We start from the raw sequence: 47061 nt of genomic DNA, 5'->3' as shown, positions 1-47061 counted from the left end.
CGACAGCCGGCGGCGGTGGGGCCGGCGGCGGAGGTGTCGGCGGCGGTTCGATGAAATCGACCTGTACCACCTTCTCTTTCTGCTTTTCCTGCGACTTCGGCGGCGCCATGGGCGCGACCAGCAGCAGGAAGGCAAACGAGTGCAGTGCAATGGCTACTGCCAACGCACTTGTGCGCCCCCAACTGAACGGCGCTTGGCCGGTTGATTCGTTACTTGAGGCCATCAGTCACTATCAAGAGCTAATCAAGCGGAAGTGAGCCCGCACTGCTCTTCCGGCGCTCGGCGTGTTGACATTGCCGAAAACGCAGGTTTCTGCAAGCGGAAAGATATGCAAGTTACACCAGCATTTGGTGTTTGTATAGACACCTGAAGGGAGGATTTACGGCTGTTCACAAGCCCCCCTTCTGGGACTTTACAAGCACTTACTTGCCGGTACCTGCGGTTTTCAACCAGGCGTTGGCCTTGGCAGACGTTTCCGGATCCTGCGCTGCCTGTTTCATGGCGGCGATGGCACCCGGCTTGTTCTTCAGACCACGCTCGGCTTCCGCGAGCACCATGTAGGCTTGACCCTTATGTTGCACACCCTTGCTGATGGCGTCCGTCGCGGCCTTCTTGGCCTCGCCGTACTTGTTTTCCTGTAGCTGGAGGCGCGCGACGCTGAGCGTCACCTCGCCATCCTTTGCGAGCGGCGCGGCCTTCTGGTAAGCGGCCAACGCGGCCTTCGTGTTGCCACCGGTGATCGCGGCATCGCCCTGGAGCTTGTAGACCTCGGCGCTCGGCTTCACGACACCCTTGGCGAGACCGTCCTCGAGCACCTGGCCAGCCTTCGCGGCGTTGGCTTCCTGGCGGTCGGTGTGGTCCTGGCCGTCGATCAGGTAGACCTTGGCGAGGTTCACGTACTGCTTCTCGTCCTTGAACGCACCGGCGGCACGACCCTTCTCCATCAGCGAGATCGCTTCCGGATACTTCTGCGCCTGGATCAAGGCCGAGGCGGCGTTGTTCAGCGCGGTGGGATCGTTCGGGTTCTTCGCCAGTTCGGCGGCGGCGAGATCGGCGGCCTTGTCGCCCTGGCCGGTCTCCGCATAGCTGGCGGCGAGGATCTGGTCCCACGAACCCTGCGGCTTGGCGTCCGGCATGGACTTCGCCTTGGTGATCGCGGCGATCGCTTCCGGGTACTTCTCGAGCCGGTAGTCGATGTTGCCCTCGAGGCCGTACGAGTCGGCGGTTTCCTTCTTGCCTTCGGTGCGCCATTCCTGCAGTGCCTGCAGTGCGGGGGCGTACTGCTCGTCGGCGACGAGGAACTGCACGTACATGTACTTGAGCTGGAAGTAGGTGTCGTTCGGCATGACGCCGATATCGAGCGCCTGCTTCAGCGTGGTGATCGCGCCCTTCACGTCACCGTCGTTGTACTTGAGGTTGGCGATGCCCTGCAGCGCGAGCGCCTGTGCGTACTTGCTGCTCGTGCCCGAACCGTCGGCCAGCGGCTGCAGGATCTGCAGCGCCTTGTCCTTCTCGCCATTGTTGGCGGCGTCCAGGCCTTCGTTGATGGCCTTCTGGTCTTTCTCGCTCTTGAGGTCGAGCTTGGGCTCCGTGCGGGTGGCATTCGGATACAGCGCTTCTTTCTTTTCCTTGGAAGCGGTATCGCGGGCAACCGCGGCGCCACTGACAAGGGAAAGTGCGATCGCGGTAGCGAGCGCCATCTTGATGAAGGAACCCTGTTTCATTGACTGACCTCTGTTGAAGGAGTCGTCGCACAGTGACGTGCTCCGGGGGACTACAGAGGTTAACCCGATTCGATTCCTAAGAACAAGTCGCAGTGCAAGAAAAAATTTCAAATAAAACAATCACTTGTTAGGAGAATGTTGGGACTTACAGATTTCTAGGTAAAAGGTTGCCTTGAAAACGGCATTTTCATCCCCGTTACGCGGAAATGTGACGGAACACAAAAAAACGCCCGGTCGCTGCCGACCGGGCGTTCCTGTCCCTTCCACTGGCGTGGTAGAGCGTCCTCAGATGTCCAGGTTGGCGACCTTGAGCGCATTCGCCTCGATGAAATCACGGCGGGGTTCCACCGCCTCGCCCATCAGCATCGAGAACATCTGGTCGGCCGCGACGGCATCTTCGATGCCCACCTGGAGCATGCGGCGCGTCTCCGGATTCACCGTGGTTTCCCATAGCTGCTCCGGATTCATTTCACCCAGGCCCTTGAAGCGCTGGATGGTGCGGCCCTTCTTGGCTTCGTCGAGCAGCCAGTTGCGCACCTCGGCGAAGCTGAGCACGCCACGCGAGGCATTGCCACGGCGCACCACGGCGCCGGGCTGCAGGCCCAGTTCGGCCAGCTGCTGCGAGATGGACTGGATCGCGCGGAACTCGGTACCGCCGAAGAAGCTCTGCGGCATGATCCACGTGTGGCTGAGGCCATGCTGCATGCGCTCGACCTCGATGGCCGCGCCTTGCTGCTCGTTCAGGGCCGGACGGAAACGCAAGGCATAGGTCGGCTTGCCCAGGCCACTGGCACTGAGTCGCTGGGCGATACCGTCGAGCCATGCCTGCATGCGCGCCGGATCGGACCACAGCCCGTCGTCCATGGGCACATGCTCGATCATCGCCGTGAGGGTTACGGTGTCGAAGCGGTGGCTGAGGCGTGCGATCTGGTCGAGCGAAACCTGATAGTCGCGCAACAGTTTCTCGAGGGTCACGCCATCGATGCCGGGAGCGCCCTCTTCCGGCGTCAGCGACGCGTTGTCCACGGCGCTGGCGATCAGGTACTCATTGAGGACAGTGTCGTCCTTGATGTACATCTCCTGCTTGCCCTGCTTCACTTTGTACAGCGGCGGCAGGCCGATGTAGACGTGGCCACGCTCGATCAACTCGGGCATCTGGCGGTAGAAGAAGGTGAGCAGGAGCGTGCGGATGTGCGAACCGTCCACGTCCGCGTCGGTCATGATGATGATGCGGTGGTAACGCAGCTTGTCCGGGTTGTATTCGTCCTTGCCGATGCCCGTGCCCAGCGCGGTGATCAAGGTGCCGACTTCGGCGGACGAGATCATCTTGTCGAAGCGGGCTTTTTCCACGTTGAGGATCTTGCCCTTCAACGGCAGCACGGCTTGCGTACGACGATTGCGACCCTGCTTGGCGGAGCCACCTGCGGAATCACCCTCGACCAGGAACAGTTCGGACAGTGCCGGATCCTTCTCCTGGCAATCCGCGAGCTTGCCCGGCAGGCCCGCGATGTCGAGCGCGCCCTTGCGGCGGGTCATCTCGCGGGCTTTGCGGGCCGCTTCGCGCGCACGCGCGGCGTCGACCGCCTTGGAGGCGATGTTGCGGCTCTCGGCCGGGTGTTCGAGGAGGAACTCGGCGAGTTTCTCGTTGATGACCTGCTCTACCGCCGTCTTCACCTCGCTGGAGACCAGCTTGTCCTTGGTCTGCGACGAGAACTTCGGATCCGGCACCTTCACCGAGAGGACGGCGATCATGCCTTCTCGCATGTCGTCGCCAGACAGGCCGACCTTGGCGTTCTTCGCCAGGCCTTCCTTCTCGATGTAGTTCTGCAAGGTTCGCGTCAGCGCGGCGCGGAAACCCGTGAGATGGGTACCACCGTCACGCTGCGGGATGTTGTTGGTGAAGCAGAACATCGTTTCCTGGTACGCGTCCGTCCATTGCATCGCCAGTTCGACGGTAATGCCGTCGGTTTGCGAGCTGAAGCTGATGACGGTCGGGTGCAGCGCGGTCTTCAGCTGCGCCAGGTGCTGCACGAAGGACTTGATGCCGCCTTCGTACGCGAAGATGTCCTTTCGCTCGTTGCGCTCGTCGACCAGTTCGATCGTGACGCCCGAGTTGAGGAAGGCCAGCTCACGCAGGCGCTTCGCCAGGATGTCGTAATGGAATTCGATGTTGTTGGTGAACGTGGCCGGGCTGGGCAGGAAGCGCACCATGGTGCCGCGACGGCTCGTGTCGCCGAAGACGGCGATGGGGGCGACCGGTTCACCGTGGGCGTACTCCTGGCGATGTTCCTTGCCTTCGCGCCAGATGGTGAGCCAGAGCCGGGAACTGAGCGCATTGACCACCGAGACGCCGACGCCATGGAGGCCGCCGGAGACCTTGTAGGAGTTCGCGTCGAACTTACCGCCCGCGTGAAGCACGGTCATGACCACTTCAGCCGTGGACCTGCCCTCTTCAGGATGGGTATCGACCGGAATGCCGCGGCCGTTATCGGCCACGCTGACCGAGCCATCCTGGTGGATGGTGACGGTGACGTAGTCACAGTAGCCGGCAAGGGCTTCATCGATGGCGTTATCGACGACTTCGAACACCATGTGGTGCAGACCCGTACCGTCGTCGGTGTCGCCGATGTACATGCCTGGACGCTTGCGGACCGCGTCCAGGCCCTTCAGGACCTTGATGCTGCCGGAGTCATAGGCGTTCGAATTCGTCGGATCGAGAGGTTCGTTCATGCGATGCCTGGTGATGGCGCCAGAGAGCGGTCCCGATGCGGCGCGGAAAAGCTTCGGGACAGTCGGTCGATTATAGCAAAGCCGTGACCACACCCTGTTCCACGTGGAACATCGTGACGGACTGGTCGGCAAGGGCGGACGGGATCTCGGTACCCGTGATAAAGACCTGAGCGTCGCGGCCCAGAAGCTGCGCGACAACCCACTCTTGATGGGTACGATCGAGCTCGGATGCAAGGTCGTCGAGGCAGACGACAGGCCATTCTCCGCGGATTTCGGCATGGAGGGAGGCCTGCCCTAGCAAGCAAGCCAGGGCACACAGTTTTTCCTGCCCACGGGAAAGGTGTTCGCGCAATGGCGCCTGTTCGAACGCGATGGAGAAGTCCGCACGATGCGGCCCGACCGTGGTGTGGCCCCTCCCCAAGTCGCGCAGCCGTCGTTCGGCCAATGTCGTGGCCAGATCAGCCGCTTCGTCCCAGCCAGGCCGATAGCGGACGGAGAAGTCGCCGAGTTCCGGGAGAACATTCGTCGTGAATTCACGGACGTGAGGGATCAACCGATCCAGGTACCCTCGCCGGAAAGCCGTTATGCCCTCTCCCGCAGCGGCCAACTCCGCTTCCCACGGTTCCAGGAGTCCCCCGTCCAGCGGCCCACCGGCCCGAAGCAGCGCATTCCTTTGTTTCAGTGCCCGCTGGTACCGGCGCCACTGGTTCACGAAAGCATGTTCCACGTGGAACATGCCCCAGTCGAGGAACCGGCGGCGTTCGTCCGAGGCTCCCGCGATCAGGTCGTGCGACCCCGGCTCGAAGCACACGACGGCGCATTCCTGAACCAGCGCACCAAGCGATGCGGCGGAATCACCGTCGACACGAGCCTGCCAACGCCCTCCTTCACGACCCAGGCCGAGCCGGCGCGTCCGGCCGTCTTCGGAACGCACCTCGGCAAAGACCGAAAGAGCGTTAGATCCTCGCTTCAACAGGACATCGCGGGAGCCGGCACGAAACGAACGGCCATGCGACAGCAGATAGGCCGCCTCCAGCACGCTGGTTTTCCCGGCGCCGTTCGGGCCCACGAACACGTTGATCCCTGGTGCCGGGGTCAACGACACCGATTCCATGCAACGCAATCCGGCTATCCGCAACGACTCGAACTTCATTCCCAGCCTTTTCCCATCCCAAACGAACGACGCCGGGGTGTCGAAGACATCCCCGGCGTCGTGGGCCGAACTTTAACGTGCCTGCCGGTCAGAGGCGAAGCGGCATCACCACATGGCGGGCTTCTTCGTTGCCCTCTTCCTGCAGGAGGCAACTCGACTGGGCGTCGCGCAGGTTGATCCGGACCTTGTCGCCGCGCAGCGCGCCAAGCGCGTCGAGCAGGTAACCCACGTTGAAGCCCACGGCGAGATCGTCGACCACGGTTTCGGCCTCGACTTCTTCCTGGGCCTCTTCCTGCTCGGGGTTGTGCGCGACGATCTTGATACGACCGGGGCTCAGTTCGAGCTTCACGCCGCGGTACTTCTCGTTGGAGAGAATCGCCGCACGCTGCAACGCACTGCGCAGCACGTCACGCTCGATCGTCGCCGTCTTGTCGGCACCGAGCGGGATCACCGCCTCGTAGTCCGGGAAGCGGCCGTCGATCAGCTTCGAGGTGAAAACGACTCCGCCGCGGCGTACACGCAGGTGGTTGCGACCGAACTCGAGTTCGACCGAACCCTCGCCGGCCTCGAAAAGGCCGATGAGTTCGTTCACGCCCTTGCGCGGAATGATGATCTGACGGCGGGCGGACACCGAGCTTTCAAGCTTGGTTTCCTTCAACGCCAGGCGGTGGCCATCGGTGGCGACGCAGCGCAGCGTGTGTTCCTGCAGATCCAGCAACATGCCGTTGAGGTAATAGCGCACGTCCTGGTTCGCCATGGCGAAGGCGGTGCGATCCATCAGGTCGCGCAGGACTTCTTCCGGCAGCGTGACCCGTTCGACCAGCTCGATTTCATCGATGGTCGGAAATTCGCTCGACGGCAACGTCGCCAGCGTGAAGCGGCTTCGGCCGGCGTTGAGCGCGATGCGCTCGCCGTTCAACTTGATGTCGATCTTCGCGCCGTCAGGCAACGCGCGAACGATGTCGAACAGCTTTCGCGCTGGGATCGTGATCTCGCCTTCCTGCACGCCGTCGGCGGCGGTGGTGGCGATCATCTCCACTTCGAGGTCGGTGCCCGTGAAGGACACCTCGCTACCGGAGGCGCGCACCAGAAGGTTGGCCAGCACGGGCAGCGTCTGGCGGCGTTCCACCACGCCGACCACCTGCTGCAGGGGTTTGAGCAGTACTTCCCTCTGGATGCTGAATTGCATGCGTCCCCTACTCCTGCTTTTAAGTTTTTAAGATTTTATTAGTGGTAGTTGTAGGGCCGGTGGATATCTTGAAAAGTCCGAAAAGAATCTATTTTTCAAAGACTTGATCAAAGATATCGACTGGCCCGAACACGCGGTTTCATGTGGGTGCCTTGTGGATAACTTCAGGCCTTAAAACCGTCCTCCATCCATCCACCTATTATCCACAGGTTCTCAGCCCGTCAATATACGGATGAGCTGCTCCCAATCCTGGCGCATGCGCACGTCCTTCTCGCAGAAACCGCGGATCGTGCGGCAGGCGTGCAGCACCGTCGTGTGGTCGCGGCCGCCAAAGGCTTCCCCGATCTCCGGCAGGCTGTGCTCGGTCAATTCCTTGGACAGCGCCATGGCCACCTGCCGCGGACGCGCCAGGGAGCGCACACGCCGTTTGGAGAGCAGGTCGGAGAGGCGCACCTGGTAGTAGTCCGCCACCGTCTTCTGGATGTTCGGCACGGTGACCGCTTGCGCATGCGTGTTCAGCAGGTCGCGCAGGGTTTCCTCGGCGAAGTCGGTGGTGATCGGCTTGCGGTAGAAGTTGGCACGGGCGGCGAGCGTATTGAGCGCGCCCTCGAGGTCGCGCACGTTCGAACGGATGCGCCGGGCAAGCAGCATCGCCACGTCCTCGGACACTTCCATGCCCTTGTCCGACGCCTTGGAGAGCAGGATGGCCGCGCGCGTCTCGAAATCCGGCGGCTCGATCGCCACCGACAGGCCCCAGCCCAGGCGCGACTTCAAGCGCGGTTCCAGCTTGTCGAGTTCCTTCGGATAGCGGTCGCAGGTGAGGATGATCTGCTGCTTCGCCTCGAACAAGGCGTTGAAGGTATGGAAGAACTCTTCCTGCGTGGTGTCCTTGCCGGCGAAGAACTGGATGTCGTCGATCAGCAGCGCATCCACCGAGCGGAAGCGGCGCTTGAAGTCGTCCATGTTCTTTTGTTGCAGCGCCTTCACCATGCCGCTGACGAACTGCTCCGAGCGCAGGTACAGCACCTTGGCCCCCGGGTTGTTCTGCATCAGCAGGTTGCCCGCGGCGTGCATCAGGTGCGTCTTACCCAGGCCCGTGCCGCCGTACAGCAGCAATGGGTTGTAGGCGCGGCCGGGGTTCATCGCCACCTGCATCGCCGCGGCCTTGCCCAGCTGGTTCGACTTGCCCTCCACGAAGGTTTCGAACGTGTAGTGCGGATCGAGGTTGTGTACGTGCGGCGGTTCCGGCGCCGCTTCCGGCGCGCGTGGCGATGCCGGCATGGAAACGTGCGTGGCCGACGCCGGGCGCATGGGCGCGGGGCGGCCGCCGGACGAACCGACTTCCAGGCGCACGGGCAGGGCGCGGCCTGTCAGGTGTTCCACGATCGACTGGATTTTCACCAGGTATTGCTCGCGCACCGTATCCAACGAATAGGGATTGGGCGCGTACAGGAACAGGCCGGTCGGATCCTCCCGGGGCTGCAGGGGCATCAGCCAGGTATGGACATCCTCGGCGCTCAATTCGCCTTCAAGACGCTCGAGACAGCGTCTCCAGAGATCACTCATCAGGTATTCTTGCCACAGAAAGGGCGCATGCGCGCGGGGTGGACGACGAAGTCTACCAGCGTTCCGCCCGCTCGCCCGGGTCCGCCGAGCCGCGGCCTTTCGCTTGCCGCCGTGCCCAAACGGTTGACAGTCCTCGCGAATCTCGGCCATACTTTCCGGCCATATTCAATCTTCACCCGGATGTAAGCGCCATGAAGCGTACTTTCCAGCCCAGCAAGCTCAAGCGCGCCCGCACCCACGGCTTCCGCGCTCGTATGGCCACGGCCGACGGCCGCAAGATCCTCAACGCGCGCCGCGCGAAGGGTCGCAAGCGCCTGATCCCGTAAGCGGCTCGCCTGTCGTGCGTGCCGCAGCCTTGCCGCGCGATGCGCGGCTTCGCCGCGCCGCCGACTTCGCAGCGTTGCGAACAGTCAGCGGTCGCCTCGGCGGCCGCTGTTTTCTTTTGCGCTTCGGAAACAACGAGCTCGACACCGCCCGGCTCGGCCTGGCGATCTCCAAGCGCTGTTCCAAGCGCGCCGTCGACCGCAACCGGATCAAGCGCCTGGCGCGTGAGGCATTTCGCCACGCACGCCCCGCCCTGCCACCCGTCGATATCCTGGTCATGGCCCGCGACAGCGCGGTCAACGAGACCGGTGCGGTGCTCCTGGCCGAGCTCGATGCGCTGTTCCGCCGTATCCGGCCGTTGAAGCGCGAGGGTGCCGACGGCACAATCGCGCGTTGACCTTCCCGTCCTCCCCGCCTTTCCCGGCCATCCGGCCGTGGCGCCATTCGGATCTGGCCCTGCAATGAATCAAACGCGCACGCTCCTCTTCTTCGCGCTCATGTTCGTGGCGTACCTGCTGTGGACGGAATGGGAAAAGGACTACGGTCCCCAACCGGCCGCTCCGACGCCGGCGGCCCAGACCGACGCCGGCAAGCCGAACACGGACAGCAGCATTCCCGGCGCCGCCGCGCCGGCCAAGGTGCCGGGCGACGCCACCGCGCCCGCCGAGGAAGGCAAGGCAGAACTGGTCACGTTGTCGAACGACGTGCTCCGCCTGACCATCGACACCCGTGGCGGCAGCATCGTCCGTTCGGAACTGCTGGCCTATCCGAACGAGCCGGTCACCAAGAAGAATCCCAACCCGCCGCCGGCACGCCTGCTCGACGACGAGGCCGCGCATTTCTTCGCCGCCCAGGATGGCCTGGTCAGCAATACGGGCCCCGCGCCCGATCACCGCGCGTTGTTCCATGCGGAGAAGACCCAGGCCGCACTGGCCGACGGCGAGAAGTCGGTGAGCGTCGACCTCACCTGGACCGATCCGTCGGGCCTCAAGGTGATCAAGCGCTATAGCCTGAAACGTACCGATTACGTGGTCGATCTCGACCAGCGCGTGGAGAACGGAACGAGCGCGGCATGGACGGGCAATGCCTATCACCAGCTGCAGCGCGTTCCCGCGGAGAAGGTGAACTGGTTCAAGGCCTATACCGATCCGGCCCAGCACAGCTTCTTCGGCGCCGCGTGGTACAGCCCCGAAAGCAAGTTCGAATCGCTGCCCTTCCTCGATTTCGCCAAGAAGCCGCTCAACCGCCAGATCACCGGCGGTTGGATCAGCATGCTGCAACATTACTTCTTCGTCGCCTGGATCCCGCCGGCCGACCAGTCGGTCAACTACAGCAGCACCATCGTCGATCCCAACTCGGCCACCCCGCGCTATCTCGTGCGTGCGTTCGGCCCCACCATCCAAGTGGCGCCGGGCCAGGCCGTGGACAGCGTGGCACGCCTGTACATCGGTCCGAAGCTGCAAGGCACGCTCGATGTGATCGCCCCGGGCCTGGAACTGACCAGCAACTACGGCTGGCTGACGATCATCGCCCAGCCGCTGCACTGGTTGCTGTCGCAGTTGCATGCGATCAGCGGTAACTGGGGCGTGGCGATCATCCTGCTCGTGTTGCTGATCAAGGCCGCGCTCTACAAGCTCACCGATGCGCAGTTCCGCTCCGGTGCGCGCATGCGCAAGCTGCAGCCGCGCGTCGCCGCGCTCAAGGAGCGTTACGGCGACGATCGCATGAAGATGCAGCAGGCCATGATGGAGCTTTACAAGAAGGAGAAGGTCAATCCGATGGCGGGCTGCCTGCCCATCCTGATCACCTTCCCGATCTTCATCGGCCTGCTCCGCGTGCTGTCCGAATCCATCGAACTGCGTCATGCGCCGTTCTTCGGCTGGATCCATGATCTCTCGGCGCCCGATCCGTTCTACGTGCTGCCGGTGCTCTACTTCCTGGTCACGCTGCTCACCCAGCGCATGATGCCGACGGCAGGCATGGACCCGACCCAGGCCAAGATGATGAAGGTGATGCCGTTGATCTTCGGTGTCTTCTTCGCCTTCTTCCCGTCGGGCCTGGTGCTTTACTGGACCGTGAACGGCGCCACCAGCCTGCTCCAGCAGTGGTGGATCAACCGTAGCGTCGACAGGGCCGACATCAAGGCCAAGACGGCGTGATCACCGGGCGGCGCGTCGAAAGACGCGCCGCTTCGCTATCGACAGGTAAGCCATGAACCACGGTGAAGACACCATCGCAGCCATCGCCACGGGTGCCGGCGCGGCCGGTGTCGGCGCCGTCCGTGTTTCGGGCCCCCAAGCGCCGGCGATCGCCCGCGCCATGTTCGGACGCGAACCGATACCGCGTCATGCGCATTTCGCCGCGTTTCGCGATGGCGACGGTGAGCTGATCGACCGCGGCATCCTGCTTTATTTTCCTGGCCCGGCTTCGTACACCGGTGAACACGTGCTCGAGTTGCAAGGGCACGGCAGCGCCGTGCTGCTCGACGCTCTGCTTCGCCGGACGATAGCCCTCGGCGCCCGGCTTGCGCGGCCCGGTGAGTTCACGGAGCGCGCCTTCCTCAACGGCAAGCTCGACCTCGTCCAGGCGGAAGCGGTGGCCGATGTCGTCGCCGCCACGTCCGAAGCGGGCGCGCGCGCCGCGTTGCGATCCATGGAAGGCGTGTTCTCCGCGCGCGTGGACGCATTGCTCGGCGAACTGATCGCGCTACGCGTGCACATCGAGGCGGCCATCGATTTTCCCGAGGAGGAAATCGACTTCCTCGCCGACCCGGCGATCGGTCGAAACCTAGCGAGCCTGCGTGCGAATCTCGACGCCTTGTTGGTCGAAACCCGCCGCGGTGTGCGGCTCAACGACGGTATCGTGGTGGCCATCGTGGGACGCCCGAACGCGGGTAAATCGAGTTTATTGAACGCGCTCGCGGGACAGGAGCGCGCCATTGTCACCGATATACCCGGTACGACCCGCGACGTGTTGCGCGAGTCGGTGAGCATCGACGGCGCCACTTTCGAGCTGGCGGACACAGCGGGTCTTCGTGAGTCCGACGATGTCGTCGAACGCGAAGGCATCCGTCGTGCTCGCGCACAACTCGAACGCTGCGACGTCGCGCTTCTCGTCACGGACGATGCGCATGCGAACGAGGACCTCGCCTTCTTCGACGGCACGCCAAGTCAGGCGACGCGCGTCGTCGTCGTCAACAAGATCGATCTGTCGGACTCGGTGGCCCATCGCGAACGCCGTGACGGGTACGAAACCCTCTGGTTGTCCGCACGCACGGGCGAAGGCCTGGATCGATTGCGCGCGATGTTGCGCGACCTGGCGACAGCTGGAGCGGGCGAAGGCGCTTTCAGCGCGCGTCGCCGTCACGTCGTGGCGCTCGAGTCGGTACGTGACTATCTGGATCGTGCGGCTATCGCCTTGCACGACAGCCACGCGGGCGAGCTAGCCGCTGAAGAACTGCATCATGCGCAGCGGGCGCTGGGCGAGATTACCGGCACGTATTCTTCCGACGATTTGCTCGGGGCGATCTTCAGTTCGTTTTGTATCGGGAAATGAGGCGGGGTGAATCGCGGACAGGGTCCGCTCCCACCGAGCGTGCCGCCCGGTCGGGCATCAGCAGGGCTCTGGCGCGGTGGTGATAGCGCGGCGCTCGCTGGCGACGGACACCGCCCAGATCGCCAGGCCGGCGATAGCCAGCAAACTGCCGACCCACCCCGGCGACGTCCAACCGTACCCGTGCGCGATCGCAAGCCCACCGAGGAAGGGTCCCAGCGCATTCGCCGTATTGAACGCCGAGTGATTCAGCGACGCCGCCAGGCCCTGCGCATCGCCTGCGACATCCATCAGTCTCGTCTGCAACACGGTACCCAGCGCACCGCCGATACCGATGAGGAAGACGTCGAGCCCGAGTGTCCAGACATTGCCGGCAGCCAACGGAAACAGCGCCAGCATCACCATGCTCCACACGAGCAAGCCGCCCGCGGTGCGCATCAGCGCGCGGTCGGCGAAGACGGGCACCACCATGTTGCCGACGGTCAGGCCGACACCGAAGATGCCGATGACCCAGGGAACGGTGTGCAACGGCATGTGCGTGACGGAAATGAGGGTGTCGGCCAGATACGTGTAGACGGCGAACATGCCGCCGAAGCCGATGGCGCCGATAGCGAGGGTGAGCCACACCTGCGGACGTTTCAGCGCACCGAGTTCCCGTAGTGGACTGGCATCCTTGTCCGCCGCGACTTCGGGTGCGAATACCGCCACGGCGGACATCGTCGCGATGCCGAGTATGGCCACCAAGGCGAACGCCCATCGCCAACCCACCGCCTGTCCGAGCCAGCTCGCCAGCGGCACGCCCACCACCGTGGCGAAGGTCAGGCCGAGGAACATCTGGCCGACGGCCCGGGTGCGGCGGTTCGCCGGTACCAGCGACGAGGCGACCAGGGCCGCGACGCCGAAGTAAGCGCCGTGCGGCAGTCCAGCGAGGAAACGGAACACCAGCATCCAGTGATAGTTCGGCGACAGCCCGGTGAGGCCATTGAACACCGTGAACATGGCCATGAGGATGAGCAACAGCTTGCGCCGCGGCACGCGCGCGCCCAGCACCGTCATGATCGGCGCGCCGACCACCACGCCCAGCGCGTAGGCACTGATGACGTGGCCGGCCGTGGGCGCGTCGATGCCGAGCCCCTGCGCGAACAACGGCAGCATGCTCATCGAGGCGAACTCGGTGGTGCCGATGGCGAAGCCGCCCACGGCCAGGGCGAGGATCACCAGGCCGACGTGGGGGGCGCGAACGGGCGGCGTGCCCGGGGCGATCACGGGAGCGGTAGAGGTCATGGATGGCTCGGGGACGAGGGGCGCATCGCCGTGGTGCGACGCAGCATGCCGACTAGGATACGCCCGCTGCCCGGTCGGTCGCCACCGTCCAGCGGGCATCGCGGACGAATTCCACGAACGCGCGCAGGGCCGAGGTCACCCGCCGCTGGCGCGGGTAATACAGCATGAAGCCCGGGTACGGAGGGCACCAATCCTCCAGCACGCGGACCAGCTTCCCCTCGCGGACGAGGTCCGCCACCTGGTCTTCCAGCACCAGGGTCACGCCGATGCCGGTAAGGGCGGCCTCGACGGACAGGCGGAAGTCGCCGAAGGTGACCCGGCCGCGCACATCCAGGTCGAGCTTGGTGGCGCCCTGTTCGAATTCCCACTTATAGAGACGCCCGCTGGGAAAGCGAAAGCGGATGCAGTCGTGCTGGAAGAGGTCGTTGGGATGTTTCGGAATGCCGTGCGTGGCGAAGTATTCCGGCGATGCCACGCACGCGCCGCGCTGTTCGCCTCCGATCGGCACCGCGATCATGTCTTCGGGCACCGCTTCGAGGAAGCGGATGCCCGCATCGAATCCGAGCGCGACGATATCGACCAGGCTGTCGTTATCCACCGCTTCGAAGTGGATATCCGGGTAGGTGGCGAGGAATCGGGGCAGGAGGTCGGGTAGCAGCAACTGGGCCGTGACCCGGGGCATGTTGATGCGCAAGGTGCCGGCGGGCGTCGCACGGAAGTTGTTCATTTCCTCCAGCGCCTCGTTCACGTCGGTGAGCGCGGGCTGCAACCGTTCGAGCAGCCGCTGCCCCGCCTCGGTCAGCGAGACGCTGCGCGTGGTCCGGTGGAACAAGGTGACGCCCAACCGTTCTTCCAGCCCGCGGATCGCGTAACTGATCGCCGACGTGGACAAGGTGAGTTCCGCCCCCGCCTTGCGGAAGCTGGCGTGGCGGGCGACCGCGGCGAAGGCCGCGAGATGGGAAAGGTTGTCGGGTCGCATGATTGTGAAGGATAACTCAACGATTCGTCCCGTATTCCCCGTTGGCCGGAACGATTGTTGAACCCTTATCGTTACCGGCTACCGAACCACCCCAGAAGAGGATGACTCCCATGTTCGAAGTCCGCGGATTCGCCGCCCCCCAGGCCAAGGCGCCCCTCGTTCCCTTCAAGGTTCCGCGTCGCGACGTCGGTGCCCACGACGTCCACATCGAGATCCTGTACAGCGGCATTTGCCACTCCGACCTGCACCAGGCCCACAACGACTGGGGCAACTCCATCTACCCCATGGTCCCTGGCCACGAGATCGTCGGGCGGGTGAAGGCCGTCGGTTCGGCGGTGAAGAAGTTCAAGGTCGGCGACTACGCCGGCGTCGGTTGCATGGTCGACTCCTGCCGTGAATGCGAGTCGTGCAAGCGCGACCTCGAGCAGTACTGCCTGAACCACACGAGCTTCACCTACAACGGCACGGAGCAGGATCGCAGCACGCCGACCTATGGCGGCTACTCCACCGATGTCGTGGTCGAAGAGCGCTTCGTGGTGAAGGTGTCCGAGAAGCTCGACCTGAAGGCCGTCGCCCCGCTCCTTTGCGCCGGCATCACCACGTATTCGCCGCTGCGCCACTGGAACGTCGGCCCGGGCCAGAAGGTGGGCGTCGTCGGCCTCGGTGGCCTCGGCCACATGGGCGTGAAGTTCGCCAAGGCGATGGGCGCGCACGTCACCATGATCACCACCTCGGCGTCCAAGGGTGCGGACGCGAAGCGCCTCGGCGCCGATGCCGTGCTGCTGTCGACGGACGCGGAAGCGATGAAGGCGGCTGCCGCCAGCTTCGATTTCCTGCTCAACACGGTGCCGGTGTCGCATGACCTGAACCCGTACATCAACCTGCTCAAGCTCGACGGCACGATGGTGCTGGTCGGCGTGCTCACGCCCATCGACGGCATGATCGGTGGTGCCTTGATGCTCCCACGTCGCACGATCGCCGGCTCCGCCATCGGCGGCATGGCCGAGACCCAGGAAATGATGGATTTCTGCGCCGAGCACGGCATCGTGTCGGATATCGAGCTGGTCGACATGGCGTCGATCAACGAGACCTTCGTACGCCTGGCGAAGAACGATGTGCGCTACCGCTTCGTGATCGACATGGCGACCATGCCGGCCTGAGGCGAATGACGTTCGCGACCGGGGCCGCTCCTACGGATAGCCCCGGTCGCGAGCACCGCCTGGCGGTGACTAACCCGGGCCCACCCGCTATCGTCCAGGCGAATCCCAAAGGACTCCGGGCTTGAAACGATTCCTCCGTTATCTGGCCGTCGTCGTCGGCCTGCTCACCGCCTTTCTCGTCTTCGCCGCGGTCTCCGCGTGGCCCAACATCGGTTCGGGAGCAAACGATCCGCGTGTCGCGGATGTCGTCCGTTCGCCGCAATGGCACGGCGATCGTTTCGCCAATCCCTTGCCGATGTACAGCAACCTCAAGGGCGGCATCCTGCAGATGCTCGAATCGCAACCGGGCGAAGAACCCGATGCCCCGGTACCCACGGTCGATTCTTCAGCCGTCTATACGCAACCGCCCGCGAGTGGACTGCGCGTCACCTGGTTCGGCCACTCGTCGATGCTCGTCGAAATCGATGGCGTGAACATCGTCGTGGACCCGTTCTGGAGCGAACGTCCGTCGCCTTTCCCCTGGCTTGGCCCGAAGCGCTGGTACGCGCCTCCCGTGCCGATCGATCGCCTGCCGCGCGTCGACGCGGTCGTGATCTCGCACGACCATTACGACCATCTGGACCGCGCGTCCGTGCAGGCGCTGAACGCTCGTGGCGCGCGCTTCATCGTGCCCCTCGGCGTCGGTGCGCATCTCATCGGTTGGGGCGTGCCGCAGGGCCGGATCACGGAGTTGGACTGGTGGCAGGAAGCGAAGGTGGGCGATGTGCGCATCGTGTCGACACCTTCACGGCATGCATCGGGCCGCCTTTCGCCGCAGAGCGACCAGACGCTATGGACGGGCTTCGCGCTCGTCGGTCCCGCTCATCGCGCCTTCTATTCCGGGGACACCGGTCTCAATGACACCTTCGTCGACGTGGGCACGAGGCTCGGCCCGTTCGATGTGACGATGATCGAGGCCGGCCAGTACGACCCGCAGTGGCCTGACTGGCACCTCGGCCCGGAGCAGGCGATGCTGGTGCACGAAGAGGTTCGTGGCCGCGTATTGATCCCGGTGCACTGGGGGCTGATCAAGCTCGCTCATCACGCGTGGACCGAACCGCCGGAACGCATTCTCGCGGCGGCTCGATGCAGCCACGCCGACGTGCTGGTTCCGGAGCCGGGACAGGCGGTGGAACCGGCGACGCATCCCGTGATCCCACGCTGGTGGCCGGCGCAGCGCTGGTTTACGGGAGCGCAACACCCGATCGTCGCGTCACGCCACGGCGATCCGGGCGAAAAATTCGACGTGCCCGTGTGTCGAAGCGACGCCTGAACGCGCGGGCCGTCCGGGGATAGCGAGCAATCGTTACGGGCGCCTGCGCTATGCCAGCAGCGATCCGTCAGGCATTTCCAGGTGCATCGCTATCCCGCCGAGCGGCTTGCCCGTCGTTTCGTCCACCACCACGGCCCGTACCGGGCAGCCGGTCTCCTCGTTGACGAGGTGGCTGAGCTTGCCTTTGCCGTTATACCGGCGACCCCATTCGCCCATGGCCGCGAGGATCGGAATGAAATCCCGGCCCGCCTGGGTCAGCACGTATTCGTCGCGCGGCGGGCGTTCGCTGTAGCGGCGCTTTTCCAATACGCCCGCCTCGGTCAAGGACTTCAATCGACGGGACAGGATGTTCGGCGCGATGCCCAGGCTGGTCCGGAACTGGTCGAACTGGGTCATGCCGCGGCTGGCGTCGCGAAGGATCAGCGCGCTCCAGGCATCGCCCACCAGGGCGAGGCTCCGGGAGATCGCGCAGGTGCCTGAAGAAAGTTTGTCGATGTCCATTGCATTATGATAGTGAAGTCACTATCGTAGGGCAACCTAGTTACTATCACTTTGCAAGTAACCCCTACGGAGTCATCGTCATGAGCACTGAGAACAAAGGTACGGCCCTGGTCACAGGCGCTTCTTCGGGCATCGGCGAGGTCTATGCCGAGCGCTTGGCCGATCGCGGTTACGACCTGATCCTGGCCGCCCGCCGCGTGGATCGACTGGAGGCGGTGGCGCAGAAGATCACCGCCCGCACCGGCCGCAAGGTCGAGGTGTTGCGCGCCGACCTGACCGACCGCAAGGACATCTCGGCCGTGGAACGCCGTCTCGCCGAGGACGCGTCGATCACCCTGCTGGTCAACAACGCGGGCGTGTCGCTCGACGGCAGCCTGCTAGAGAACGGCAGCGAACCCATCGAGAAGCTGATCACCGTGAACATCCTCGCCCCCACCTTGTTGACCGCGGCGGCCGCGAAGGCCTTCGTGGCACGCGATAAGGGCGGCATCATCAATATCGCCTCCGTCCTGGCCTTCGTCCCCGAAATGTTCGACGGCATCTACAGCGGTTCGAAGGCCCATCTGGTCAACATCACCCAGAGCCTGGCGGCGAAGGTGCAAGGCACGAACGTGCGCGCACAGGCCGTGTTGCCGGGCGCCACGCGCTCGGAGATCTGGGAAAAGTCGGGCAAGGACGTGGATGCGCTCCTTCCGGGCATGGTGATGGAGACGGCGGACCTCGTCGATGCGGCGCTGGTCGGGTACGACCGCGGCGAGGTGGTGACGATTCCGCCGCTGCAGGATGAAGCGCAGTACAAGGCGTTCGAGGCGGCGCGGCTGGCGATGGGGCCGAACCTCTCGCGCAAGGAAGTGGCACCGCGCTATCGCGTGTGATGTAGCGAAATCGCCGACAGGGTCGGCTCCCACCGAGCAGGCAACCGCAATCTTGTGGGAGCCGATTCATCGGCGATCCGGAGCAACCTGGTGGGAGCCGACCTTGTCGGCGATGCTCTCCAACACGAACAGTGGCTTACCATCACTTCCGTTTGGGCAGCGCACGAATGCGCGCTAAACTGTAGAACTCGCTAGGTTCTCGCGGTTAGGCATGCTCTCCTTCGTGTTCGGTGCCTTCGGGCTGTCCACCCTCTGGCTGCTTCCCCTGCTCTGGCGTCTCGGCGTCGCGATGGTCCGGCGGCGGCGTCCGCCGACCGTCGGCCCCGGTGCGATTCGCTTCTGGGCGGGCTTCCTGCTCGTGTTGCTTTCGAGCGCCACGCTCGAAGGACTCGTCCTGTCGCACTACACGGACGATCCCTCCGTGGGAGGCGCGCTGTGCCATTGGCTGGCAGGGGCCGTCTCGGGCTTCCAGGGCTTTGCGGCGTTGCTCTGCGTCGTCGCCGCCGTGGTCGCCTTGCCGTGGTATCTGGGCGTTCCCTGGTCCGCTTTCCTCGTGCGCGGCAACGCGCTGGTCGAACCGCTGGGCATCCTCGCCGTTGGCGGAATACGTCGTCTGTTCAACCGCGCCGCGCCGCGCGCGACCGGCAGACGCTCCGTTCCCGCAGTACGCCGGCCGGACCGCGCATCGGTTCGGCGGAAAACGACGGCTGCCGCTTCACGTCAGGCACCGGCAGCGCACGCGCCTCGCGTTGAAACGTCGCGTCGCGAACCTGCTCCATCCGTGCGACCTTCCGTGGCCACGCCGGTGCCGCCGCGACATCGGGCGCGGCCGGACACGGTGATTCGGGAGCCTTGGCTGGCGCCGAAGACGATGGCTGCGGCGGGTTCCGAGGTGGCTGTCCATGTCATGGAGCGTGAGGCGAGGCTTGAATCGCCGACAGGGTCGGCCCCCACGGGTCGGGGCATCGCGATGCCGGTCGAGGATGTCGCCGAGGTGGTTTCGCAGAAGCATTCCGACGATGTTTTCCATAGCGCGCCGTCAGTCAGCGCAGCAGTGACTCCAGCCATCGCGCCATCGGTTACCCCGGCAGTGTCTCCAGTAGTCGCACCATCGGTCACCCCTGCCGTAACTCCAGCCGTCGTGCCGTCTGTTGCGCCTGTTCCGGTCGCCCCCGTGTCGCGATTCGCGATCGCGGCTAACGACGAAATGCCCGTGGAGTCGACGCCTATCGTCGCGCTTGCGCCGGTTCGTCCTTTGCGAGCGACGAACACGAGCGGCGTCACGGTGCCACCGCTTTCCCTGCTTGCCGCCGCGCCGGCCAACGCCACTACCGCGATCTCCGAACAGGAACTGGTCGATACCGGGGAACTGATCGAACAGCGCCTGCGCGAATTCAAGGTGCCGGTGCAGGTGGTCGGTGCTTCCGCCGGCCCGGTGATCACGCGCTACGAAGTCGAGCCTGCCGTTGGCGTGCGCGGCAACCAGATCGTCGCCTTGATGAAGGATCTTGCCCGCGGTCTCGGACGCACGTCGATCCGCGTGGTGGAGACGATCCCCGGCAAGACGTGCATGGGTCTGGAATTGCCGAACGAGCATCGGCAGATGATCGCCTTGTCGGAAATCCTCGATTCGGCGGAATACCGCGATTCCGATTCGTTGCTGACGCTGGCCATGGGCAAGGGCATCACCGGCGAGCCCGTGGTGGCCGACCTGGCCAAGGCGCCACACATGCTGGTGGCGGGAACGACGGGCTCGGGCAAGTCGGTCGCGGTGAACGCGATGATCCTGTCGATGCTCTACAAGGCCACGCCCGACGACGTGCGCATGATCATGATCGATCCGAAGATGCTGGAGCTTTCGGTCTACGAAGGCATCCCGCACCTGCTCGCCCCGGTCGTGACCGACATGAAGCTCGCCGCCAACGCGTTGAACTGGTGCGTGGCGGAAATGGAAAACCGCTACAAGGTGATGTCGGACCTGCGCGTGCGCAACCTCGCCGGTTACAACCAGAAGGTCCGCGAGGCGCGGGCCGCTGGCAGACCGTTGTTCAATCCCTTCCCCGCGCATCCGGAAGTGCCCGAGCATCTCGACACGTTGCCGATGATCGTGGTGGTAATTGACGAACTGGCCGACCTGATGATGGTCGCCGGAAAGAAGATCGAGGAACTGATCGCGCGGCTGGCGCAGAAGGCACGCGCCGCGGGCATCCACCTCATCCTCGCCACGCAACGGCCGTCCGTCGATGTCATCACGGGCTTGATCAAGGCCAACATCCCCACGCGCGTCGCCTTCCAGGTGTCGTCGAAGATCGATTCGCGCACCATCCTCGATCAGATGGGCGCGGAAAGCCTGCTCGGCCAGGGCGACATGCTGTTCCTGCCGCCTGGCACGGGCTACCCGCAACGCATCCACGGCGCCTTCGTCGCCGACGAGGAAGTGCATCGCATCGTGGCGTGGCTGAAGCAGTTCGGCGAGCCCGACTACAAGGATGAAATCCTCGCCGGTCCCGCCAGCGAAGCCATCGACGGCGAACCGGGCGAAGACGGAATCGACGCCGAGCTGGACCCCCTCTACGACGAAGCGGCGGCTTTCGTGCTCCGCTCGCGTCGCGCTTCCATCTCGTTCGTGCAACGCCAGTTCCGCATCGGCTACAACCGCGCGGCACGACTTGTCGAGGCCATGGAAGCGGCAGGTCTCGTTTCGTCGATGGGCATCAACGGCCAGCGCGAGGTCATCGCGCCGGGGCCGCAGGACTAGTTGCGATTGCCGCTCCTTGACACAGATCGAAAATTAAGGTGGCATTGAACAGTCGCGAACGAGGCGACGCAGGGGGAACAGGGATGAATCAGTGTTCGTCGTGGTCGACGTGGGTAGCGCGTGCTCGAAAACTAAATCTATGGGTATTCCTGGTTTTGGGAGCGCTATTGCTTACACCATTGCTTGCTGAAAGTGCTCCTACAAAAACGGTCACTTATTATTTGACCGATCCACAAGGCAACGTCGTGGCAACGACGGATGCAAGCGGAAATGTTACTGCTCGGTTCGATTACCGCCCGTACGGAAGCCCGGCAGCTGCTGATGCACCGGATAATCAACCAGGGTATGCCGGTCACATTGAGGAGAGTGAATCTACGTTTTCATACATGCAGGCACGGTATGACGATCTGGAGATAGGTCGCTTTCTCAGCATCGATCCCATCAAGCCAACTCCTGGCGACGTGTTCGGAATCAACCGATACGCGTACGCGTCAAACAGCCCCATGGTGAATGTCGATCCTACTGGTATGGACGATTGTTCGACTGCGGGTGGTTCCGATCAGGCCCCGTGTCCTCAGACGCCGTCTCCGACCACGCCCTCTCCATCTCCGGAAGATGCGGTCACGCTACCAGTAATTCCCGTAACGCCAACAACGTTGCCCGTTCGCACCTCACCACGTGTCACGCTGGTACCTGTCCCTCTGATCGTTGCTCAGGCAGCGGTGGCCGGTCTCTTCTTTGTCGATTCAAACCGCTTCAACGAATTGGTGTTCGATCATCACAGTTGCTACGGTTCGATTAGCTGCGGCGTCTCCCCTCCCAATATTGTCTATAGCCTTCCGCCAGGATTCTGGCCAGCCGATAAAGGTGCGGCGGAATGGGGACGCAGAAGCGGGCTTGGTAAGAGTGTGGGGACGCGACGCTTCCATAAGGTGAAGCAAGATGACACGACACACCGTGGCGGTCGAGCGGATTGGGGTGTTAACCCGGACACGGGAGACATTGTTGATCCTGAAGGAGAAATCCACGGAAACCTCAATGATGGGGATGTGAAGTAATGACGACCGTGGATGTATCAATATATGTAAAAGGGCCGTCACTGGATCTCGAAGAGGTGACGCGATCCCTTGGCACATCACCTGATCACGTTCGCCGAAAGGGTGACAAGAAAGTACCGCACAACGAACGCTCGGCCCTTTTCCTTACGAACATATGGACAATATCGGTTTCGTCATCATCTGCGAATGTCGAAGGCGCAATCGGAAGCTTGATTGAAAGAATGGCTGCGGACGCCACACTAAATAAGGTGAGTGGGATCGAAGATGCCTATCTGGACATTCTTCTCGTGAACACCGTGACCCACGACGACCTGGAAGTGCCCGTTGACCTTTCGTTGAGTGCGGAGAGTATCGCGACATTGGCCCGAATCGGGCTGTCATTGCGAATATCGGTATGCAATTCGACACCCGATTGAACGCGGTAGGTGGCGGAGTAAATTCCTTGCTGCAAGTTTCTCTGTACGTGAAAGGACGGGATCTCAACGCTGACGATGTTTCTCGGGTCTTAGGAGTCGGTCCAAGCAAGATGAGCCGAAGGGGCGAACCAAAAATCCGGGGACGCGAATGGCCCGTTTATGCAACGACGACATGGAAGCTTTCCCGCAGAACCCAGTCGGCTGATGTGAGCGGTACCATCATCGAATTGCTCGCGATGCTTCACCCTTCAGCCCGTCCAGCACAAATTCAAGGCGCCGATGACGTGTTCATCGACGTCTTCATGGCCAGCACAGTCGAAGCCGGCAACCTTGGCGCATCGATAGAGTGGCAGTTGACGACGGATGCTCTGCACGCGCTGAATCGTTTCGGACTGCCCGTGCGCTTCTCGGTATGCAACGTGGAACCTTGAGCCTTCCTTGGTGGGAGCCGACCCTGTCGGCGATGGGTGCTTGCCTCACCCTGGCCCGCTGCCGCGGGATCGCCGACAGAGTCGGCTCCCACCATGTTGCCGTAACCTGATTCGCTGCCGCGGGATCGCCGACAAGGCCGGCTCCCACCCAGCATGGACACGGCGCTATTGTGGGAGCCGCTTCAGCGGCGATTCCCGCGAAGCGGACGCATGGAAAAAAGGCCGGGCCACCTCGCGGTGGCCCGGCCTTTTCAGTCAACCCGCTTATTCCTTCGTGAGGAGCTTCAACGGCACGGCGATCGACTTCTCGACCGGTTGCTTGTCGATGAGCTTCTTCGCCGTTTCGACGCCGAGCTTGCCGATCTCTTCCGGCTGCTGGGCGACAGTGGCGGCCATCGCGCCGCTCTGCACGGCGGCCTTGCCGTCCGGCGTGCCGTCGAAGCCGACGACCAGCACCTTCTTGTTCTTGCCGGCCAGGGCCTGCACCGCGCCCAGGGCCATTTCGTCGTTCTGGGCGAAGATCGCCTGCACGTCGCTGTTTCCCTGGAGCAGGTTCTCGCTCACCGAAAGGCCTTGCGCGCGATCGAAGTTGGCCGGCTGCTGTGCGACGATCTTCATGCCGGTGGTAGCGATCGCGTCGTCGAAGCCCTTGCCGCGCTCGCGTGCCGCCGAAGTACCGGCCACGCCCTGCAACTCGATGATGTTGCCCTTGCCACCCAGCGCCTTGTCCAGGTAATCGGCGGCCATCTTGCCGCCGGCGACGTTGTCCGAAGCGATATGCGAAGCGACTTCGGCGCCATCGACGCCGCGGTCGAGCGTGACCACCGGGATGTTCGCACGCTGTGCGGACTGCACCGCACCGGCCAGGGCCGACGAATCGGTGGGATTGAGCAGGATCACCGAGACGCGCTTCTGGATCAGGTCTTCCACGCTTGAGATCTGGCGCGCCGGATCGTCTTGCGCGTCGACCACGACGAGTTGCACGCCGGCGTCCTTGGCGGCCTTCTGGGCGCCGTCCTTGAGTTCGACGAAGAACGGGTTGTTCTGCGTGGACAGCGCGAGGCCGACCACCGGAGTGCCCGAGGGCGCGGCGCCGCCGGCGGTCGCACCGGCGGCCGGAGCGGATTCGCCCGGACCTTGTTGCGAGCAGGCCGCGAGAAGCGTTGCCGCGGCCGCGGCGAGGAATGTCAGTTTGCGCATGGTGTGTTCCCTCGTTGTTATTACTGCCGCCTGTCGAGCAGGACGGCGATCAGGATGACGATGCCCTTCACCACCTGCTGGTAGAAGGAGCTTACGCCGAGCAGGTTGAGACCGTTGTTCAGGAAGCCGATCAGCAGCGCGCCGACCAGGGTGCCGAAGAGCCAGCCCCGGCCACCGGAGAGGCTGGTGCCGCCGAGTACGACCGCGGCGATGGCGTCCAGCTCGTAGCCGGCACCCGCGGTGGCTTGCGCGGAATACAGGCGCGAGGTGAGCACGATGCCGGCGAAGGCGGATAGCAGGCCCGAGAGGCCGTAGATGGCCAGCTTCATCGGCGACAGGCGCACGCCCGACAACCGCGCCGCTTCCTCGTTGCCGCCGATCGCGATCACATGCCGACCGAACACCGTGCCACGCAGCAGGAAGCCGCAAAGCACGAACGCGACGAACATCCAGATCACCGGCAACGGGATCAGGTTCGCCACGTAGCCTCCGCCGAGCAGCGCGAAACCGGGATTGGTGACGGGAATCGGGCTGCCTTGCGTATACGAAAGGGTGACACCGCGCAGGAGGGTCATCGTGCCCAACGTCGCGATGAATGGAGCGACCCTGCCCCACGACACCAGGGCGCCGTTGACCATGCCGAGCACGAGGCCGAGCAGCAAGCCCGCACCGGCCGACAGCACCATGCCGTGGCCCGCGGCCATGAGGCCGGCCGTGACCGCGCCCGTGAGGGCGAGGATGGCGCCGACCGACAGGTCGATGCCGCCGGCGAGGATCACGAAGGTCATGCCGAAGGCGATCAGCGCGTTGATCGACACCTGGCGCAACACCGTGAGCAGGTTGCCCGTGGTGAGGAAGTCCGGGCTCATGATCGACAGCGCGATGAAGAGCAGGATCAGTCCGATCACGGAACCGAGGCGTTGCAGGAGCGTCGTGGCGCGGCTCCAGTCGAGTTGGAGAGTCATGTCACTTGCCTCCGGTCGCGGCGGTCATCACGGTTTCCTGGGTGGCACCGTGGGCGTCGAGCAGGGCCGTCGCGCGGCCCTCGTGCATGACCAGGATGCGGTCGCTCATCGCGAGCACCTCCGGCAGTTCCGAGGAAATCATGAGGATGGCCACGCCCTGCTCCGCGAGTTGATTGATGATGTGATAGATCTCGGCCTTGCCGCCGACGTCGACGCCGCGGGTGGGCTCGTCGAGGATCAGCACGCGTGGCTTCAACGCCAGCCACTTGGCCAGGACGACCTTCTGTTGGTTGCCGCCGGAAAGGGCGCGCACGTCGAGTTCCATGTCGCGCGTGCGGATCTTCAATGCGTCGATCAGGCCGCGCGTCTGTTTCTTCTCGCCCGGACGATCGACGAGGCCCGCATGCGCCGGTACGCGCGGAAGGCTGACGTTCTCGCGCAGGCTCATGCCGAGCACCAGTCCCTGGGCCTTGCGATCCTCGGTGACGAAACCGAAGCCGGAGTGGATCGCCTCGTTCGGTGACTTCGGCGTCACCACCTTGCCGTCGAGCGTGACCGTGCCTTCGCTGAGCTTGTCGAGGCCGAACAGCAGGCGCGCCAGTTCGGTGCGGCCGGCGCCGAGCAGGCCGGCCACGCCGAGCACTTCGCCCGAATGCAGGTCGAAGCTCACGTCCTTCACCATGCCACCGGTCACGTGTTCGACCTTCAGGCGCACCTCGCGGATGTTCGGTGTGCGCGAAGGGAAGCGCGCGTCGAGCGTGCGCCCGACCATCATCTTCACCACCTCGTCGAAAGCCAGGCCGGGGACCGGGCGCGTGCCGACGAAATGGCCGTCGCGCAGCACCGAGATGCGATCGCACAAGGCGAAGATCTCTTCCATGCGGTGCGACACGTAGACGATGCCCGTGCCCTGTGCGCGCAGGTCACGGATGAGCTTGAACAGCGTGTTGGTCTCGTGTTCCGTCAGCGCCGCGGTCGGCTCGTCCATGATCAGCACGCGCGCGTTCTGGCCGAGGGCGCGGGCGATCTCGACCATCTGCTGCTGGCCGACGGACAAGCGTTCGATCAAGGTGCCCGGGTCGAGACGTTCCATGCCGACGCGGGCCAGCCACTCCATCGCGCGCTTGGTCATCGCGCGGTGGTCGAGCAGGCCGAAGCGCTGGATCTCGCGGCCGAGGAAGAGGTTGTCCGCGATGCTGAGCGCGGGAATCAGGTTGAGTTCCTGGTGGATGATGGCGATGCCGTATTTCTCGGCATCCGCGGGCGTGGTGATCGACGCCGGCTTGCCGTCCACCTCGATGCTGCCGGAGTCCGGTGCGTAGATCCCGGTGAGGATCTTCATCAAGGTCGACTTGCCCGCGCCGTTCTCGCCCATCAGCGCATGCACTTCGCCCGGCAGCAGTTCGAAGGCCACGCCTTCGAGCACCTTCACCGGGCCGAAGGCCTTGTGGATGTCTTGCATCCTGATCAGGGGCGCGCTCATCAGAACGTGACGCCGGCGTGCAGGATCACGTTCGCATAGGGCGAGGTCTCGCCGGTACGAACCACGGCCACCGCACGCGCGGTCGCCTGCTTGAGGTCGTCGTGCGACAACTCTTCGACCGCGAGGCCGTCGCCGGCGAGGCGGCGCGACAGCGCGACGAGCGCGGGATTCCTTTCATGGATCTCGCGCGCCACGGTGACGCGTTCGACGGCGAGTTCCGCGTATACCGCGTCGAATACCGTCGCGAAGGAGGGCGTGCCCGGCAGTACCGCGAGGTCGATACAGGGCACGCCGCGAGGCACCGGCAGTCCCACGTCGGCGATCACCAGCGTGTCGGTATGCCCCATCGCGGCGATGATGCGGTTGAGCTCAGCGTGCAGCAGGCCGCTACGTCTCATCGATGTGTCTCCAGGAATGCCGCGAGTTCATCGGCGCGTGGCATGCCGTCCTGCGCGCCCAGGCGGGAAACGGCGATCGCCGCGGCGGCGCATGCCTTGCGCACCGCCATGTCGAGGCCTTCGGCCAGGTGCACCGCCAATGCGGCGTTGAAGGTGTCACCGGCGCCCGTGCTATCCACGGCGTCGACCTTGAAGCCCGGCTGGTGCCGGGGCTCGTCGTCCTTGTCGCGGAACCACGCGCCGTCCTCGCCGCGGGTCAACACGACCGGGCAGGGTGCGCGACGCATGAGATCGCGGAAATCGGATTCGCCTTCCGCGCCGAGCACCGTGGCGAGCTCGTGCTGGTTCGGCGTGAGGAAGCGCACATGCGACAACCATTCGACCGGCAGACGCTGGGCGGGAGCGGGATTGAGAATGACCGGAGCGCCTTCTTCCCGCGCGATGCGCAAGGTGGCCTCGACGGCGTCCAGCGGAATTTCGAGTTGGACCAGTACCGCGTCGGCACCGCGAATGAGTTCGCGCGCCGCCTCGACCTGGGCGGGGGTGACGCGCCCGTTGGCGGCGGGTACCACGACGATGTTGTTCTCGCCGCCGGCGACGGTGATCGACGCCGTGCCGCTGCCGATGCCATCGATGCGGGCGACGTGGCGGACATCGATGCCCTCGGCGACCAGGCCGTCATACAGTTGCTTGCCGAAGGCATCGTCGCCGACGCAGCCGACCATCGATACCGAGGCACCGAGCCGCGCGGCGGCTACCGCCTGGTTCGCGCCCTTGCCTCCGGGGATCGTGAGGAACCGGTCGCCGGTGAGCGTCTCGCCCGGGCCGGGAAAGCGCGGCGCGAGGGTGACCAGGTCCATGTTGATGCTGCCGACGACGACGATTCGCGTCATGCTGGTTTGCTCCGGAGTAGGAATCGCGGAACGTCCGGTGTTCGCTGGTGGATGCGGGATGGCGCGCAAATATACGCCTTGCACGCGCATGTTGCTTTCATGCGCATGCTTTCCCTTACCGGGACAGGCCTTTGGCGTCGAGTTCGGCGAGATAAGCGGGCCATGCCGTGTCGTAGGCCCGGCCGAGGTCGTAGAGCGTGTCCCAGCCGAAGATGCCGCTGGCGTGGCCGTCGTCGAAGCGGATCAACACGCCGTAGTGGCCGGTGGGTTCGAGCGCGGTGATGCCGACGTCGCGCTTGCCGGAGACCAGGATCTTCTGGCCCGGCCCGTGACCTTGCACCTCGGCGCTGGGCGAGTTCACACGCAGGTATTCACAGGGAAGACGGAAGCGCTCGCCGTTGTCGAAAGCCACCTCGAGGATGCGCGAGGCCGAGTGCAGGACGATGTCGAGGGGACGCGGGCGGGACATGGGCCGATGGCCTTGGAATGGAGCGGGGAGCCGAGCTTAAAGCTTCTTGTGGGAGCCGACATGGTGTGGGAGACGACTTGTCGGCGATGCCTGCCTGGAACGAAGGGCATCCGGCGTGGTCGCGAGCACCCTTTCGCCGCCGAAGCGGCTCCCACACTTATGCGAGCGGTGGCTGCATAGGATCAGGGCGCGCGGCCGAAGCCGTCGCCCGTGCCCTGTTCCAGCGGCGGCGGATCGCCGGCGACAGCCAGGAGCGCGGTCGCGTAGGCGTCTTCCATGCTCACCGTGGAGACTTCGTCCCAGGAGAAGAACGAGGGCTCGCGCAGCCACTCCGCGTCGGGAGTGATCTCCTGCATGTTGAAGCCTTCGTCTTCCACGCTGACCACGCGGCCGATGTAGCAGACCTCGGACTCGTCCTCGCTGTCGACGTGCACGCCGATGACCGGCGCGTGCGCCGCCGCGGCCTGTACGACCTGGGCGATGTCGTCGAGGGGGAAGTCCGCCGGCGGCGTCGGGCGGATGCCCTTCATCGCGAGCGCCTTCTCCAGGAAGCCGGCGTGCTTGTCCGGCGCCTCGAATTCGGAGATGTCGCGGTGCCGCATGATGTACATGCCGTCATAGCTGACGCCATCGCCGACGACCCAGAGCAGGAAGAACTCGCGGCCGACACCGCCCACGTAGCCGCAGAAGCTGCCGTGTTCGAGTTCGTCGCGCCATAGACGTACCAGCTGCTGGTTGTCCTGCGCTTCGCGCAGGTTCGCTCGCTGGCCGTTGGTTTTGAGATGAATAACCTTGCCCATATACGTCAATAGTTTAGCAGAGGGGGAGGCCCCCGATGTTCAGAGGATGTAACGGCTCAAATCCTCGTCCTGGACCAGCGAGGCCAGGTTTTTATCGACATAATCGGCGTCGATCACGTATTTTTCGCCGGATTTGTCCGCCGCTTCGAAGGAGATCTTCTCCAGCAGGCGTTCCATCACCGTGTGCAGGCGGCGGGCACCGATGTTTTCGGTCCGTTCGTTGACCTGGAAGGCCACGTCGGCCAGGCGATCGATGCCCGTCTCGGTGAAGTCGAGGATCACGCCCTCGGTATTGAGCAGTGCAACATATTGCTTGGTCAGGGCATTGTTCGGCTCGCGCAGGATGCGCTTGAAGTCGTCGACCGAGAGCGCGTTCAACTCCACCCGGATCGGCAGGCGGCCCTGTAATTCAGGGATCAGGTCCGACGGCTTGGCCAGCGAGAACGCACCGGAGGCGATGAACAGGATGTGGTCGGTCTTGATCGAGCCGTACTTGGTCGAGACGGTGGAGCCCTCGACCAGCGGCAGCAGGTCGCGCTGCACGCCTTCGCGACTCACGCCGGCACCGCCCCACTCCGAGCGCTGGGCGACCTTGTCGATCTCGTCGATGAAGACGATGCCGTTCTGCTCGGCACTGTCCACCGCGTGGCTGCGCAGTTCGTCGTCGTTGAGCAGCTTGCCGGCCTCTTCCTCGACCAGGATCGGACGCGCCTGGCGGATGCTCATCTTGCGCTTCTGCGACTTCTGTCCGCCGAGGTTCTGGAACATCTTGCCCAGCTGCTGGCTCATTTCCTCCATGCCCGGGGGCGTCATGATTTCCACGCCGACGTTCATGGCGAAATCCAGTTCGATCTCGCGGTCGTCGAGGGCGCCTTCGCGCAGCTGTTTGCGCAGCTTCTGCCGGGTGTCGCTGTCGATCGCGGTGACATTGCTGCCCGTGTCGTCCCACCCGCTGGACTGGCGTCGCGGCAGCAGGGCATCGAGCAAGCGGTCCTCGGCGGCGTCCTCGGCCTGGCTACGCACCCGGCCCTTGGCATGGTCGCGCACCAGCTTGTACGAGACGTCCGCCAGATCGCGGATGATCGATTCCACGTCCTTGCCGACATAGCCCACTTCGGTGAACTTCGTCGCTTCGACCTTCACGAAGGGCGCGTTGGCGAGCGTGGCGAGGCGACGGGCGATCTCGGTCTTGCCGACGCCGGTCGGGCCGATCATGAGGATGTTCTTCGGCGTGACTTCGTCGCGCATGCCCGGTTCGAGCTGCATGCGGCGCCAGCGGTTACGCAGCGCGATGGCCACGGCGCGCTTGGCGTCGTGCTGGCCGACGATATAGCGGTCCAGTTCGTTGACGATCTCGCGGGGAGTCAGTTCGGACATCGGTCAGAGCTCTTCGATCGAATAATTGTGGTTGGTGTAGATGCAGATATCACCGGCGATCTTGAGCGCTTTTTCCACGATCGTGCGCGCATCCAGCCCGGTATTCTCCATCAGGGCCAGGGCGGCGGACTGGGCGTAGGGGCCGCCGGAGCCGATGGCGATGAGGCCGTGCTCCGGTTCGAGCACGTCGCCGTTGCCGGAGATCAGCAGTGAGGATTCCTTGTCGGCGACGGCCAGCATGGCCTCGAGGCGGCCCAGGCGACGGTCGGTGCGCCACTCCTTGGCCATCTCCACCGCGGAACGGGTGAGGTTGCCGCCGTGCTTGACCAGCTTTTCCTCGAACAATTCGAACAGGGTGAAGGCATCGGCCGTGGCGCCGGCGAACCCGGCCAGGACGTCGCCCTTGCCGAGGCGGCGCACCTTGCGCGCGTTGGCTTTCATGACGGTATTGCCGAGGGTGACCTGTCCGTCACTGCCGATGACGACCTTGCCGTCGCGGCGGACGCAGACGATGGTCGTGGCATGCATCGGTTCCATAGTGCGTTCCTTGGGGGAGACGCCTGAGGTGGGGGCCGGCCGGGGGTGTCGCAAGTACGGGCCGGCTGGCGTCGCCGGACACCGGGGCCTTCAGCCCTTCCGCTTCGCCCGTGGATGGGCCGCGTCGTACACCTTCGCCAGATGCTGGAAATCCAGGTGGGTGTAGATCTGGGTGGTGGCGATGTCGGCGTGGCCGAGCAGTTCCTGGACCGAACGAAGATCGCCCGAGGATTCCAGCATGTGGCTGGCGAAGGTGTGCCGCAGCATGTGGGGGTGCACGCGCTTGGCTTGGCCGCTGGACAGCTTGGCCAGGCGAAGTTGAATGGCGCGGGCGCCGATGGGCGCCCCGCCGCGGCCCTTGAACACCGGCAGCTCCGGACCGGCTCCGCCGAGGGCGGCCAGGGCCCTGAGCGCGGCCACCGCATACCGCCCCACCGGAAGGATGCGTGTCTTGTTGCCCTTGCCGAGCACGCGCACCTGGCCATCGTCGAGGTCGAGGTCGCCCCAGTGCAGGCCGCAAAGCTCCGACAGGCGCAGGCCGCTGGAATAGAACAGCTCCATCATCGCCGTGTCGCGTGGCGCCAGTGTTCCGCCGAGGTTGGTTTCGACCAGTTCCTTCGCCTCGTCCGCATCGAGCACCTGGGGCAGCTTGCGGCGCACCTTCGGCCCGCGCACGCCAGCGGCGGGATCGTGGTCGAGCTTGCCTTCCCGGCTGAGGTAGCGGAACAGACTGCGGCAGGCGGAGAGCAGTCGCTGGATGCTGTTCGGCTCCAGGCCTTTCGTCTCGCGCCCGTCCTTGCCGCGCAAGGGTCGATGCAGGCGCGCGATCATCGAGCGCATGCGGTCCGGACCCAGGCGGTCGAAGCTGTCCAGGCCTTCGGCTTCCATGAATTCCAGCAATTTACCCAGGTCGCGCCGGTACGCCGCCAGGGTATGCGCCGAGGGTGCGCGCTCGGCGGCGAAGTGGCGCAGGAAGGCCTCGATGGCCTCGCGCGGGTTCACGCCGCCTTCCGGGCCCGTTCGATGGCCGAGCCGACGGTGGTCGAGATCATGTCGAGGAACAGCGTGCCCATGCCGGGGTGGAACCGGTCGGGATCGGCGCTTCCGATGGCGAGCAGCCCATCCTTGCCGATCCGCATCAGCGCGGCGGAACGAACCTCCGGCGCGGTATCGCCGAACAGGCGGTGCAGCTTGTCGGGCGCCAGGCGGCCCGCGACGGGATCGCCGTGTTCCAGGAACGAGGCGAACTCGGGCAGGCCCGAGGCACCGTGCGGCTCGCGCAGCAGCCAGGGCTCGTCGGGCAGCCCGGCGAGGTCGCCGAAGAAGACCAGGCGCACCCGCTCGGACTGGAAATCCTCGGTCAGGCGGCGCACCACGTGCCTCACGGTGTCCTCGACGTCGCTGGCGCCCAGCAGCGCGAGCATCAGGCCGTGCACGCGGCGCATCAGCTTCTCGTTGTCGGCGGCGACCGCCGTCAATTCCTTGAGCCGTGTTTCCAGTTCGGCGTTCTTCTCGCGCAAGCCGCGCAGCTGGTGCACGGCGAGCGAAGCGGCGGGACCGTTCGCGCTGGGCAGCACCAGTTCGTTGGCGAGTTCGGGATAGCCGACGAGGAAGTCCGGATGCCGTCGCAGGTAGGACGCCACGGTGGCTGGCTTGATATCGCCGTCGATCGCGGAGTCGGTCATGTCGTTTCTTCCTCGAAGTGCTGCATGTGTCGCAGTGTGCCCCGTTCGCGCGCGAACGTCACACCTCGCCTTCGAAGACGAAGGCGGCGGGGCCGGTCATCCACAAGGTATGGCCAGGACCGTGCCACTCGATGGTCAGCGTGCCGCCGGGCAGTTCCACATCGACGGTGGGCGCGGCAAGGCCCAGGGATTGCGCCACGGCGGCGGCGGCGCAGGCACCCGTGCCGCAGGCGCGGGTCCAGCCGCTGCCCCGTTCGTGCACGCGCAGGCGGATGCGGTCCGGGCCCAGGCGCTCGGCGAAACCCACGTTCGCACCGTGCGGGAAGGCCGGGTGGTTCGTGAGCAACGGCCCGAGCGTGTCCACGCGCGGGTCGTTCACATCGTCCACGAACACCACCGCGTGTGGGTTGCCCATGGAGACCGCGCCGAAGCTCACGTCTTCGCCATCGATCGCGAGCGTGTAGACGGCATGCGCGGGCCGGTCGAGCGGAATGGCGGAGGGGTTGAAGTCCGGCTCACCCATGTCGACCACCACCCTGCCCTCGTCGATCACGCGTACGGTGACCGGGCCGGAAGGACTCTCCAGGCGAACGTCGGTGTCGCGCTCGATGGCGCCGTCGCGGTACAGCCACGCGGCCACGCAGCGGACGCCGTTGCCGCATTGCCCGGAAGGCGAACCGTCGGCGTTCCAGATCCCGTAGTAATAGGCGCAGGAGGGATCGCGTGCGGGCTCGATGCTGATCAGCTGGTCGAAGCCGATGCCCGTATGCCGGTCGGCCAACGCGGCCACGCGTGCCGCGTTGGGGGTGCGTGGCGCATCCTCGCGCCAGTCGACGATCGCGAAGTCGTTGCCGATCCCATGCATCTTGGTGAAACGGGAAGGCATCACGGACTACTGGTGGATGACCGAATTGAACGGCGTGCGCGTGCTGCTGGCCGGCGGCGGGGCGAGCGACGTCGAGCTGGCGGCCGGGTGCGCGCCCGTCTGCGGCTTGGCGGTGGCCGAAGCGGCGGGCGGCGGGGGCATGAACAACGGCCCCTTCTGGCCGCAACCGGACAGTGCGGTGACGATGGAGGCGAGGGCAAGCGGCAAGATGAGTCGGCGCATGGGCGATTCCCCGGAAACGGAGGCCAGTATAGCCTCGGGTCCGCTCAAAGCAGCTTTTCGAAACGGAAGGCGTCCGCGCCGTCGGCGTAGTAGTTCGCGTATTCGCCGATCCGCGCGTAGCCCAGCCGTTCGTAAAGACGGATGGCCACCGCGTTGTCCTTGCGCACCTCCAGGCGAAGCGACCGGCAACCGTGTCCGCGTGCGGCGTTTTCCGACGCATGGATCAACGCGGAGCCCACGCCCTTGCCCTGGGCCTGTGGCGTGGTCGCGATGGAATACAGCCGTGCGACGGTCGTGCCCCTGCGGAAGAACACCACGGCCGTGCCGAGGAAGCGGCGATGGTTGGCACTGGCGACGAGCACCAACGCGCTTTCGCTGTCGAGGTGCTTGCGATACTGGGCACGACTCAGGCGGTCCTGCGCGAAGCTCGATTCCTCGAGCGCGACCAGGTCGTCGAGATCGCTCACTTCGGCGCGGCGTACACGTACCGAGGCGGTGACCGGGGGTGGCTGCATGCGCTTTGGGGACTCCGGCGCGGGTGGAGGACGGCTCGCGGGCCGAGCGGGGCGAAGCAAGCGCGGCACTGTAGACCTCGGGTCGGCATGGATCAATGACTTTTTCATGAATCCTTCCGGACGTGCGTCGACGGTCCCGCTTGTGTGTCGCACCATCGCGGGCACACACTGCGGCACCGGCGAACGATCGGCCCCGGGCGGGGTCGAGTGAACGGAGTTGCCGTCTGTCGAGGTCTCATGAGCCGGCTCGTCATCGTCGTGGAGAAAGCCTCGGACTGGGGCTCGTATTACCCGTCCGCCGATGTGGTCACCGCCATGGATTACCTCCGTCAGCCGGTGGGTGGCGACGACGAGCGCACCCAGGTCATCAACCTGTGCCGCAACTACAAATACCTGGGTACCGGCTACTACGTGTCGCTGCTGGCGGAGGCGCGCGGGCACAAGGTCATACCGTCCGTGCGCACCGTGAACGACCTGCGCCGCCGTTCGCTTTATGGCCTGGACATCGACGACCTCAACCAGAAGCTGGCCAAGTTCCTGCCGGCCGGCGGGCGCGACACCACCGACTTCGGCGTGCTCGTCTACTTCGGCGAGACCTCCTACGGCGACCTGCAGGATCTTGCGAGGCAGGTGTTCGACATGTTCCCTTGCCCGCTGATGCGCATCGAGTTCGAGCGTGACCGGGTCTGGCAGGTCTCCGCGATCAAGGCGGTCGGCCTGCACACGCTGGACGACGCCCAGGAGGATTCCTTCGCCCTGGCGCTGGAGAAGTTCTCGCGCAAGCTCTGGCGAAAGCCGCGTGCGCGCCGCCGCTTCCGTTACGACATCGCCATGCTGGTCGACCCGAACGAACAGATGCCGCCGTCGAACAAGAAGGCGTTGAAGCAGTTCATCGAGGCCGGCAAGCACCTGGGCATGGAAGTCGATCCGATCGGCAAGAACGATTACCAGCGGCTCGCCGAATACGACGGCCTCTTCATCCGCGAAACCACCGCCAGCGACAACCATACCTATCGCTTCGCCCATCGTGCGGAGAAGGAAGGCATGGTGGTGATGGACGATCCCACGTCGATCCTCCGCTGCACCAACAAGATCTTCCTGAACGACATGATGGTCTCGCGCAAGCTGGCCACGCCGATCACGGAAATCCTCTACCGCGACGATCCCAAGCGCCTGCGCGACCTGCACGAGCGTCTGGGCCTGCCCATCGTGCTGAAGATCCCGGACGGCTCGTTCTCGCGTGGCGTGGTGAAGGTGGAAACCCGCGAGGCGTTGGAGAAGGCGGCCGGCGAACTGTTCTCGCACAGCGCGCTGCTGATCGCGCAGGAATATCTCTATACGGAGTTCGACTGGCGCATCGGCGTGCTCAACCACGAGCCGCTGTACGCATGCCAGTACTTCATGTCGCGCGGCCACTGGCAGATCTACAACCACGGCGCCAAGGGCACCGCGAAATCCGGCGGTTTCCGCACCGTGCCCGTGCGGGACGCGCCCGCCGAGGTCGTGAAGCTGGCGCTCAAGGCCACCCAGACCATCGGCGATGGCCTCTACGGGGTGGACCTCAAGCAGGTCGGCGAGCGCCCGGTGGTGATCGAGGTCAACGACAATCCGTCGATCGACGCGGGGGTCGAGGACGCGTACCTCGGCGAGGACCTCTACCTGCGGATCATGCAGGAGTTCCTGCGCCGCCTCGAACTCAAGCGCCTCGGCATCCAGGCCTGATCCGCGGCCTCACCGGCGAAACAACGCCATCAGCAATGTCATCGGCAGGCTTGGCTTCATCGCCACCAGGACGCTCGCCGGGGCCAACAGCAACCAGAAGGCGGGGGTCCAGCCCAGCGTCTCGCTATGCCCCGACAGCGGGGTCAACAGGAGCAGCAGGGCGCCCGCGGCCAGCCAGGCCAGGGCGATGAGGGCGCGCTGGCGGCGCGGCGAGAGCGTGTCGTGCATGGCGTACTCCAGGCATGGGAATGGCGATGGAGGAAGCCTGGGCCGCCGCCGTCTCACGGACCGCGACCGGGGGGCGGCACGTTGTTAGAATCCTTTCGCCGGACAGGGTGTTCCGGCGCCGTGCCAGGAGAATCCATGAGCGCTGAAGCGCACCGTTACGCCGTGTTCGGTCATCCGATCGCGCATTCGCTGTCCCCGGAGATCCACAAGGCCTTTGCCGCGCAACTCGGTATCCGCCTGAGCTACGAGACCGTCGACGCGACCCCTGGCGACTTCGCCGCCGCCGTACGCCGTTTCTTCGCCGACGGCGGCCTGGGCGCCAACGTGACTCTTCCCCACAAGGAAGCAGCCTTCATCCTGGCCAGCGAGCACAGCGAGGCGGCCGCCCGCGTCGGCGCCGCCAACACCCTCACACCCCTGGTGGGCGGCAAGCTGCATGCCCACAACACGGACGGCAGCGGCTTCGTCCGTGACATCACCGAGCGTCACTCGCTCGACCTGCGTGGCCACGACGCCCTCCTGCTGGGTGCCGGTGGCGCGGCCAAGGCCGTGGCCTGGGCCTTGTTGGACGCCGGCGTGCAGACGCTGACCATCGTCAACCGCACGCCGGAGCGTGCCGACCAGCTGGCCGACGCGATCGGCGATCCCGCGCGCTGCCACACGCGTTATTGGGACGGCCTGGATGGCGAATGCTTCGACCTCGTCGTCAACGCCACCTCGATCGGCGTCACCGGCGGCTCGTTCGACCTGCCGATGTCGATCCTGCAGGATCATTCCACCTGCTACGACCTTTGCTACGGCGCCGCGGCGGCCAGCTTCAAGGGTTGGGCGACCGCCGCGGGCGCTCGTTACTTCCGTGACGGCCTGGGCATGCTGGTGGAGCAGGCGGCCGACGCTTTCGAGCGCTGGCACGGTACGCGCCCCGACACCGATCCCGTCTACAACGCGTTGCGGCAGCGCTTCTGAGTCCAGGGCGAACCGTTCCTCGCGTGATCTTCGACGGCCCGCTCAGCCTTCGGCTGCGCGGACCGCTTCCGGCGTGTTGCGAAAGCTGATCGCGAGTCGGTTGTAGGTGTTCATCAAGCCGATGGCCAAGGTCAGGTCGACCAGCTCTTTCTCACTGAACACGCGCGCCGCCGCCTGGAAATCCGTGTCGGGCACGCCTGTTCGCGCGACTTGGGTCACCGATTCGGCCCAGGCCAGGGCCGCCTGTTCGCGGGTGTCGAACAGCGCACCCGTTTCGCGCCATGCTTGCAGAAGCGCCAACTTCTCGATCGGAACGCCCTTCTTGATCAGGTCGCGGGTATGCATGTCGAGGCAATAGGCGCAGCCGTTGATCTGGCTCACCCGCAGGTAGACGAGGTCGACCAGCCGGGCATCCAGCCCCGACTGCGCCACATAGCCATAGACACCGCCGAGCGCTTTCACGCCGTTCGGCGAAACCTTCGTGTAATCGATGCGTTGTGACATGACGGAACCTATTCGTGCGGGGTGGTGAGGGGTGTGTCGCCGGTCAGTAGCGCTGCAAGAAGACGCTTCGTTCTCATGATCGACTCCTGAATCAGAACGCTATCGTGCGCCTGCTTCAGGTCATCGAAAAGAACCAGAAAACGCGTATCTGGATGTACCATGAGGCATGGCATCGGCCCTGCACATCCGGATCGACCGTTCCGTCCCGGCTACCCTGACGGAACAGATTCGCGCGGGCATCCTGGCGGCGATCGGCAGCGGTGCGCTCGCGCCCGGCGCCCGGCTTCCGTCATGGCTCGCCTTGGCGGCGCAACTCGGCGTGGCGCGGGGTACGGTCAAGGCGGCCTATGAACGCCTGGCCGACGAACAGGTGATCGTGTCGTCGCGACCGGGCGGTACCCGCGTCGCCGATCACCCCGTGAGCGTGGGAGAAGCGGCTCCGCAAGGCGAGGCGGAGACACCGCCGGCGCTGTACCAGCACCTGCTCGGTGGCGCCGCCATGTTCCAGATGGGCGTGCCGGGACCCGATGGTTTCCCGACCAGCCTGCTCGCCCGTTTGCGTGCCCATGCCGTGCGCGCCGAGACGGCCGCACAGGCGCTCTACCCCGATCCTCGCGGCGAGATCGAACTCAGGCGCGAGATCGCCGCCCACCTGGCGCTGGCGCGCGGCATCGAATGCCGCCCCTCGCAGGTCTTCATCACCGCCGGTTTCGCCGGCGCGCTCGGCACGGCGCTGAGGGTGCTCGGTGTCGAAGGGCGTGAGGCGTGGATGGAGAATCCCGGCTTCTTCCAGAGCCGCAAGGCGCTCGAACTCGCCCGGCTGGTTCCCGTGCCGGTGCCCGTGGACGACGAAGGCATCGACGTCTCCCAAGGCATCGAGCGGGCTCCCGGAGCGGCGTTGGCCCTGGTGACGCCCGGCCAGCAGGCGCCCCTGGGAGTCACGCTGTCGTTGGCCAGGCGCATCGAGTTGCTTGGCTGGGCGGCGCGCACGGACGCGTGGATCCTCGAGGACGACTACCTTGGCGAACTTCAGCTCGAACGCCGCGCCGCGCCGGCGCTGGCATCGCTGGACCGCGAGGGCCGGGTCATCCACATGGGCTCGTTCAGCAAGACCATTAGCCCGACGCTGAGGCTGGGCTTCATCGTAGCCCCAGCGGGGCTGGTGAGTTCGTTCACCGAGGCGGCACTGTGCTTCGGATCGGCACCGGGTCCCGCGATCCAGCATGCGATCGCCGACTTCATGCGGGAAGGGCACTACATGAGGCATCTACGCCGCATGAAGCGTATCTATTCCGCCAAGAGCCACGCGCTACAGGTGGCATTGGAAGCGAACGGCTATCGCGCGCACATCGGCGGCCTGGGCGCCGTCATGTATCTGCCGGACCTCGTTCCGGATATCGATGTGGCGCGGGAGGCAAGGGTGCATGGGCTCGCGCCGGTACCGCTGTCGCCGTGGTTCAGTCCCGGCAGCCCCCGCCGCTCGGGCCTCTTGCTCGGGGTTGCCACCGTGGACGAAGCGCGGCTTCCGACGGCGTGCCGGCAGTTACATCGACTCATCGAAAACGCGGCGCTCAAGGCGCATCCGCGCTCGTCACGTTGACCGGGCAGTTATACGTGGCGCGGTAGTCGTAGCGCTGCTTCGTTCCCGCTCCATCCGCCGACGCCACCGGTGCCGCCAGGACCAGTCGGATGGTGTCGACCCTCGGCGCGCTGCACTTCTGCCGCGCCATCGCGACACAGGGTTGTTCGCTCAGCGCGTCTTCCGTGCACGACACCGCGATGGGTGCCATCGACGGCGCGACGGCGACCGGAGCGGTCGTGGAAGCGCAGCCCGCGAGGAGCGCCAGCGCGGGCCCAAGGAAACGGATTCGGTAACGCATCGGATCCTCCATGCAGGTGGAGCCTGCGCCGGCCGGATGACCGGCTCGTTTCAGCGTGTGAGCAACTGGCGGGCTCCCAACGAGACGATCACGGCACCGCGGACGCGATCGATCCATGCCTTGCCGAGAGCGGGCTCCGGCACGGGAAACCCGACTGTACCCACCGGAAGGATGGACGTCCAAATGTTTCAGTCGTAACGGTTGTCGACCCGGTCACGCTTCGGGCGACAGTCAAACATCCGTCATCCCGGAGTAAGCAGCGTTACATGCGCGGGCCACACGCTCGCGGGCTCTTGCCTTCGATGGATCGTCCCCGATGACGCGTGTTTGTATTTCCTTTCGTCGTACCGCCCTCGCCACCGCGCTCGTCCTGTCGCTGCACGCCGGGTTCGCGCACGCCGCCGTGGGCGACGGCGACAAGGCCGCTCCGGCCCCGTCCGACGCGACGGACGCTCGTGACACTCCGAAACAACTGGACGCGATTTCGGTGATCGCACCGGGTGAAACGCGACAGATCCAGAGCATCGGCGTCGAGGAGATCGTGCGCCAGCAGACCCCCGGCAGCAGCGCCCTGAAGGCATTGGACAAGCTCCCGGGCGTGCAATTCCAATCGGCCGACCCGTGGGGCGCCTACGAGTGGTCCACGCAGATCACCCTGCATGGCTTCGACCAGTCCCGCCTGGGTTTCACGCTCGACGGTATCCCGCTCGGCACGATGGGCTACGGCGTGACCGATGGCCTTCAGGTCACCCGCGCCATCACGTCGGAAAACCTCGCGACGGTGGAACTGGCACAGGGCGCCGGTGCCCTGGGCACCGCCTCCAACACCAATCTCGGTGGCACCGTGCAGTTCTTCTCCGCCGATCCGGACGCCAAGCCGGGCGTGCGCTTCAACCAGGTCATGGGTTCCGACTCGACCAGCCGCACCTATGTGCGCGCGGACAGTGGCGACCATGGCGGCTTCTCCATGTACGTATCGTTCGCGCATGCCGACACGGACAAATGGAAAGGTTTCGGTGACCAGAAGTCGAACCAGGCCAACCTCAAGGCGGTGTACCAGTGGGGCGACGGTAACCGTATCAGCCTGTTCGCGGACGGTAGCAAGCGCAAGGAATACGACTACATGGACCTGTCCCTGACCAGCCAGCGCGCGCTGGGCTGGGACTGGGATTACCTGCAGCCGGACTGGAACACCGCCGTCGGCATCGCCAACGCGCTCAACGGCAAGGGCCAATATCCCGCGCTGCTCGACGCGCTGCCGGCGGACTACGGCAAGGGCGACGCGACGTATTACGCCGGTGGCGGCATCCGCCGCGATGGCCTGGCCGGCCTGTCGGGTTCGTTCAACCTCGGTGGTGCCACCCTCGACGCCACGGGGTACTACCACGCCGACCGCGGCGAAGGTCAGTGGGCCACGCCCTACCAGGCCTCGTCGTCCACCGTGCCGCTTTCCATGCGCACCACCGACTACGGCCTGGACCGCTATGGCCTCACGTCCGCGCTGAAGTTCAGCCTGGACAACCACGATATCGAACTGGGCGTATGGGGCGAGAACGCCAACACGAACCAGGAACGCAACTTCTTCACGCTGGATGGCCAGTACACCGCCCTTTACACGTTCTACAACGACCAGCAGCCGTTCCTTCGCGCGTTCCTGCAGCACTACGAAACCAAGACGCGCATGGCCTACGCGGAAGACACCATCCACTTGCTCGACGACCGGCTCACCGTGAACTTCGGCGCGAAGTCGCTGCGCGTGACCACGGACGCGACGTCCCTGGTGCCGACGACGACGTTCGCCCAGGGTGACATGAAGGCGAGCAAGGGTTTCCTGCCACAGGCGGGCGTCGATTACCGCCTGGACGAGAACCAGGACATCTACGGTTCCTATGCGAAGAACCTGTCCGCCTTCGGCATCACGCCGTTCAGCACCTCACAGGCGGCTTTTGACGCGGCGAAGAGCCGCTTGAAGCCCGAGGAATCGCAGACCTGGCAGGTCGGCTACCGCGCGCACGGCGAAACCTTCGAGGCTTCCCTCGGCTTGTTCTATACGCGCTTCGAAAACCGCCTGCTGGTGACCACGCCCTGCCCGGCCGTCGTCACCTGCGCGTCCTCGTTGAACAACGTGGGCGACGTGAAGAGCCGTGGCGCGGACCTCGCCTTCATCTGGAAGCCGATTCGCGGATTCACCTGGCTCAACTCGCTGTCGTACAACAAATCGCAGTACCAGGACGACTACCAGAACGCCGGCACGGTGCCCACCGCCGACAAGTACGTCGTCGGCGTGCCGAAGACGATGTTCTCCACCTCGCTGAGCTACGAGATGGGCGGTTGGCGCGCCAATCTGGAAGGCAAGTACACCGGCCGCCGCTACATCACCTATACCAACGACTCGTCGGTGCCTTCCTATTGGGTGGCGGACGCGGGCATCGCGTACGACTTCGGCGCGGTCTCGGCGTTCAAGGGCCTCAGCATCGGCTTGAACGTCACCAACCTGTTCGACAAGCACTACTTCGCCTCGACCGGTACCAACGGCTACGTCGCGTCCGACCCGCAGGGCTACAACCAGACCCTGATGGCCGGGGCGCCACGCCAGTACTTCGTGAACCTCAACGCTCAGTTCTGACCGGTCAGACCAGGAAGACCACGACGAGGGCCAGCACGATCGTCACAATGTCCTCGATGATCGCGCCGGGGAGATCCCCGTGGAATCTGGCGGCCATCCACGCGCGGGCCGCCGAACCACCGTAGGTGCCGAGGACCGCGCCGATGATGCCTGCGACCAGGCCACCGACCAGGCTCTCGTCGGTGGCACCGACACAGGCGCCGCTCAGCGCGCCCGTGATGATCCGGGTGCCGAATTGCAAGGGAATCTTGCGGCTGGGGGTGGTGGGCAGCTTGTCGGCGACCAGCTCGCCAAGGGCGGCGATGCCGAATATCCATGGTGTCCAGGCATAGCCCATGAACGCGAGCGGTGTGCCGGCCAGATGCAGGTCGCCGAAGCGGGCAGCGAAGGCGACGGCCGCGGGGGCGAGCATGGCGCGATAGCCGGCGACGATACCGATGAGCAAGGCGAGAAACAGGATCATGGCGCATTCCTTTCCCGGATGGTGGCTGCATTAGGCGGGATGCGAATCCCCGATGCAATGGCGACAAGCGCATGGCTGCGAGCTTCGCGGGAGTTCCTGCGGGGCGACCGCCACCGATTTGCAACAATCGGGCGGGAAGATGTCACGCCCGTTGGGGTCGGCCACAGGGGGTCGGCCTGGTTGCGGGTCGTTCTCCCGGATTTCCCCATGTCCAAGTTCAACCTGGCCGCGCTTCCCCGCCGCGTGGTCATCCTTACCGGCGCCGTTGTCGTGGCCCTCGCCGGGGCCGCGGCGTTCGCGACGCTGCGCATGCACCGTGTCGACGCGGGGATGGCGGCCGATGGCTCCTCCTCGGCGCAGACCGAATCCGGCGACGCCGATGCGTCGGGCGTCGATATCCTGCTCGGCCTCGCCCGTCAGGCCACGCGTGAAGGCCGACTGGTGGCGCCACAAGGCAATAATGCCTACGAGTATTACCTCAGTGTCATCCAGCTGGATCCGCAGAACGCGACGGCGCTGGATGCCTTGCGCGAGACCCTGCCGTTCGCCTCGCAGGAAATCGAGCGGCAGATCAATCGCCGCCAGCTGGAGGAGGCGCGCCGCGAGATCGCCCTGCTGCGCGACTTCGATCCGACGAACTACACCCTGATCATTCTCGGGGCGAAGCTCGACGCGCAGCAGCAGGTCGTTACCGCGGAAGACGAGGCGAAGGCTGACGCGATGCGTCGGCGTAACGGCTAGTCGAATTCATTCCGCGGAGGGGGAAGCCGGGCGATAGTCGTCGGCGCGCCGGCATTGGCGCAACCCCTCTTACAGGCAAGGAGCCTGATCATGAATAAGACCCTCCGTTCCCTCGCGCTCGCACTGTTGGTGACCGCCCCCATCGCCGTGAGCGCTCAGGGCCACCAAGGTATCCCGCTGCACTGCAGCATCACGCAGACGGGCACGTTCGAAGCGTTTATCGCGGCCAAGCCGACGCCGGAGCAGTTCCGCGCGGCCTATGGGTGCATTCAGCTGCAGCTGCCCAACAGCTACTCCACGCACGAGCGGCGGGTGGACAACAGCCGATACTTCGCCCGAATCGACGAGCAGGGCCGCATCGTGGGTGGCCGCTTCGGGTAAGCCCTGGCAGCGACGGACGCCGGGCAGGGCGTCCATTCAGGACCCGGTTCATGTTTCGTCGCGAGTCGTGCGGCGATAATCGCCACTCCACCTGGCAAGGAGCCCCGCATGAATCGCCTCGTTCCCCTCTTTTTCCTGCTCGTTCTCGGCGGTGCCGCCCTCAGCGCGTGCCAGACCGCGCCGGCCGCCCAGCCCCGGCCCGTCGCCGGCTTCGTCACCGACATGAAGGCCTTCGACGCCTTCATCGCGACGAAACCGACGCCGGAGCAATTCCGCGCGACCTATCCGGACGTCCTCCTGGTTACCCCCGACATGATGTCCACCCGGGAAATGCGCCAGAACAACAGCCGCTACTTCCCCAAACTCGACGCCGATGGGCGCATCGTGGGTGGGTCGTTCATGTAAGTACAATGGCCTCATGCACAACCCCATCAGGCCCTTCAAGGGAATCCTTCCGCGCCTTGGCGCCCGCGTCTACGTCGATGCCGCCGCCACGGTCATTGGCGATGTCGAACTGGCCGATGACGTGTCGATCTGGCCGGGCGCCGTCGCACGTGGCGATGTGCATCACATTCGCATCGGCTCCCGCAGCAACCTCCAGGATGGCGCCATCATCCACGTGACCCACGACGGGCCCTACAGCCCCGGGGGATTGCCGACGATCATCGGCGCCGATGTCACCATCGGCCATGGCGCGGTCATCCACGCCTGCACCGTCGAGGACGGCTGCCTGATCGGCATGCATGCCACCGTGCTGGATGGCGCGGTGGTGAAGAAGAATGCGTTCGTGGGTGCCGGCGCGCTGATCTCCCCGGGCAAGGTGGTGGGCGAACGCGAGCTGTGGCTGGGAAATCCGGCAAGAATGGTGCGCGTGCTCAGCGACTCCCAGGTCGAGCAGCTGTACTACTCGGCGGCCAACTACGTCCGTCTCAAGGACGATTACCTCGCTTGAGCCCATTGGCGCCCGCCCAGGGCCGCCACGCCGCGCTGCCGCTTGATTTGGGCCGGCCACGGCACCACGCTGGGTGCCTGAAAGGAGACCCGATGGATACCAGCACCAACCCTCTTCTCGACCCGAACGGCTTGCCGGCTTTCTCGGCGATCCGGCCGGAACATGTCGAACCGGCCATCGACACCTTGATCGCCGAGCAGCGCGCCGCCATCGAGCGGATCGCGGCACCCGGCGGCGTCCGTGATTTCGAGCACGTGATCCTCGCCCAGGAACGCCTGGACCAGACGATGGCACGGGCCTGGGCGCCGGTGAGCCACCTGCATTCGGTGGCCGATTCCGAGGCGCTGCGCAAGGTTCATGGGGCCGCCGAGGAGAAGCTCACGGATCACGGGATCGAGGTGGGCCAGAACCGCGATCTCTATGCCGCCGTGCAAGCGGTGGCCGCCCGCCCCGACTTCGCCGCCCTTCCCGTCGCCAGCCGCGCCGCGGTCGAGCATGCGTTGCGCGATTTCCGCCTGTCCGGCGTGGCGCTGGAAGAACCTGCGCGCAGCCGCTTCCGTGAAATCGGCGTCGAGTTGTCGAAGCTCACGACGGAATTCTCCAACGCCGTGCTCGATGCCACCGAAGCCTGGCACAAGCACATCACCGACGAGCGGGACCTCGCCGGCATTCCCGCGTCGGGTCGTGCCGTTCTTCGTGAATATGCGCGCGAGGAAAAACTCGACGGCTTCCTGGTGACGCTCAAGCAGCCGAGCGTGCAGGCGGTGCTCACCTACGCGGAAAACCGCGACTTGCGGGAGGCGGTCTACTACGCCTACCAGACTCGCGCATCCGACCAGGGCCCCGACAAGGGCAAGTTCGACAATTCGGCGCGCATCGAGAAGATCGTCGCGTTGCGGCACGAGGCCGCCCAGCTGCTGGGTTTCGCCAACGCGGCCGAGGAATCGCTGGCCACCAAGATGGCCACCTCGCCCGATGCCGTGCTGTCGTTCCTGCGCGATCTCGCGATCCGCGCGAGGCCGGTGGCGCGCAAGGAACTGGACGAACTGCGCCGTTTCGCCACCGAGGAATTGAAGATCGACAACCTCGAACCGTGGGATGTCGCCTTCGCCGCCGAACGCCTGCGCCAGCAGCGCTATGCCGTCGACGAGGAGCAGATCAAGCCGTACTTCCCCGCCTCGGCCGCCATCGACGGCCTTTTCATGGTGGTCGAGCGGCTCTACGGTATCCGTTTCGCCGCCCGTGACGATATCGACACGTGGCACAAGGACGTGAAGTACTACGACCTGAAGAATGCCGACGGCACGGTATTCGCCGGCGCCTACCTCGACCTGTACGCCCGCTCGGGCAAGCGCGGTGGCGCGTGGATGGACGTGTGCGCCTCGCGTTTCCGCGACGGCGGGCACCTCCAGTTGCCCATCGCCTTCCTCACCTGCAATTTCCCGCCGCCCACCGACGGCGCGCCGGCGTTGCTCACGCACGACGACGTGCTGACCTTGTTCCACGAATTCGGCCACGGCCTGCATCACATGCTGACCGAGGTGGATATCCCGTCCGTTGGCGGCATCGATGGCGTGGAGTGGGATGCCGTGGAACTGCCCAGCCAGTTCATGGAGAACTTCGCCTGGGACCGGGAGGCCTTGCGTTCGTTCGCCAGGCACTATGAAACGGGGGAGCCGCTCCCGGACGACCTCTACCAGCGCATGCTCGATGCCCGGCACTTCCACGCGGGCCTGTTCCTCGTCCGCCAGTTGGAGTTCGCCCTGTTCGACTTCCGCCTGCACCTCGAGTACGACCCGTCCCGAGGGGCCCGCCCGCTCGACGTGCTGGAAGAGGTCCGTCGCGAGGTCGCCGTGCTCCATCCACCGGCCTGGCAGCGTTTCCCGCATGCCTTCACGCATATCTTCGCCGGCGGATATTCGGCCGGTTACTACAGCTACCTCTGGGCGGAGGTACTTTCCGCGGACGCCTTCGAGGCCTTCGAGGAGGCCGGCGTGCTCGACCGCGCCACGGGTGAGCGTTTCCGCAAGGAAGTGCTGGCGGTAGGCGCCACGCGGCCGGCGCTGGATTCCTTCAAGGCCTTCCGCGGCCGCGAGCCCCGCCCGGACGCGTTGCTGAAAAGCTACGGCCTGGCCTGAGCCGTACTTGCCCGGGGG

47 protein-coding genes are annotated in these 47061 nt (G+C 65.1%); 21 read left to right on the top strand and 26 right to left on the bottom strand.

Going from position 1 to position 47061, the window contains the following annotated elements:
- On the top strand, positions 1 to 257 hold a 257-nt coding region (locus ACR9ZJ_RS07665), incomplete at its 5' end, for a hypothetical protein (protein ID WP_481287408.1).
- Positions 258 to 422: 165 nt separating this feature from the next.
- Here ACR9ZJ_RS07665 and ACR9ZJ_RS07660 read toward each other — a convergent pair.
- The 5 genes from ACR9ZJ_RS07660 to dnaA form a co-directional block, all read right to left on the bottom strand.
- Entirely contained in the window at positions 423 to 1724 is a 1302-nt protein-coding gene (locus ACR9ZJ_RS07660; RefSeq protein WP_481287407.1) for a tetratricopeptide repeat protein, read from the bottom strand.
- Between the two features lie 285 nt (positions 1725 to 2009).
- Positions 2010 to 4454: a DNA topoisomerase (ATP-hydrolyzing) subunit B gene (gene gyrB, locus ACR9ZJ_RS07655; RefSeq protein ID WP_481282029.1), complete on the bottom strand. Its 2445-nt coding sequence runs from the start codon at positions 4452 to 4454 to the stop codon at positions 2010 to 2012.
- Between the two features lie 70 nt (positions 4455 to 4524).
- On the bottom strand, positions 4525 to 5607 hold the full coding sequence (gene recF, locus ACR9ZJ_RS07650; protein ID WP_481287406.1) for a DNA replication/repair protein RecF: 1083 nt from the start codon (positions 5605 to 5607) through the stop codon (positions 4525 to 4527).
- 88 nt (positions 5608 to 5695) lie between these two features.
- Positions 5696 to 6796, bottom strand: a complete 1101-nt coding sequence (dnaN, locus tag ACR9ZJ_RS07645; RefSeq protein ID WP_481282031.1) for a DNA polymerase III subunit beta — start codon at positions 6794 to 6796, stop codon at positions 5696 to 5698.
- Positions 6797 to 7009: 213 nt separating this feature from the next.
- The gene (gene dnaA / locus ACR9ZJ_RS07640; RefSeq protein WP_481282032.1) at positions 7010 to 8362 is read right to left on the bottom strand and encodes a chromosomal replication initiator protein DnaA; all 1353 of its coding nucleotides are present in this window, start codon (positions 8360 to 8362) and stop codon (positions 7010 to 7012) included.
- Positions 8363 to 8553: 191 nt separating this feature from the next.
- Between dnaA and rpmH the strand changes: the two genes are divergently transcribed.
- From rpmH to mnmE, 4 genes are all read left to right on the top strand, one after another.
- Entirely contained in the window at positions 8554 to 8688 is a 135-nt protein-coding gene (gene rpmH, locus ACR9ZJ_RS07635; RefSeq protein ID WP_008211413.1) for a 50S ribosomal protein L34, read from the top strand.
- 14 nt (positions 8689 to 8702) lie between these two features.
- On the top strand, positions 8703 to 9083 hold the full coding sequence (gene rnpA / locus ACR9ZJ_RS07630; RefSeq protein WP_371024373.1) for a ribonuclease P protein component: 381 nt from the start codon (positions 8703 to 8705) through the stop codon (positions 9081 to 9083).
- Between the two features lie 64 nt (positions 9084 to 9147).
- A complete protein-coding gene (gene yidC, locus ACR9ZJ_RS07625) occupies positions 9148 to 10845 on the top strand; it encodes a membrane protein insertase YidC (protein WP_481287405.1) in 1698 nt (565 codons plus the stop codon).
- Positions 10846 to 10897: 52 nt separating this feature from the next.
- A complete protein-coding gene (gene mnmE / locus ACR9ZJ_RS07620; protein ID WP_481287404.1) occupies positions 10898 to 12241 on the top strand; it encodes a tRNA uridine-5-carboxymethylaminomethyl(34) synthesis GTPase MnmE in 1344 nt (447 codons plus the stop codon).
- A 57-nt stretch (positions 12242 to 12298) separates the two neighbouring features.
- Here the strand turns inward: mnmE and ACR9ZJ_RS07615 are convergent, their stop codons facing one another.
- On the bottom strand, positions 12299 to 13522 hold the full coding sequence (locus tag ACR9ZJ_RS07615; RefSeq protein WP_481287403.1) for an MFS transporter: 1224 nt from the start codon (positions 13520 to 13522) through the stop codon (positions 12299 to 12301).
- A gap of 52 nt (positions 13523 to 13574) precedes the next feature.
- Positions 13575 to 14501: a LysR family transcriptional regulator gene (locus tag ACR9ZJ_RS07610; RefSeq protein ID WP_481282036.1), complete on the bottom strand. Its 927-nt coding sequence runs from the start codon at positions 14499 to 14501 to the stop codon at positions 13575 to 13577.
- A gap of 110 nt (positions 14502 to 14611) precedes the next feature.
- Between ACR9ZJ_RS07610 and ACR9ZJ_RS07605 the strand changes: the two genes are divergently transcribed.
- Entirely contained in the window at positions 14612 to 15661 is a 1050-nt protein-coding gene (locus tag ACR9ZJ_RS07605; protein WP_481282037.1) for an NAD(P)-dependent alcohol dehydrogenase, read from the top strand.
- Between the two features lie 121 nt (positions 15662 to 15782).
- Complete coding sequence (locus ACR9ZJ_RS07600; protein ID WP_481287402.1) at positions 15783 to 16973, top strand: MBL fold metallo-hydrolase; 1191 nt, start codon at positions 15783 to 15785, stop codon at positions 16971 to 16973.
- 48 nt (positions 16974 to 17021) lie between these two features.
- Here the strand turns inward: ACR9ZJ_RS07600 and ACR9ZJ_RS07595 are convergent, their stop codons facing one another.
- Complete coding sequence (locus ACR9ZJ_RS07595; RefSeq protein WP_481282039.1) at positions 17022 to 17474, bottom strand: winged helix-turn-helix transcriptional regulator; 453 nt, start codon at positions 17472 to 17474, stop codon at positions 17022 to 17024.
- An 80-nt stretch (positions 17475 to 17554) separates the two neighbouring features.
- Between ACR9ZJ_RS07595 and ACR9ZJ_RS07590 the strand changes: the two genes are divergently transcribed.
- The 5 genes from ACR9ZJ_RS07590 to ACR9ZJ_RS07570 all read left to right on the top strand — a co-directional run bounded on the left by ACR9ZJ_RS07590 (position 17555) and on the right by ACR9ZJ_RS07570 (position 23012).
- Positions 17555 to 18349 carry an SDR family NAD(P)-dependent oxidoreductase gene (locus ACR9ZJ_RS07590; RefSeq protein WP_481287401.1) on the top strand — a complete coding sequence of 265 codons (795 nt, stop codon included), beginning with the start codon at positions 17555 to 17557 and terminating at the stop codon, positions 18347 to 18349.
- A gap of 211 nt (positions 18350 to 18560) precedes the next feature.
- Complete coding sequence (locus tag ACR9ZJ_RS07585) at positions 18561 to 21107, top strand: FtsK/SpoIIIE family DNA translocase (RefSeq protein ID WP_481287400.1); 2547 nt, start codon at positions 18561 to 18563, stop codon at positions 21105 to 21107.
- Between the two features lie 83 nt (positions 21108 to 21190).
- On the top strand, positions 21191 to 22165 hold the full coding sequence (locus tag ACR9ZJ_RS07580; protein ID WP_481287399.1) for an RHS repeat-associated core domain-containing protein: 975 nt from the start codon (positions 21191 to 21193) through the stop codon (positions 22163 to 22165).
- Positions 22165 to 22581, top strand: a complete 417-nt coding sequence (locus ACR9ZJ_RS07575; RefSeq protein WP_481287398.1) for a DUF4279 domain-containing protein — start codon at positions 22165 to 22167, stop codon at positions 22579 to 22581. Before ACR9ZJ_RS07580 ends, ACR9ZJ_RS07575 begins: the two co-directional genes overlap by 1 nt.
- Entirely contained in the window at positions 22560 to 23012 is a 453-nt protein-coding gene (locus ACR9ZJ_RS07570) for a DUF4279 domain-containing protein (protein WP_481287397.1), read from the top strand. The genes ACR9ZJ_RS07575 and ACR9ZJ_RS07570 overlap by 22 nt, the downstream gene beginning before the upstream one ends.
- A 264-nt stretch (positions 23013 to 23276) precedes the next feature.
- Here ACR9ZJ_RS07570 and rbsB read toward each other — a convergent pair whose 3' ends face one another.
- From rbsB to ACR9ZJ_RS07500, 14 genes are all read right to left on the bottom strand, one after another.
- Entirely contained in the window at positions 23277 to 24212 is a 936-nt protein-coding gene (gene rbsB / locus ACR9ZJ_RS07565; RefSeq protein WP_481287396.1) for a ribose ABC transporter substrate-binding protein RbsB, read from the bottom strand.
- Between the two features lie 20 nt (positions 24213 to 24232).
- Complete coding sequence (locus ACR9ZJ_RS07560) at positions 24233 to 25177, bottom strand: ABC transporter permease (protein WP_481287395.1); 945 nt, start codon at positions 25175 to 25177, stop codon at positions 24233 to 24235.
- Position 25178: 1 nt separating this feature from the next.
- Positions 25179 to 26660: a sugar ABC transporter ATP-binding protein gene (locus ACR9ZJ_RS07555; protein ID WP_481287394.1), complete on the bottom strand. Its 1482-nt coding sequence runs from the start codon at positions 26658 to 26660 to the stop codon at positions 25179 to 25181.
- Positions 26660 to 27058, bottom strand: a complete 399-nt coding sequence (gene rbsD, locus ACR9ZJ_RS07550) for a D-ribose pyranase (RefSeq protein WP_481287393.1) — start codon at positions 27056 to 27058, stop codon at positions 26660 to 26662. Before rbsD ends, ACR9ZJ_RS07555 begins: the two co-directional genes overlap by 1 nt.
- Complete coding sequence (rbsK, locus tag ACR9ZJ_RS07545; protein ID WP_481287392.1) at positions 27055 to 27951, bottom strand: ribokinase; 897 nt, start codon at positions 27949 to 27951, stop codon at positions 27055 to 27057. Before rbsK ends, rbsD begins: the two co-directional genes overlap by 4 nt.
- Positions 27952 to 28066: 115 nt before the next feature.
- Positions 28067 to 28420: a gamma-butyrobetaine hydroxylase family protein gene (locus tag ACR9ZJ_RS07540; protein ID WP_481282049.1), complete on the bottom strand. Its 354-nt coding sequence runs from the start codon at positions 28418 to 28420 to the stop codon at positions 28067 to 28069.
- Between the two features lie 182 nt (positions 28421 to 28602).
- Positions 28603 to 29220 carry a hypothetical protein gene (locus tag ACR9ZJ_RS07535; protein ID WP_371024389.1) on the bottom strand — a complete coding sequence of 206 codons (618 nt, stop codon included), beginning with the start codon at positions 29218 to 29220 and terminating at the stop codon, positions 28603 to 28605.
- 39 nt (positions 29221 to 29259) lie between these two features.
- The gene (hslU, locus tag ACR9ZJ_RS07530) at positions 29260 to 30597 is read right to left on the bottom strand and encodes an ATP-dependent protease ATPase subunit HslU (RefSeq protein ID WP_481287391.1); all 1338 of its coding nucleotides are present in this window, start codon (positions 30595 to 30597) and stop codon (positions 29260 to 29262) included.
- Positions 30598 to 30600: 3 nt separating this feature from the next.
- The gene (gene hslV, locus ACR9ZJ_RS07525; protein WP_481282051.1) at positions 30601 to 31134 is read right to left on the bottom strand and encodes an ATP-dependent protease subunit HslV; all 534 of its coding nucleotides are present in this window, start codon (positions 31132 to 31134) and stop codon (positions 30601 to 30603) included.
- Positions 31135 to 31224: 90 nt separating this feature from the next.
- A complete protein-coding gene (locus ACR9ZJ_RS07520) occupies positions 31225 to 32136 on the bottom strand; it encodes a tyrosine recombinase XerC (protein WP_481282052.1) in 912 nt (303 codons plus the stop codon).
- Complete coding sequence (locus ACR9ZJ_RS07515; RefSeq protein WP_481282053.1) at positions 32133 to 32819, bottom strand: DUF484 family protein; 687 nt, start codon at positions 32817 to 32819, stop codon at positions 32133 to 32135. The genes ACR9ZJ_RS07520 and ACR9ZJ_RS07515 overlap by 4 nt, the downstream gene beginning before the upstream one ends.
- Positions 32820 to 32877: 58 nt before the next feature.
- The gene (dapF, locus tag ACR9ZJ_RS07510; protein ID WP_481282054.1) at positions 32878 to 33705 is read right to left on the bottom strand and encodes a diaminopimelate epimerase; all 828 of its coding nucleotides are present in this window, start codon (positions 33703 to 33705) and stop codon (positions 32878 to 32880) included.
- 6 nt (positions 33706 to 33711) lie between these two features.
- The gene (gene lptM, locus ACR9ZJ_RS07505; protein WP_481282055.1) at positions 33712 to 33927 is read right to left on the bottom strand and encodes an LPS translocon maturation chaperone LptM; all 216 of its coding nucleotides are present in this window, start codon (positions 33925 to 33927) and stop codon (positions 33712 to 33714) included.
- A gap of 44 nt (positions 33928 to 33971) precedes the next feature.
- Positions 33972 to 34442, bottom strand: coding sequence for a GNAT family N-acetyltransferase (locus ACR9ZJ_RS07500; RefSeq protein WP_481282056.1), 471 nt, complete (start codon positions 34440 to 34442; stop codon positions 33972 to 33974).
- A gap of 237 nt (positions 34443 to 34679) precedes the next feature.
- Between ACR9ZJ_RS07500 and ACR9ZJ_RS07495 the strand changes: the two genes are divergently transcribed.
- Positions 34680 to 36164: a RimK family protein gene (locus ACR9ZJ_RS07495; protein ID WP_481287390.1), complete on the top strand. Its 1485-nt coding sequence runs from the start codon at positions 34680 to 34682 to the stop codon at positions 36162 to 36164.
- Positions 36165 to 36173: 9 nt separating this feature from the next.
- Here ACR9ZJ_RS07495 and ACR9ZJ_RS07490 read toward each other — a convergent pair whose 3' ends face one another.
- On the bottom strand, positions 36174 to 36392 hold the full coding sequence (locus ACR9ZJ_RS07490; protein WP_481282058.1) for a hypothetical protein: 219 nt from the start codon (positions 36390 to 36392) through the stop codon (positions 36174 to 36176).
- 135 nt (positions 36393 to 36527) lie between these two features.
- Between ACR9ZJ_RS07490 and aroE the strand changes: the two genes are divergently transcribed.
- Positions 36528 to 37358, top strand: coding sequence for a shikimate dehydrogenase (aroE, locus tag ACR9ZJ_RS07485; RefSeq protein ID WP_481287389.1), 831 nt, complete (start codon positions 36528 to 36530; stop codon positions 37356 to 37358).
- Positions 37359 to 37400: 42 nt separating this feature from the next.
- Here aroE and ACR9ZJ_RS07480 read toward each other — a convergent pair whose 3' ends face one another.
- The gene (locus tag ACR9ZJ_RS07480) at positions 37401 to 37862 is read right to left on the bottom strand and encodes a carboxymuconolactone decarboxylase family protein (protein WP_481287388.1); all 462 of its coding nucleotides are present in this window, start codon (positions 37860 to 37862) and stop codon (positions 37401 to 37403) included.
- Between the two features lie 166 nt (positions 37863 to 38028).
- Here ACR9ZJ_RS07480 and pdxR point away from each other — a divergent pair, with 166 nt between their 5' ends.
- Entirely contained in the window at positions 38029 to 39462 is a 1434-nt protein-coding gene (gene pdxR, locus ACR9ZJ_RS07475) for a MocR-like pyridoxine biosynthesis transcription factor PdxR (protein ID WP_481287387.1), read from the top strand.
- Here pdxR and ACR9ZJ_RS07470 read toward each other — a convergent pair.
- Positions 39434 to 39742 carry a hypothetical protein gene (locus ACR9ZJ_RS07470; RefSeq protein WP_481287386.1) on the bottom strand — a complete coding sequence of 103 codons (309 nt, stop codon included), beginning with the start codon at positions 39740 to 39742 and terminating at the stop codon, positions 39434 to 39436. The genes pdxR and ACR9ZJ_RS07470 overlap by 29 nt on opposite strands.
- A gap of 316 nt (positions 39743 to 40058) precedes the next feature.
- On the opposite strand from ACR9ZJ_RS07470, the gene ACR9ZJ_RS07465 reads away from it, so the two are divergent.
- Complete coding sequence (locus tag ACR9ZJ_RS07465; protein WP_481287385.1) at positions 40059 to 42368, top strand: TonB-dependent receptor; 2310 nt, start codon at positions 40059 to 40061, stop codon at positions 42366 to 42368.
- A 4-nt stretch (positions 42369 to 42372) separates the two neighbouring features.
- Here ACR9ZJ_RS07465 and ACR9ZJ_RS07460 read toward each other — a convergent pair whose 3' ends face one another.
- Positions 42373 to 42831, bottom strand: coding sequence for a DUF4126 family protein (locus ACR9ZJ_RS07460; protein WP_481287384.1), 459 nt, complete (start codon positions 42829 to 42831; stop codon positions 42373 to 42375).
- A 207-nt stretch (positions 42832 to 43038) separates the two neighbouring features.
- On the opposite strand from ACR9ZJ_RS07460, the gene ACR9ZJ_RS07455 reads away from it, so the two are divergent.
- The 5 genes from ACR9ZJ_RS07455 to ACR9ZJ_RS07435 all read left to right on the top strand — a co-directional run bounded on the left by ACR9ZJ_RS07455 (position 43039) and on the right by ACR9ZJ_RS07435 (position 47043).
- Complete coding sequence (locus ACR9ZJ_RS07455; RefSeq protein ID WP_481282065.1) at positions 43039 to 43572, top strand: energy transducer TonB; 534 nt, start codon at positions 43039 to 43041, stop codon at positions 43570 to 43572.
- A 90-nt stretch (positions 43573 to 43662) separates the two neighbouring features.
- Positions 43663 to 43953, top strand: coding sequence for a hypothetical protein (locus tag ACR9ZJ_RS07450; RefSeq protein WP_481287383.1), 291 nt, complete (start codon positions 43663 to 43665; stop codon positions 43951 to 43953).
- Positions 43954 to 44061: 108 nt separating this feature from the next.
- A complete protein-coding gene (locus tag ACR9ZJ_RS07445; protein ID WP_481282067.1) occupies positions 44062 to 44358 on the top strand; it encodes a hypothetical protein in 297 nt (98 codons plus the stop codon).
- A gap of 13 nt (positions 44359 to 44371) precedes the next feature.
- The gene (locus ACR9ZJ_RS07440) at positions 44372 to 44905 is read left to right on the top strand and encodes a gamma carbonic anhydrase family protein (RefSeq protein ID WP_481287382.1); all 534 of its coding nucleotides are present in this window, start codon (positions 44372 to 44374) and stop codon (positions 44903 to 44905) included.
- 92 nt (positions 44906 to 44997) lie between these two features.
- Complete coding sequence (locus tag ACR9ZJ_RS07435) at positions 44998 to 47043, top strand: M3 family metallopeptidase (RefSeq protein ID WP_481287381.1); 2046 nt, start codon at positions 44998 to 45000, stop codon at positions 47041 to 47043.
- Positions 47044 to 47061: the final 18 nt, after the last annotated feature.

It is taken from the genome of Luteibacter sp. KNZ12-1A, from assembly GCF_056755675.1.
This window is presented reverse-complemented; position numbering and strand designations above follow the sequence as displayed.

Excerpts from the sequence above, each read along its gene's own strand:
- ACR9ZJ_RS07480 (WP_481287388.1), bottom strand. The coding sequence starts at position 37,862 with ATGTCACAACGCATCGATTACACGAAGGTTTCGCCGAACGGCGTGAAA.
- ACR9ZJ_RS07660 (WP_481287407.1), bottom strand. The coding sequence starts at position 1,724 with ATGAAACAGGGTTCCTTCATCAAGATGGCGCTCGCTACCGCGATCGCA.
- dnaA (WP_481282032.1), bottom strand. The coding sequence starts at position 8,362 with ATGAGTGATCTCTGGAGACGCTGTCTCGAGCGTCTTGAAGGCGAATTG.
- ACR9ZJ_RS07470 (WP_481287386.1), bottom strand. The coding sequence starts at position 39,742 with ATGCGTTACCGAATCCGTTTCCTTGGGCCCGCGCTGGCGCTCCTCGCG.
- dnaN (WP_481282031.1), bottom strand. The coding sequence starts at position 6,796 with ATGCAATTCAGCATCCAGAGGGAAGTACTGCTCAAACCCCTGCAGCAG.
- lptM (WP_481282055.1), bottom strand. The coding sequence starts at position 33,927 with ATGCGCCGACTCATCTTGCCGCTTGCCCTCGCCTCCATCGTCACCGCA.
- rbsB (WP_481287396.1), bottom strand. The coding sequence starts at position 24,212 with ATGCGCAAACTGACATTCCTCGCCGCGGCCGCGGCAACGCTTCTCGCG.
- ACR9ZJ_RS07540 (WP_481282049.1), bottom strand. The coding sequence starts at position 28,420 with ATGTCCCGCCCGCGTCCCCTCGACATCGTCCTGCACTCGGCCTCGCGC.
- ACR9ZJ_RS07580 (WP_481287399.1), top strand. The coding sequence starts at position 21,191 with ATGAATCAGTGTTCGTCGTGGTCGACGTGGGTAGCGCGTGCTCGAAAA.
- ACR9ZJ_RS07500 (WP_481282056.1), bottom strand. The coding sequence starts at position 34,442 with ATGCAGCCACCCCCGGTCACCGCCTCGGTACGTGTACGCCGCGCCGAA.
- ACR9ZJ_RS07560 (WP_481287395.1), bottom strand. The coding sequence starts at position 25,177 with ATGACTCTCCAACTCGACTGGAGCCGCGCCACGACGCTCCTGCAACGC.
- ACR9ZJ_RS07590 (WP_481287401.1), top strand. The coding sequence starts at position 17,555 with ATGAGCACTGAGAACAAAGGTACGGCCCTGGTCACAGGCGCTTCTTCG.
- ACR9ZJ_RS07495 (WP_481287390.1), top strand. The coding sequence starts at position 34,680 with ATGAGCCGGCTCGTCATCGTCGTGGAGAAAGCCTCGGACTGGGGCTCG.
- ACR9ZJ_RS07440 (WP_481287382.1), top strand. The coding sequence starts at position 44,372 with ATGCACAACCCCATCAGGCCCTTCAAGGGAATCCTTCCGCGCCTTGGC.
- gyrB (WP_481282029.1), bottom strand. The coding sequence starts at position 4,454 with ATGAACGAACCTCTCGATCCGACGAATTCGAACGCCTATGACTCCGGC.
- ACR9ZJ_RS07455 (WP_481282065.1), top strand. The coding sequence starts at position 43,039 with ATGTCCAAGTTCAACCTGGCCGCGCTTCCCCGCCGCGTGGTCATCCTT.
- rbsK (WP_481287392.1), bottom strand. The coding sequence starts at position 27,951 with ATGACGCGAATCGTCGTCGTCGGCAGCATCAACATGGACCTGGTCACC.
- ACR9ZJ_RS07570 (WP_481287397.1), top strand. The coding sequence starts at position 22,560 with ATGCAATTCGACACCCGATTGAACGCGGTAGGTGGCGGAGTAAATTCC.
- ACR9ZJ_RS07615 (WP_481287403.1), bottom strand. The coding sequence starts at position 13,522 with ATGACCTCTACCGCTCCCGTGATCGCCCCGGGCACGCCGCCCGTTCGC.
- ACR9ZJ_RS07585 (WP_481287400.1), top strand. The coding sequence starts at position 18,561 with ATGCTCTCCTTCGTGTTCGGTGCCTTCGGGCTGTCCACCCTCTGGCTG.
- ACR9ZJ_RS07595 (WP_481282039.1), bottom strand. The coding sequence starts at position 17,474 with ATGGACATCGACAAACTTTCTTCAGGCACCTGCGCGATCTCCCGGAGC.
- hslU (WP_481287391.1), bottom strand. The coding sequence starts at position 30,597 with ATGTCCGAACTGACTCCCCGCGAGATCGTCAACGAACTGGACCGCTAT.
- yidC (WP_481287405.1), top strand. The coding sequence starts at position 9,148 with ATGAATCAAACGCGCACGCTCCTCTTCTTCGCGCTCATGTTCGTGGCG.
- aroE (WP_481287389.1), top strand. The coding sequence starts at position 36,528 with ATGAGCGCTGAAGCGCACCGTTACGCCGTGTTCGGTCATCCGATCGCG.
- ACR9ZJ_RS07490 (WP_481282058.1), bottom strand. The coding sequence starts at position 36,392 with ATGCACGACACGCTCTCGCCGCGCCGCCAGCGCGCCCTCATCGCCCTG.
- ACR9ZJ_RS07450 (WP_481287383.1), top strand. The coding sequence starts at position 43,663 with ATGAATAAGACCCTCCGTTCCCTCGCGCTCGCACTGTTGGTGACCGCC.
- mnmE (WP_481287404.1), top strand. The coding sequence starts at position 10,898 with ATGAACCACGGTGAAGACACCATCGCAGCCATCGCCACGGGTGCCGGC.
- ACR9ZJ_RS07605 (WP_481282037.1), top strand. The coding sequence starts at position 14,612 with ATGTTCGAAGTCCGCGGATTCGCCGCCCCCCAGGCCAAGGCGCCCCTC.
- ACR9ZJ_RS07445 (WP_481282067.1), top strand. The coding sequence starts at position 44,062 with ATGAATCGCCTCGTTCCCCTCTTTTTCCTGCTCGTTCTCGGCGGTGCC.
- ACR9ZJ_RS07610 (WP_481282036.1), bottom strand. The coding sequence starts at position 14,501 with ATGCGACCCGACAACCTTTCCCATCTCGCGGCCTTCGCCGCGGTCGCC.
- ACR9ZJ_RS07435 (WP_481287381.1), top strand. The coding sequence starts at position 44,998 with ATGGATACCAGCACCAACCCTCTTCTCGACCCGAACGGCTTGCCGGCT.
- ACR9ZJ_RS07575 (WP_481287398.1), top strand. The coding sequence starts at position 22,165 with ATGACGACCGTGGATGTATCAATATATGTAAAAGGGCCGTCACTGGAT.
- recF (WP_481287406.1), bottom strand. The coding sequence starts at position 5,607 with ATGAAGTTCGAGTCGTTGCGGATAGCCGGATTGCGTTGCATGGAATCG.
- ACR9ZJ_RS07555 (WP_481287394.1), bottom strand. The coding sequence starts at position 26,660 with ATGAGCGCGCCCCTGATCAGGATGCAAGACATCCACAAGGCCTTCGGC.
- hslV (WP_481282051.1), bottom strand. The coding sequence starts at position 31,134 with ATGGAACCGATGCATGCCACGACCATCGTCTGCGTCCGCCGCGACGGC.
- ACR9ZJ_RS07535 (WP_371024389.1), bottom strand. The coding sequence starts at position 29,220 with ATGGGCAAGGTTATTCATCTCAAAACCAACGGCCAGCGAGCGAACCTG.
- ACR9ZJ_RS07515 (WP_481282053.1), bottom strand. The coding sequence starts at position 32,819 with ATGACCGACTCCGCGATCGACGGCGATATCAAGCCAGCCACCGTGGCG.
- rpmH (WP_008211413.1), top strand. The coding sequence starts at position 8,554 with ATGAAGCGTACTTTCCAGCCCAGCAAGCTCAAGCGCGCCCGCACCCAC.
- ACR9ZJ_RS07465 (WP_481287385.1), top strand. The coding sequence starts at position 40,059 with ATGACGCGTGTTTGTATTTCCTTTCGTCGTACCGCCCTCGCCACCGCG.
- rbsD (WP_481287393.1), bottom strand. The coding sequence starts at position 27,058 with ATGAGACGTAGCGGCCTGCTGCACGCTGAGCTCAACCGCATCATCGCC.
- ACR9ZJ_RS07460 (WP_481287384.1), bottom strand. The coding sequence starts at position 42,831 with ATGATCCTGTTTCTCGCCTTGCTCATCGGTATCGTCGCCGGCTATCGC.
- dapF (WP_481282054.1), bottom strand. The coding sequence starts at position 33,705 with ATGCCTTCCCGTTTCACCAAGATGCATGGGATCGGCAACGACTTCGCG.
- pdxR (WP_481287387.1), top strand. The coding sequence starts at position 38,029 with ATGGCATCGGCCCTGCACATCCGGATCGACCGTTCCGTCCCGGCTACC.